Raw genomic sequence first — 57,671 nt, 5'->3', positions numbered from 1 at the left:
CGATAGCGGCGAGCAGGCCGCGCCGCACGTCCGCGGAGAGGGCGTTGACGGGCGCGTGGTCGATCGTGACCAGCAGGACTTTGCCGCGCAATTCGCGCGTCACAACGTCGGCGGAAGGGGTGAGGGTCATCGTGTCGTCTCCTGATTGTTACCGGGCTGGATCGGGGCATGCCGGGTCTGGCGAATTCTCCGATTGTCGGTTGGTCAAGGTTTATTGACAATTACATAGTCCATTGACAGACTGTCAAAATTATTTTGACAAAGGCATGAGCCATGGACGTCAATTCGCTGACCTTGCTGGTTGATATCCTCGATGCGGGCAATCTGAGCGAAGCCGCGCGCCGGCTGAAAATGAGCCGCGCAAACGTGAGTTACCACCTGAACCAGCTGGAGCGCTCGATCGGGATGCAACTGGTCAGGCGTACCACGCGCCGGGTTGAGGCGACCGAAATAGGTCTGCAGTTATACGAGCATGGCCGCACGATCCAGAATGCACTGCTGGCCGCGCGCGAATCGGTCACTACGCTCGGGCAGAGCTTGCAGGGGCGGGTCAGGTTGAGTGTGCCGAGCGGCTACGGGCAACTGGTGATGTCGGATTGGCTGATCGCGTTCAAGCGTCTTTATCCGGGCATCGTGCTGGATGTGTTGTTCGAGAATCGCGTCGAGGATCTGATGCGCGACGAGGTCGATATCGCGGTTCGCGTGATGTCCGAGCCGCCGCAGAATCTCGTTGCGCGCGACATGGGGCCGGTGCGATATGTTGCTTGTGCTTCGCCGGATTTTGCCGAAAGCCGCGGCATGCCGGTGCGGCTCGATGATCTGCGCACTGCACCGCTGATTACGGCGGCGGTGGTCGGCAAGCAGTTGCGGGTCGCGGCTTACCTGCGCGACGAGCGGCACGAAGTGCTGCTCGAACCGACGATTATTTCCGAAAACTTTCTGTTCCTGCGCCAGGCGGTGCTGGCCGGCCTGGGTGTCGGTCTGGTGCCGGACTACGTGGTGCAGGACGATCTGCGTCGCGGGGATGTAGTAACGGCGCTCGACGAATGGCGTTTAAGCATCTTCGGTACGAATATGTACCTGCTCTATATGTCGAATCGCCATCACACGCGGGCGGCGGCAACGTTTATCGAGTTTGTTTTGCAGCAGGCGCACGGAAGCGGAAGAGGGGTGACTGCTTGAGCAGCACCAGCGCCGGTGTCTCACTCACGGGTATGCTTAACAAAACGGCGAGATAGCCGCACGCCTCGCAGTACATCAAATTTCAGGGGAGACACTGATGAAATGGACCTTCGCATTTCTCGCTCTGCTTGCAATCGCCATTGTCATTGTGTTGGTCTCACGTCTCCCAAGCGAGGAGGTGATTCGCTTCACCGGTTACGCGGCCACTGCGGGTTTCGCCGCACTGGTCGGCTTGCTGATTCGCTGGCGCGCAAATCGCGCCGAACGAAGCAAACGCGCCGGGTGAGCACGCACGCTGCCGGGTATTCACCCTGGCTCACGTGATGGCCATACCGCGCTCGGTGTACCTCACGTGCGTTAAGCCGATCGCACGCTCGCTTGCAACTCGTCGCCGAGAAAGTCGATGAACGTCCTGAGTTTCGCCGACAGCCGATGCCGCTCCAGATAGATCGCGTGAATGTCCGCGTTCGGCAGCGCCCAATCTGCGAGCAACGGTACTAGCTCGCCACGTTGCAAGTGGCGTGAAATCTCCCACGCGGAGCGCACGGCAATGCCGCGCCCATCGAGCGCCCACTTCAGCACGGCGCTGCCGTCGTTGCTGCTCAACGGACCGTCCACCTTCACCGTCTCCGACTTCTTGCCGCGCGCAAAATGCCAGGTGCCGTACGCCGATTCGTTTTCGCGTAAGACGAGGCACGCATGGCGCGTCAAATCGTGGGGCATGGCCGGTGCGCCATGCCGCTTCACATAGCTCGGCGCGGCACACACCAGCCGCTGGTTCTTCAGCAGCAGACGCGCATTGATACGCGCATCCGGCACCTCGCCAAAGCGAATGCCCAGATCGAAGCCTTCTTCCTGCAAGCTGACCGGCCGGTCCGTGAGATGCAACTGGATTTTCATCGACGGAAAACGCTCGCTGAACCGCGAGATGGCCGGCGCGATGTGCGCGCGGCCGAAACCGAACGACGCGTTCACGCGTAATAGCCCCGTCGGCTCGGCGCGGCTGCTGGTGACCAGTTGTTCCAGTTCAGTGAGGTCGTCGAGGATGCGCGAGCCGTTCGCCAGATAGATCTCGCCCTCGGCAGTGAGGCTCAGGCGGCGCGTGGTCCGGTTGACCAGCCGGACGCCCAGACGCTGTTCGAGTTGCGCGAGACGCTTGCTGATCGACGGCGGCGTCACACCGAGCTCGCGCGCCGCGGCCGCCAGATTGCGATGGCGCGCCACCAGCGCGAACAGATTCAGGTCGGAAAAGCCGTCCATCGATTCGTTCCTAAAAGTTAATTCCGGATTGCCTCAATAGAAACCATATCGCTGCAGGCATCAATTAGACTGCATTCTGATACGGGAGGCAACGATGTTTACAGGTTTCACCGACGCGTCGACTCATGTCGACGGCATCCAGATCCACGCGATCCGCGGCGGAAGTGGCCCGGCCTTATTGCTGCTGCACGGCCATCCACAGACCCACGCGATCTGGCACAAGGTTGCGCCCACGCTGACCCAGCACTTCACCGTCATTGCGGCGGATCTGCGTGGCTACGGCGACAGCGGCAAACCACAAGGCGCGCCCGACCACAGCAACTATTCGAAACGCCGCATGGCCGCGGATCAGGTGTCGTTGATGCGCGCTCAAGGCTTCACACGATTTGCTGTTGTCGGCCACGACCGAGGCGGGCGCGTTGCCGCTCGGATGGCGCTCGATCATCCGCAAGCTGTGACGAAGCTGGTCACGCTGGACGTCGCACCGACCCTCGCCATGTATGAGCAGACTTCGTTCGAGTTCGCGCGCGCTTACTGGCACTGGTTCTTCCTCGTGCGTCCCGCGCCGTTTCCTGAAACGCTGATCCGCACGGATCCGGATCTCTATCTGAAGCAGACCATAGGCGCGCGCAGCGCCGGCCTGGCGCCCTTCACTGATACCGCGTACGCCGAGTATTTGCGCTGCCTGTCAGACCCCGCCACCGCGCACGGTATCTGCGAGGACTACCGCGCGAGCATCACGATCGACCTCGATCACGACCGTGCATCGCTCGCTGAAGGGCAGAAGATCGAGTGCGATTTCATGGCGTTGTGGGGCGCACAAGGCGTGATCGAGCAATGCTTCGAGCCGCTCGCCGAATGGCGGCAGTGGTCGGCGCATGTGAGCGGTGAAGCGCTGCCTTGCGGTCACTACATTCCGGAAGAAGCACCCGAGCGCCTGCTTGAACGCATCCTGCCGTTTTTGCATTCCTAGCCGCCGTCGAGATCGTCATGTCCAAACTCACCCTTTACGAAAAGCTCGTCGCTTCGCACGTCGTCACGCGCATCGACGCGCAGAACGTGTTGCTGTATGTCGATCTGCATCTGATGAACGAATACACCAGTCCACAGGCGTTCAGCGCGCTCGCGGCGAAAGCGCGGCCCGTACGTCGTCCGCGACAGCAACTGGCGGTGGTCAGCCACATTATTCCAACGCATGCGGAATCGCCGCGCGTGATTCGCGATGCCGCTTCCCTATTGCAGGCGAATAATCTCGCGCGCAACTGCGAGCGGGCGGGTATCGAACTGTACGCGGCGAACGATCCGCTGCAAGGCATCGAACATATCGTTGCGCCCGAACGCGGCTTGATTCGCCCGGGGATGGTCGTGCTATGCGGCGATAGTCACACGACTACGTACGGTGCGCTCGGGGCATTGGGCTTCGGCATCGGCACCTCGGAGGTCGAACATGTGCTCGCCACGCAAACGCTGGTCTATCGCATCGCGCAAACCATGCGCATCACGATCGACGGGGCGTTGCCCTACGGCACATCCTCAAAGGATGTGATCCTGTGGATCATCAGCCGCATTGGTGCACAGGGTGCGCGTGGTTACGCGGTGGAGTTCACCGGTTCGACGATTGCGTCGTTGTCCGCGGAAGCACGCATGACGTTATGCAACATGACTGTCGAAGCCGGTGCGCGCGCCGCGCTGATTGCACCCGACGCGACCACCTTCGACTACGTCCGCGCGCACGCAACATCACTTGACGATGCCGCGTGGGCTGCTGCAATGAACGACTGGCGCGAACTGAAATCGGACCCCGGCGCGGACTTCGATGTCGAACATCATTTCGATGCACACGATATCGCGCCGTTCGTCACATGGGGCACGAGCCCCGATCAGGCGATTGCAGTCGATCAACGCATTCCCAATGCAGCTGCGCAAAAGACACCGGAGGCCGCCGCAGCGCTACGGCGCGCGCTCGACTATATCGGGCTCGATGCGGACCAGCCGATTGCGGGCACGCCGATCGATTGCGTGTTCATCGGCTCGTGCACGAATGGACGTATCGAGGATTTGCGCGTGGTCGCTGCAATTGTTAGAGGGCGCCACGTCGCGCAGGGCGTGCGCGCGATGGTTGTGCCGGGCTCGGGCAGCGTGCGCCGCCAGGCCGAGGCCGAGGGCATCGCGGCGACATTGCGCGATGCCGGATTCGAATGGCGTGAACCGGGCTGTTCGATGTGTCTCGCGATGAACGACGATTTTCTCGCGGTAGGCGAGCGCTGCGCGTCCACGACCAACCGTAACTTCGAAGGACGTCAGGGACGCGGCGGCCGCACGCACCTGATGAGCCCTGCGATGGCCGCCGCCGCCGCACTCACCGGACGCATCACCGACGTCCGCACGCTGGAGACGCAATCATGCTGACGAGACTTGCTGAAATCGATGGGCTTGCCGTGCCATTGCCGATCGAAAACCTCGACACCGATCAGATCATGCCGAAGCAGTTTCTTCGCATCATCGACAAGGCTGGACTTAGCGAAGGTTTGCTATACGACTTGCGCTTCGACGCACAAGGCGAGCTGCGCTCAGATTGCGTGCTGAATCAGGCGTCGTACCGCGGTGCCCGCATCCTGATCGGCGGCTCGAATTTCGGCTGCGGTTCGAGTCGTGAGCATGCCGTGTGGGGGCTTCAGCAATTCGGTTTCGAAGCGGTGATCGCGCCGAGCTTCGCGGAGATCTTCTATTCGAACGCGATGAATAACCGCTTGCTGCTAGTGCAACTGGAACGCGAGGCAGTCGACGTCCTACTGCATGACGCGGCGACGCAAACCGCTGCGCAGTTGCATATCGACATCGAACAGCAAACGGTGACAGCCGCCAGCGGTCACGTGTTCACGTTCCCGCTTGGCGCACGTCACAAACAGATGGTGATCGAAGGCATGGACACCATTGACCTCACGCTCGCTTCGCTGCACGACATTGAAGCGTTCGAGCGGGCCCATTTCAAACGGCATAGCTGGGCCGCCGTGCTGTAAGTCCCTGGGCGGCACTTACGCCGCCATTCAACCGGAACGCGCGTGACGAATTCCCCGGCAGAAGGGAAGGGACGCGCATTGCCTTTAAAAACGGAGGAGACATGAAACGCAAACCGCTCTATAAAGTTCTGTACGTGCAGGTGATTGTGGCGATCGTTATTGGTGTGATCGTGGGCCATTTCCTGCCTGCGGATGCCATGGCGATGAAACCGCTCGGCGACGCCTTCATCAAACTTGTGCGCATGATCATCAGCCCGGTGATTTTCTGCACTGTCGTGACCGGCATTGCCAGCATGCACGACATGCGCAAAGTGGGCCGCGTGGGTGGCAAAGCTTTGCTTTACTTCGAAGTGGTATCGACGCTCGCCCTTGCCATCGGACTGCTAGCCGCGCATGTACTGAAACCCGGCGCGGGTTTTAACGTCGATCCCGCCACACTCGACGCCGGCGCAGTATCTAGTTACGCCGCGCAAGCCGCGCACGGCGACGGGCTCGCGGGTTTCTTCATGCACATCATCCCGGAGACGTTCGTCGGCGCGTTCACGCAGGGCGATATTCTGCCGGTGCTGCTGATCGCCATGCTGTTCGGCACGGCGCTCGCGGTGATGGGTGAACCCGCGAGACCAGTCATTGGCTTGATCGAACTGCTGTCGAAGACCTTCTTCCGGATCGTGCGCATGATTACGAGCCTCGCGCCGATTGGGGCATTCGGCGCCATCGCGTTCACGATTGGAAAATATGGCATCGTTTCCTTGCTGCCGATGTTGAAACTGATCGGCGCGTTCTATCTCACGGCGTTCCTGTTCGTCACGTGCGGCCTCGGCTTGATTGCGAGGGCATGCGGCTTCAGCTTGTGGCGTTTTGTCGTGTACATCAAGGATGAACTACTGATCGTGCTTGGCACGTCGACATCCGAAGCGGCCTTGCCGCAGTTGATGGAAAAACTCGAACGACTCGGCTGCTCTCGCGGGATTGTTGGGCTGGTCGTGCCGACGGGTTACTCGTTCAATCTTGACGGCACCAATATCTACATGACGCTTGCGGTGCTATTTCTCGCCCAGGCCACGAACACCCATTTGACGATTGCTCAGGAGATCACATTGCTGGCAGTGACGATGCTGACGTCGAAGGGGTCGACTGGCGTCACGGGGGCAGGATTTATCACGCTGGCCGCGAGTCTTTCTGTCGTGCCGACCGTGCCGGTGACCGCGATGGTACTGATTCTCGGCATTGACCGTTTCATGTCCGAGTGCCGCGCGCTGACCAATACGATGGGTAACGGCGTGGCGTCGATCGTGATTGCCGCATGGGAGAAGGAACTGGATCGCGACAAGCTCAAGGCGGCGTTGTCGAGGCCTGTTGCCACGTCTAGCGCAGCCACCGCGGAGGAGGGGACGGCGACGACATTGTTCGAGAGCGAGACGGTATACGACAAACCAAATTAATTGAGCCAAGCTCAAAAAACTCCGAACAAACGAAGAATTGCGCACCACGGAGACCGCGCCGGCCCACCCCATTGGTTTCCCTGACAAACCCATCCGCGACGCACGCCGTGCGGAGTGGGCGCTGATGAGCCCTTTGTCACCAACGCGGAATGTGCGAGAGCACGGATTCCAGATGCACCACTACCGCAACTGTGCGAGGGCCCCGCTTAAGAATTAGCGGTTTGAGCCGCTTTCTTTGCTTATCTTTCTTTGCGGCGGCAAAGAAAGTAAGTGCCGCCCCGCACAGGGGCAACGCCAATAGACCACTAACAAAACAAGGAAAGGCCAACACCACAAAAGCACAGACAAAAAGCCCTCCACGTGAAAACACGCAAAAAAAAAGAGACCAAAACCATAAAAAAACCAAACTCCCACCACGCGCCCCAAACCCTTGAGCTAAACTCAAAAAACGTTAGGAAAGAGCCAGGTAAAGGGAGCCCCAATGAACCTCGACAACCAGACCTACGAATCGCTGACAGCCAACTTCGCCTGGCGAATCCCACCGCACTACAACATCGGCGTCGACGTCTGCGACAAATGGGCCGACGGCACGAGCCGCCTCGCCTTAATCTACGAAGACCCCGAAGGCAACACCACCCGCTACACATTCGACGAACTAAAGTCACTATCAGACCGCTTTGCAAACGCGCTACTCACATCCGGCGCGCAACGAGGCGACCGCATTGGCATTTTCCTGTCACAGTCCATTGAAACGGCGATCGCCCACCTGGCCGCATACAAAGCCGGCATGGTAGCGGTACCACTCTTTGCGCTATTCGGCGTCGACGCAATCGAACACCGCCTCAACGACAGCGGCGCCGTCGCGCTAATCACCGACACCGCAGGCGTGCAGAAAATCAACGAAATCCGCAGCGCGCTACCAACCCTGCGCAACGTATTCAACGTCGACATCGACAGTGACAACAACGACCAGCAAGCCCCAGCGCGCTCGTTCTGGCAAACACTGAACACCGCATCCGCCGACTTCACACCAGCCGATACCGCCGCGGACGACCCCGCGGTCATCATCTACACCTCCGGCACCACCGGCAAGCCGAAGGGCGCCTTGCACGGCCACCGCGTGTTGCTCGGCCATCTGCCGGGTGTCGAACTGTCCCAGCAGGGCTTCCCTGCACACGCGACGCTGATGTGGACGCCCGCGGACTGGGCCTGGATCGGCGGGCTATTCGATGTGCTGCTGCCATCGTGGCATCACGGCGTCGCGGTGCTGGCGCGCCGCTTTGCGAAATTCGACGGCCACGCCGCCTTCGACCTGATGGCGCGTCACGCGGTCTCGCATACATTCCTGCCGCCGACCGCGCTGAAGATGATGCGCGGCGTCGAGCGTCCCGAACGCTGGACGCTCGCGCTGCGCTCCGTGGCGAGCGGTGGCGAATCGCTCGGTGAGGAATTGATCGGCTGGGGACGTAAAGCGCTGGGCGTGACGATCAACGAGTTCTATGGACAAACCGAATGCAACGTTGTGGTGTCGTCGTGCGCGGCGTTGTTCGAACCGCGCTTCGGCGCGATCGGCCGCGCGGTGCCGGGACATCACGTGGCGATCATCGACGCCGACGGTAACGAACTGCCGCAAGGCGCAATCGGCGATATCGCCGTAGCCGCGCCCGACCCGGTAATGTTCCTCGGCTACTGGGGCAACGAGTCGGCAACCCGCGAAAAATTCCGTGGCAAGTTTCTGGTCACCGGCGACCTGGGCACGCGCGACGCAGACGGCTTTATCCGCTTCGTCGGCCGTGATGACGACGTGATCACGAGCGCCGGTTACCGGATCGGACCGGCCTCGATTGAAGACTCATTGCTGCGGCATCCGGCGGTATCGATGGCCGCGGTGATCGGCGCGCCGGATCGCGAGCGCACTGAGATCGTGATGGCGTTTGTGGTGCTGAACCCCGGTTTCATCGGCGATGAGGCACTGGTGCGCGAGATTCAGCAGCATGTCAAAACGCGCCTTGCCGCGCACGAATATCCGCGCGAGATCCGTTTCGTGGAAAGCCTGCCTCTGACCGCAACCGGCAAGGTGATTCGCAAGGCGTTGCGTGCGGAACTCGTGCAGGACGTGGAGAATCCTGCCGAAGGGATTCCGCGCACGCCGCGTCTTCCGTGAATGCGGCTGGTTTCGCGTGCTACGATGCTTCGCTCGTTGTGAAGAACGCCGGAGACATAGATGCGCCAAGAGAGTGCCGCCCGTTTCGATGAACAGTTTGCGCCTCGCATCGCCGAGGCTATCGGTGCGTGTTTCGCCACGACCGTGCACACCGAGGTGCTGCCTTACGGCGGGCATGGGCATCCCACACGCGTGCGGATTCACGCAACGCCGATCGAAGACCTGCGCCACTACCCGCATCCTTTGAATCTGTTTTTGACCTGGGACAGCGACGAGATCGAGCGGTTGATGGGGGCGGAAGGGCCGGCGCGTTTCGCCGGCTATCTGGCGGCGTTGCCGCGCAAGCTCGAAGCCTGGCGCCATGTGCGCGAACTGGATTTTGTCTCGCACACGCAGGCCGAGCCGACGGTATTGCTCGGCGGCCTCGACTTCGAGTCTTGATTAAGAAACCGCGGCGCCGATCCGGAAGAAGCTTACGCTTTGCACCAGACCTGATGCCTTGCTCTGCACCGCATCGGCCGCGGCGGCCGCTTGCTCCACCAAAGCCGCATTGCTCTGCGTCACCTGATCCATCTGCGTGACTGCATCGTTTACTTCCGCAATGCCCGCTGCCTGATCGACACTGGCGGTCGCAATCGCCTCGACGATGCGCGTCACGCTGCCCGCGCTTTGCACCACACCGTCCATCGTACTGCTCGCGTGGTTGATCAACTGCGTGCCGGCGTCGATGGTGGCGACCGACTCACGAATCAGCGCCTTGATCTCGCGCGCGGCATCGGCCGAGCGTTGGGCCAGGCTGCGCACTTCGCTCGCGACAACCGCGAAGCCGCGCCCTTGCGTGCCGGCACGCGCCGCCTCGACGGCTGCGTTGAGGGCGAGAATGTTGGTCTGCGCGGCGATCGCCTCGACTACGGCGATGATATCGACGATGCGTTTGGATGCCGCGTCGATCTGGCCCATTGTGCGTACCGCATCGGTCATCACGATGCCGCCGTCGCGCGCCGCTTGCGCAGCCGTTTGCGCGAGTGTGGTGGCTTCGCGCGCGCTGCTGGCGTTGCGCTGAACCGAGTCCGTGAAATGCTGCATCGACGCGGCGGTTTCTTCCAGCGAGGCGGCCTGTTGTTCGGTACGCGCCGACAGGTCGAGGTTGCCGGCGGCGATCTCCTGCGTGGCCGACGAGATCGTCTGCGCGCCTTCGCGAATTTCGCTGACGATATTGCGTAAGCGCTGGTTCATTTCATTGAGCGCGACCAGCAACTGGCCGGTTTCGTCGCGGCTCATCACGGCGACGTCGGCGCGCAGATCGCCTGCCGCAACCGCTTGCGCGACACCCACCGCCTGCCGCACCGGCAACGTGATGCTGCGGCTCAGGAACCAGATCGCGACGGTGCCCGCGCCGAGCGCGCAGATCACGACCGATAGCAGCAGCGCGCAGGCAAGCGTGTACGCCTGTTCCGCGGCCTCGCCCGTGCGCACGTTGGAATCTTGCGCTTGTTGCATCACCGAGGCGACGATGTCGTCGATAGCGGCGGTCGGTGCGCGGTCGATGCCTTTGACCAGACCGTCGACGACGTGTGCCGTATTCGGATCGGTCGCGTCGTAGTGCTTGAGCGCGTCGAGGTAGCTGTCCTGCAGCGAGGCGTGTGTGGCGAGCGCCTTGTCGACACCGTCCACGTTGGCGCCGAGCGCACTCAACTGATCCTTCAATCGCAGCAGGGCGGCGTGCGTCGTGCCGCTTTCCTTGCTGAAGGCGTCGCGGTATTTGGTGAACGAAGCCGGATCAGCGCCCCGCAGCAACAGGTCTTTCCATTCCTGCACCTGCTTCTTGAATTCGACTTGCGCGACGCGTGCGGTGTCGGCGGCTTGCGCATACTGGCTGAGCGTTTGTGCAGACTGAATTTGCAACGCGTGCGTATTCGACAATGCGTGCCAGCCTTCGAGACCCACCACCATCGTGGCGGCGAGCAGCACAGCGCCGAGCAGCGCCAACTTGACGGCGATCTTCAGATTTCTATAGAACGTCACTGCGATTTCCTTTGGCGAACCTTAGTCCAGCTTGAATTGCGTCACGGCACTCGCGAGACTCACGGCCTGGCTTTGCAATGCAGCGGCGGCCGCCGTGGATTCCTCGACCAAGGCGGCGTTCTGTTGAACCATTTCGTCCAGCTGGCTGACCGCGCGGTTTACTTCCTGAATCCCGCGCGTTTGCTCGTTGGCTGCCTGGGTGATTTCGGAAATGATGGTCGTCACGTTGGCGACGTTGCTGACGATCTCCGTCATCGTCGCGCCAGCCTGGCGCACCTGGCCCGACCCGGAGGTCACGCTCGCCACGGTCGCTTCGATCAGCGCCTTGATTTCCTTCGCGGCCTGCGCGCTGCGTTGCGCGAGGCTGCGCACTTCGCCGGCCACCACCGCAAAGCCGCGGCCCTGTTCGCCTGCGCGTGCGGCTTCCACCGCGGCGTTCAACGCGAGAATGTTGGTCTGGAACGCGATACCGTCGATCACGCCGATGATGTCGGAGATCTTCACCGAGGCATGTTCGATCTCGCCCATCGTCGTAATCACTTCGGCGATCACCACGCCACCGCGCGAGGCGACTTGCGACGCGGACACGGCGGTATCGTCGGCCTGCTTCGCGGCGCTAGCCGATTGCGTGACCGTCGAGGTGATTTCTTCCATCGACGCGGCGGTCTGTTGCAGGCTGGCCGCCGCGGATTCGGTGCGGCCCGACAGATCGACGTTGCCCGCGGCAATTTCATTTGCGGCCACGCGCACCGATTCGCTGGCATCGCGAATCTGGCGCATCACGTGGCTGAGCTTGTCGATGAAGGTATTGAACGAGCGCGCGATCTGCGCGACTTCGTCGTTGCCGATGGCCGGCAGACGTTGTGTCAGATCGCCTTCGCCCGAGCCGATCGCGTCCATCGCATCGCGTACTTTCGACAGGCGCTGGAACGATACGGCGGTGACCGCTGCCACGATAGCGGCGGCGATGGCAGCGATCACGATCAAGGCGATCACCGACGCGGTCAACAGCGATCGCATGCCCGCGGTCGCTTCCGATTTGTCGAGCGCGACAACGGCGTACCAGTCGGTGCCCGGAATGGCTTCGGCGCGCAGCAGCTTCGTGCTGCCGTTCACGTCGACTTCGACCGGGTGCTCGGCGCCGAAGAGCGCGGCCAGCTTGTCGCTGGTGAGAGCGGGTGCGAGGTCCGACACCGGCTTCAAGGTCAGCTTGGCGTCCGGGTGTGCGACGATATGGCCGCTTGCATCGACCAACATGCCGAAGCTCGCGGGCGTCGGATGAATCGCCTTGACGTTTGCAATCACGCTGTCCATGGCGACGTCGCCGGACACCACGCCTTTCACCACGCCGTCGCGCAACACGGGCGCGGCGAACGCGACCACCAGCTTGCCCGTGCCCACGTCCACATACGGCGGCGTCACCACCGGCTTACCCGCTGCGGCGGCCTGCTTGTACCAGGGGCGGCCGGTCGGATCGTAGTCGGGCGGAATGCCGGTCGGGTCGGAGAACTTCGCGGTCTTGTCCGCGTAGCCGACGTACACGTTGGTGAACTTGCCGGCTGCGGCGATCTGCTTCAACGCGGCGGACGGATCGGGTTGCAGCACGGCGTCCTGCAGCGAGTTGATCATCTGACTATTGGAGGCGATCCAATCTTCGATACCGTCGGCATGACCGCTTTCGACAGCGTTCAAACTGCTTTCGATCGCATCGGCGTTATACGAGTTGGCGACGACATAGTTGAGAACAGCGTTAGCAGCGAGCGCAACCACAACGATGGCGACGCACAGGGCGACGATGCGCGCGCGAATGGAGGAGAACATGTTGGGAGTCTTTCGGAGTAAGCAGTGAGCCGTAGTCGGTGAGGCGGGGGCCTCATACGCGGTATACGGCGCGGGCAGTGGGGACTTGAGCGGGTAATGCTTTCAGTTTCTGACGGTTGCCGGGAGAGCCGCTTGTGGCGGCGCGCCGCGATGCTACACACTTTTTCTTTCGATGCGGGGTTTTCAATAGATGCCGAAACAGCGCCTCTGCAATGGATCGCGAAGCGTTGTATTCGTATGACGATAACGGTGGAGATGACTCGGTGTGCCGAAGCACGCAGATGGTTTCACATCAAAGGAGAATGCAGATGATGCCGCGATCGATGCGCGATGGCGCGAATGCATAAAAAAACGGCCGCTGCTTTTTATCGCAGCGGCCGTTTCTCTCGGTACGGACTGGATTGAAACTTAGCTACCCAGCGCCGGATCGCTCATGCTGCTCTTGCCGGTTTCCACGTGTCCGGCGAAGCGTCGCGCGAACGACGGGTCCGTGTCGACCGTAATGACCAGGTCGTACCAGCCGTATGCGTTGCGCAGATCGAGGTACAACTGTTCGGTATCCCCGCCGCGTACCGAGTGCTTGACCACGTTGTTCGCGTCATAGGCATTGACGATGGTGAACTGGCAGTGCGCGCTGCCCACGTTCTCCAGCCGCAATTGCAGGTTGCCGTTCACGACATCGTAGCCTTCGGCGACTTCCGGACGGGCGATATCGGAGCCGTTCCACCAGCTTCTCGCGACCGGTTTGCCCGCGAAGCGGCGCAGAAAACCGTTCGGGCCGTAGACCGTGAAATCGTACGTGCCGTCGATATTCAGCGGTAACTGATCTTGCAACCGCTTGCCGGCTTCGACCGTATACGTAAGCGGTGCGGCGAGGCCATTCGCTGCATAGACGAGAAACACCGCGCCGGTGTGGCCCGTGTTGACGAAGCGCATCGTCAGCTTGTTGGCCGAGCCTTCGCCGTGCACGCGCACGAACAACTCGTACGGCAGAGCGCGAGCCGGTCGTACGCCGGGTTCCTGCTTCGGCACCGCTTGAAGGAGCGGCGGCAGCGGCACATAGTCCGGATGCCGATTCTGATCGGGCGGCACGTAGCCGCTCGTGCTCGGCAGCGTCGGGAATGCATCGTTCGGGGTGCTGAAGTTGAACGCCGACATCAGATCGCCGCACACCGCGCGACGCCACGGCGTGATGTTCGATTCGCCGAGATTGTGCTGCTGGCCAAAGCGCTTTTCGATGAAGCGGATCACCGACGTATGGTCGAACAATTCCGAGCACACATAGCCGCCTTTCGACCACGGCGACACCACCAGCATCGGCACGCGTGGGCCGAGTCCGTACGGACCCGCGGCCGTTTTGCCGTTGCCCGGATAATTTTCATTGCTGGTATCGACAGTGGACAAGCCGTTTGCGCTCGATGCCGGCGCGAACGGCGGCGCCATGTGATCGAAGAAGCCGTCGTTCTCGTCGTAGTTGATCAGCAGGACGGTCTTGCTCCACACCTCGGGATTCGACGTGAGAATTTGCAGGACCTGATCGATGTACCACGCACCGTAGTTGGACGGCCAGTTCGGATGTTCGGAATACGCTTCCGGCGCGACGATCCACGAAACCTGCGGCAGCGCGTTGTTCTGCACGTCGCGCTTGAGGATGTCGAAGTAGCCGTCGCCGTTCGCTGCGTTGGTGCCCGTGCGCGCGTTGTCATAGAGCGGGTTGCCCGGCTGCGCGTTGCGGTACTGGTTGAAGTAGAGCAGCGAGTTGTCGCCGTAGTTGCCGATGTACGGGTTCTGCGTCCAGCCCCACGAGCCGCTGGCGTTGAGGCCGGTACCCATGTCCTGATAGATCTTCCAGGTGATGCCGGCGTTCTGCAGCACTTCCGGATACGTGGACCAGCCGTAGCCGAGTTCCGAGTTGTCGATCACCGGGCCGCCGCCGCTGCCGTCGTTGCCGACCCAGCCACTCCACATGTAATAGCGGTTCGGGTCGGTCGGGCCCATCAGCGAGCAGTGGTACGCGTCACAGATCGTGAAGGCGTCGGCGAGTTGATAGTGAAACGGGATGTCGTCGCGCGTGAGGTAGGCCATCGTCGTGGTGCCCTTGGACGGCACCCATTGATCGTAGCGGCCGCCGTTCCATGCTGCGTGCGTGCTGGTCCAGTCATGCGCGAGATCCTGCAGGAATTGCAGGCCGAGGTTTGGCGCGGTGGGCCGGAACGGCAGCACGTAACCGACATCCGCGGCAAGCGGCTGATACCACACCGGCTTGCCGTTGGGCAGGTTGATCGCGCGCGTGTCACCGAAACCACGTACGCCCTTGAGCGTGCCGAAGTAGTGGTCGAACGAGCGGTTTTCCTGCATCAGCACGACGATGTGCTCGACGTCGCGAATGCTGCCGGTCTTGTTGTTGGCGGGAATCGCGAGCGCGTTGCGAATGCCCAGCGGCAACATGCTCAACGCGGTGGCGGAACCCGCGGCGTGCGCGGCGGAGCGTAGAAAATCACGGCGATTTTTTGAGGTCATGGTATTGGCTTTCGATCTTCAGTGAAGGAACGATGCACGCAACACGCGAGCCTCGCCCGCACGAAGCGTGACGCGCGAAACTCAGTCGACGGTGTGAATGACAGGTGTGGCGAGCGGCGTCGACGCGGCGGCGGACAATGCCGGGTCGGCGCTTGATGCAGGTAGTGCAGGGGTTTGAATCGTCACTGCGGGGGGCGCGGGTGCAACGGAGGACGGATTCGCCGACAGAGCCGTGGCGGTGTTGCTGTCGCTGGTGGAGCTATCGGTGGAACCAGCCGCGCGCGTGTCCGGAGTTTTGTCATCGTCGTTGCCGCAAGCGCCGAGCAGCACGCAGAGCGACACGGCGGCCAGTGCGCCCGCCAAACGTTTGCTACGGAAGGCAATGGACGGCTTCGACACAACAGACATGGCAATGTCTCCGGCACGGGGAAGATGCGCCAGGGCATCCATGTGCCCAGGTTAGCGATGCGCAAGAATAGTCGCTGACCTGTGTAACTTTTGTGAAGATGTGGAAATTTGGGTATTTGTTGAGATTTGGGCGGCAGTCAATCCTCGATCGCGACGATAGCCTCGATCTCGACGGTAATATTGCCCGGCAGCGAGCCGACACCGACCGCCGAGCGCGAATGCCGACCGGCATCGCCGAATACATCGACGAACAGATCCGAGCAGCCGTTGATCACGTGCGGATGCTCGGTGAAATCCGGTGTCGCGTTGACCATGCCCAGCAGCTTGACGACACGCTTCACGCGTCGCAAATCGCCCAGTTCGTTATGCAGCACGGCGAGCAGATTCAGGCCGACCAGTTGCGCGTGCCGATACGCTTCGTCCACGCTGACGGTGGCGCCGACCTTGCCGGTCATCAGCGAGCCGGTTTCGTCGAGCGGACCCTGGCCAGACAGAAACAGCAGGTTCCCCTCGCGTGTGCAGTGCGTGAAATTGCCGATCGGCGTCGGCACTTGCGGGAGCTTGAGGCCGCGCGTGTGCAGCCGGTCGTAGCAGTTCATCGATGGGGAAGTAATGGTGAGCGGTCTTTAGGGAGTCAGCATTGCGTGCGGGACGGGACTAAGGGCTTTGGGTTTTCGGGTTTTCGGGTTTTCGGCTTTTCGACGTTAAGCGGCGTTAGGCTGCAGGCTCCTGCTCGCGATGCCGCCAGCCGAGGCGCGCTTCGATACGCGCGGCCACTGCCTGCACGGCTTGTGCGAAACGCTCGGTGCCGAGTGCGGCTTTTGCCTCGGGCATCACGATCGAAATCGTGAAGACGCACGTGCCGGTGTTATCGAGCACGGGCGCCGCGAGACAGGCCACGGATGCATCCGATTCGCCGATCTGAATCGAGAGCCTCGCCTCCAGCGCTTCGCGCGCAATCTGTGCAAGCACTTGCGGGCGGGTTTCCGCGCGCCCGGTAGGTGAGCTTTGCGCGTGCTGGGCGAAGAACGCAACCCGTTCGGCATCCGGCAGGTGACCGACGAGCAAACGGCCAGACGCGGTCCAGTTGAGCGGCACGCGACTGCCTACTCGCGACGTCACACGAAAATGCCCCGGCCCTTCGGCCATTTGCTGCACGACCATCATGCCGTCTTCGAGTCCGCAGACCTGCACGGTCTCTTCGACTTCCGCCGAGAGACGCTGCATTTCTTCATGAGCGACCGCGAGGTAGTCGAGCGAACTGGCATACGTCAAGCCGTATCCATACAGACGCGAGCCGAGCCAGATCGTGCCGTCCACGCGCCGCGCCAACAGGTTCTTCTCGACCAGATCGTTGATGATCGAGTACACGGTGGACAGCGGCGCGCCGACCATGCGCGCGACTTCATACGCGGTGGCGGGACGGTTCGCCTGCTGGAGCGCGTCGAGAATCTGCACGGCGCGATCGATCGCGCTGGTGCGCGTGCGCGGCGCGGCGCTTTCGTCCCGGCTTTTAGCCTGGGTTGCGGCGGCGGGTTCCGCTGCGGGTGCTGCTTCGGACGCGGAAGGTCGGGACGTGCGAGCCATCGTGCTCCTCTGAGGCGGGTTGTTTTTGTCCAGTTGACGCAGGGTGATTGTATGCTAAACTGATCCGCAATTACAACATATATTCCATAATTAAGAAATACCAGGTTGGAGGCGCTTCATGGACATTCGCTCTCGCTTTGGCTTACGCCCTGTCATCAATGCTTCGGGCACGATGACGAGTCTTGGCGCGTCCAGTGTTAGCGCGCCGGTGATCGACGCGGTCGCGCAGGTACTGCCGCAATTCGTCGAGATCGACGATCTGCAACGCAGGGCTTCGGCGGCGATTGCCGAAGCGTGCGGCAGCGAAGCCGGGTATATCACCGCATCGTGCTCGGCGGCGATCACGCTTTGTATTGCAGCCACCATGACGGGCGACGACCCCGGCCTGATCGAACGGCTGCCCGACACGGCCTCACTGGAGCGCCACGAAGTCGCGATTCAAACCGGCCACCTCGTCAATTATGGCGCACCGGTGGACCAGGCGATCCGTCTGTCCGGCGCGCGCGTCGTGCCGGTGGGCGCGGCGACCGAAGCACACGGCTATCAGCTGAATACCGCCATCACCGAACGCACGGCTGCAGCGCTTTACGTGGTGTCGCATCATACGGTGCAATTCGGCATGATCCCGCTCGAAGAATTCATTGCGGTCGCGCACGCGAAGGGCGTGCCCGTGATCGTCGATGCGGCTTCCGAATACGACCTCAAGCGATTCATTGCGGCCGGTGCCGATATCGCGCTCTACTCGGCGCACAAATTTCTCGGTGGGCTGACCGCCGGCATCGTCGCGGGCAAGAAAGCGCGGGTACGTGCTGCGTATTTCCAGAACGGCGGCATTGGCCGCGGCATGAAAGTGGGCAAGGAAGGCATTGTCGGCGCGATCGCCGCGCTCGAACAATGGCAGCGGCGCGACCATGTCGCGGTTCGCGCCCGCGAACGCGGCTACCTCACGCTGTGGCGCGAGACCTTGAATCGTTGCGACGGCGTCTGGGCGGAGATCGATGCCGACCCGACCGGCAATCCGCTCGACCGTCTGAAACTGCATATCGATCCCAAGCAGGCTCGTATCACCGCATGGGATCTCGCGGATGCGCTCGCGCGGCCGCCCGAAGGCGAGGTGCCGGTGATCGTGCGCGACCATGAAGCGGAACTGCATTTCTTTTTCCTCGACCCGTGCAATCTGCACCCGGGTGAAGAACAGATCGTACTGGCGCGGCTCACCGCCGAGCTCGAGCGCGCACGGCAGTCGCCGGAACCCGTCGTCACACCGTTCTACCAGCGCGACGCGCGCCGCATTGCCGCGCGCCGGAATTGGCCCGACTGATTTTCTCCCGCTTCATATCGATTCATCGATGACCGTTGTTTGACCGTAGCACCGGACTCCATTCCGGTGCCGCTTTGACTTGCCCGCTTAGTACTACTGATACCGCCGGAACATCCACGTGTAACCGGCGTTCGCTTCTCTATCGACTTGAGGAAACCATGATGCACAAACAGATTCTTCGTACGGCCATCGCGTTCGCTGCCGCCGGACTCGCCGCGCAAGCCGTCCACGCGCAAAGCAGCGTGACGCTGTACGGCATTGTCGATGCCGGCTTCACCTTCACCAATAACCAGAAGGGTGAGAAGGCGTATCAGACGACGCAGGGCAACGTGCAAGGTTCGCGCTGGGGCCTGCTCGGCACCGAAGATCTGGGCGGCGGCAACAAGGTGCTGTTCAAGCTCGAAAATGGCTTCAGCCTGGAGAATGGCGCATCGGGTCAGGGCGGTCGTATGTTCGGCCGTAGCGCATGGGTTGCACTTTCCAATAGCAAGGCGGGCACGATCACGCTCGGCCGTCAGTACAACAGCGTGCAGGACTATCTGTCGAACATGCAGATCAATGGCGTCGGCGCAATGAGCCAGTATGGCAACGCGATCTACGACAACGACGATATCAACAACACGTACCGTACCAACAACGCGGTCAAGTACACCACGCCGACGTATGCAGGGTTCACAGCAAACGCGATGTACGCGTTCTCGAATACGGCGGGGCAGTTCGCCAATAACCGCGCATGGAGCGTCGGTGCCGATTATGTGAACGGTCCGCTGCATCTGGACGCGGCTTACTCGCTGGTCAATCAGCCGGCCACTAACACCACGGGCGCGGCGCCTTCGGACAACTACTACAACACCGGCTCGTCGATCATCAGTGGCGTGCAGCGCAACCAGGTGTGGGGTGCAGGCGGTTCGTACGTGTTCGGCCCGGCAACCGTCGCGCTGCTGTACACGAATTCGCAGTTCCAGTTGCTCAGCGGTGGCAGCCTGCGTTTCGCCAACTACGAAGCCAGCGTGAAGTATCAGTTCACGCCGGCTACGCTGCTTGCGCTCGGCTACATCTACACGACGCAGAACACCAGTGGTACGACAGCCACCAATGCGCATTACAACCAGGTGAGTGTCGGCGGCGAGTACTTCCTGTCGAAGACCACCGATCTCTACCTGAACGGCATCTACCAGCGCGCATCCGGTTCGCATGCATGGGTCGAAGGCATTTCGAACCCGTCGAGCAACAACGGACAGTTCGTGACCGTCGCCGGCATCCGCCACAAGTTCTAAGTCCGCCCGCCCGCGCTGTGCGCATACAACATTCCGCTTAACGGAAGCTGCGGCGCGGATCTTTCTCTTCAGGAGCACCTATGGCGACCGTTCAAGGAAGTCTGTTACTCGTCTATGCATTGATTGCCATCATCGCGTTGGTCGTGCTGATCGCGCGCTTCAAGATGAATCCGTTCATCACGTTGATGATGGTGTCGGTGGCGTTGGCGCTCGCCGTCGGCATGCCGGCGACGTCGATTCTCAAGTCGTTCGAAACCGGCGTCGGCGGTACGCTCGGCCACATTGCCATCGTGGTCGGCCTCGGCACGATGCTCGGCAAGATGATGGCCGAATCGGGTGGCGCGGAACGTATCGCGCGCACGCTGATTGACCTGTTCGGGCCGAAGAACGTGCATTGGGCGATGATGTGCATCGCGTTCCTCGTCGGCTTGCCGGTGTTCTTCGAAGTCGGTTTCGTGCTGCTGATTCCGATCGCGTTCAACGTCGCCCAGCGCACCGGTACCTCGATGATTCGTGTCGGCATTCCGATGGTGGCGGGTTTGTCCGTCGTGCACGGGCTGATTCCGCCGCACCCGGCTGCATTGCTCGCTGTCACCGCATACAACGCGGATATCGGCCACACGATTTTCTACGCGCTGATCGTCGGACTTCCGACTGCGGCGATTGCGGGTCCGCTGTTCTCCAAGCTGATTGCGCGCTTCGTCGTGCTCGACGGCATCAATCCGATGGCGCAGCAGTTCATCGAACAGGACGCGAAGCGCTCGCACCAGGAACTGCCGGGCTTCGGCATCACCTTGTTGACGGTGCTGTTGCCGGTGTTGTTGATGCTGGTCGGCAGTTGGGCGGATGTGATCGTGCCGGCCAAATCGTCTCTGAACAACGCACTGCGTCTGATCGGGCACCCGGACATGGCTTTGCTACTGGCGGTGCTGTTGAGCTTCTATACGTTCGGCAAATCACGCGGCTTTAACCGCGAGCAGATCCTCAAGTTCACTAACGAGTGTCTTGCACCGACTGCGGGTATTACGCTGGTGGTGGGAGCGGGTGCGGGTTTTGGGCGCATTCTGATCGATAGCGGCGCGTCGAAGGCGATCGTCGATGTAGCGACCGGCGCGCATGTGCCCCTGTTGATTCTCGCGTGGCTGGTAGCGGCGTTGATTCGCGTCGCGACGGGTTCTGCAACGGTGGCCATGGCGACGGCGGCAGGCATCATTGCACCGATCGCCGCAGCGGCGGCGGGCACGGTAGGCGGTGTGCGGCCCGAGTTGCTGGTGCTGGCCACCGGTGCGGGTTCGCTGATCCTCTCGCACGTGAACGACGGCGGCTTCTGGCTGGTGAAGGAGTACTTCGGCATGACTGTGCCGCAAACCTTCAAGACGTGGACCGTCTGCGAAACGATCATTTCGGTGACGGCGCTGGTATTGACGTTGGGCCTTTCGACCGTGATTTAAGCGGGGTGGCTTTGCCGCGGCGTGTCTTGCGGACGCGCCGCGATTTTGCATTGCGCACTTGTTCGCGCGACTATTACTGCGATCCACACGCTAGAAAAGACACGATAGCCTGGCGAGAGAGCGTGCTCATGCGATGTTCAACGCTGCCGCGCAACAAACGCTGCAATCGCCTCGTTCAACGCATCCGGTGCATCGCGATGCGGCGAGTGCCCGCAAGCGTCCAGTTTGACTAATTGCGCATGCGCAACGCGCTCGCTGATCGTATCGATCTGCGCCATCGTGCCGTAGTTGTCGTCGTGACCTTGCACCGCGAGCAGAGGTTGCCTGATGGTGTCCAGTTCACCGGCGATGTTCCATTCCCTGAACGCAGGATTCAACCAGATATCGTTCCAGCCGTAGAACGCGGAATCGACGTCGGCGTGATAGCGGCTTAGCTTGCTGCGCAGATCAGTAGTTTCGTAGAGTTGCTTGGTCTGCGCGATGCTTTCCACCGAGATATCTTCGGCGAATACATGCGGTGCGATTGCCACCGCGCCGGCCAATGCATCCGGATACAGCGCCGCGTACAGCAGCGTAATCGAGCCGCCGTCGCTGTGGCCGACCAGCCACATGCGTTTGCGTTCATGCATGCCGATATCGAGCGCATCGAACAGGGCCGGCAGGATATCGCGCGCTTGCGCGGTCATGAAGTCGACCGGCCATTTGACGTCATGCTCACGCGGTGTGGAGAGTCCGTAGCCGGGCCGCGAATAGACGAGGCCTCGCATGCCGAGCCGCTCGCACAAGGCTTGCGGCCAGTCGCGCCACATCGCGACGGAGCCGAGCCCTTCATGCAGGAAGACGGCGATGGGCGCAGTGCCCGCCGCTTCATTCACCCAACGATATTCGATGCGCAACGGCCCATGCGATGCCGTGGCGGCTAATTCTACGAAATCGCTAGCAACGGCCGTGGTTGTGGGGTTCTGCATGGATCACCTTATGACAGTTCGCGCAGTTTGAAGCGTTGGATCTTGCCGGTCGCGGTTTTCGGCAAATCATCGACGAACAGGATATCGCGCGGATACTTATGCGGCGCGAGCCGTCCCTTGACGAAAGCTTTCAACTCATCCGCGAGTATCTCAGACGGCGTGAATTCACGCTTCAACACCACAAACGCGCGAGTCTTTACGAGGCCGCCGTGATCCACGCCGACCACCGCCGCTTCGAGCACCGCGTCGTGCTGTACCAGCACCATCTCCACTTCGACCGGCGATACATACTGGCCGCTCACTTTCAGCATGTCGTCGCTGCGGCCCGCATACACGTAGCAGCCGTTCGCGAGCCGGCAGTACTTATCGCCGCTGCGAATCCACTCGCCGAGGAACGTCGCGCGGGACTTCTCGCGATTGCTCCAGTACATCAGTGCCGCGCTCGGCCCTTTGATATACAGATCGCCGACTTCGCCGTCAGGTACCGCATGACCGGCTTCGTCGCGCAACTCGACTTCGTAGCCGGGAACGGGGCGGCCCGTGGTGCCGTATTCGACTTCGCCCGCGCGATTCGACAGGAAGATATGCAGCATCTCGGTCGAGCCGATACCGTCGAGAATTTCGCAACCGAAGTGCGCGGTGAAGCGCTCGCCGATTTCGCGCGGCAGCGCTTCGCCCGCCGACGTGCATACGCGCATTGCGACATCGACGCGCTCGGGCAGGTTGGGCGAGACGAGCATGCCCGCGTAGAGCGTCGGAACGCCGTAAAAAATGGTCGGGCGATGTTGCACGAGACGCGTGAAAATCGCGTCGGCGGTGGGGCGTTCGGCCATCAGTACGGCCGTAGCGCCGACCGAGAGCGGGAACGTCAGACCGTTACCCAAACCGTACGCAAAGAACAATTTGGCCGCCGAGAAAACCACATCGCTTTCGACGATGCCAAGAATCGGTTTCGCATACAACTCGGCGGTCCAGTACAAATTCGCATGCGTGTGGACGGTGCCTTTCGGTTTGCCGGTCGAACCCGATGAATACAGCCAGAACGCGATATCGTCGCAGCCTGTCGTGGACGCTTTGATGGCCGGTGTGGCCGCGTCGATCAGATCATTGAGTCGCGGCGCTGTTAAAGATTCGCTTTCGGGCGGCTGTGAGACGATCAACTGGCAACCGTCGTGTTCGGCGGTATCCATCGCCTGCGTGACATTCGGCAACAAAGCGTCCGATGCGATCACGGCGCGCGCGTGGCTGTGCGTCAGCATGTACACGTAGTCGGCGGCAGTGAGCAGGGTATTCGCGACGACCGGCACGACGCCCGCATAGAGTGCACCGAGAAAGACGATCGGCAGCTCGACGGTATCGAGCATCACCAGCAGTATGCGTTCTTCCGGATGCACGCCGAGTGTGCGCAATGCGCTCGCGAAGCGGCGGGCCCGTTCTTCGAGTTCGCCGTATGTGGTGGTGCCGGTGTCGTCGATATAAGCAGTCTTGCCAGCGCGCGATTCATTCAGTTGAAACAGGTAAGCCGCGAAATTGAATATCGCGGGCGGCGGCTCGACCGTCGCGGCGGGCTGATTCGCAGCCGGTTCCAGCAGGCCTTCCATATGTCTCCTCCATCGGGTGAGGCGGTCCGGCCGTTTTGTGCTCATGATCCGCGCGATGCTTGCTTTTTGCTCGGCTGTTGCTTGCCTCGTGACGCTACGCCGTGGGCAAATGAGTGGTTTGCGTTAGTGCGTCAATCGCAGCGCTCGATGCCTGAACGGCCGAGCGCCTGTGATAGAAACCCAGTGCACGCAGGCCGCCGAGTTCTTCGCCGCCGCCCGCGCGGCCCGGTCCGCCATGCAGCGACATCGGCATCACGTTGCCATGGCCGGTTTGACTCTGCTGGACTGACGGCGAGATCGCGTGGACGCGCCCATGCGAATCGGCGAGTTCGAGTGCGAGGCGGCCGAGATGTGCGTCGTCGTTCGAATAGATCGATGCGACGAGCGAGCCCTGACCGCGTCGCGCGAGTGCGACGGCGTGCGCTTCGGGAAGGGCGCCGTTTGCTGCGGCGGCGACGCGATAGGGCGCCACGGTCGCCACCGGTCCGAATACTTCGACGTCGTGCAACAGCGTCGCGCGATCGGGATCGTTGACCATGAACAGATGCGGCGCGACACAGGCCGCAATCGTTGCGTCCGCATCGACAAGCGGTGCAGACGAGCCGTCGTACGCGAGTACCGCTTCCTCGCGCAACGCGGCGATGCCGGCCAGCACGTTCTCGTACTGCTCGCGGCTTACGAGCGAACCCATCCGCACGGCTTCGTTGCGCGGATTGCCGACGGTGATTTTGGCGAGCTTTGCCTTGAGCGCATCGAGCACCGCTTCGAGCGATGCTTCCGGCACGAACGCGCGCCGGATTGCCGTGCATTTCTGACCGGACTTCACGGTCATTTCCCGCACCACTTCCTTGATGAACAATTCGAAAGCCGGCGTGTCGGGGGTGGCATCGGCACAGAGAATGGCACTGTTGAGACTGTCGGCTTCGACATTCAGACGCGCGCCGCGCTCGACGAAAGCCGGATGCGCGCGCAGTGTTGCGGCGGTTTGCGCGGAGCCGGTGAACGACACCACGTCGAATGCCTGAATCTGATCCAGCAGACCTGCGGAACTGCCGCAGATGACTGACAACGCGCCGGGCGGCAGAATGCCTGCGTCGACCACATCGGCAATCATTCTTTGTGTGAGCCATGCCGTCGCCGTAGCGGGCTTGATGATGACGGGCACGCCGGATAGCAACGCGGGTGCTGCTTTCTCCCACAAGCCCCACGACGGAAAATTGAACGCGTTGATGAAGAGCGCCACGCCGCGCGTCGGCGTGAGCACGTGCTGCACGCTGAACGATTGGTCTTTGCTCAACGATACGGCGTTGCCGTCGCGCAGCGCATGCACGTCGCCGAGCGACGCACCGAGTTTCGCGTAGTACGACAGTGTAAAAATTCCACCGTCGATGTCGACCGCCGAATCATTGCGCGTGGTGCCGGAGTTCGCGGTCGCGATCGCGTAGTAGTCGTCACGCTTCGCCTGCAGCAGTTTGACGATGTCGGCAAGACGGGCGGCGCGCTGTGCATAGGTCAGCTCACGCAAGGCGTCGCCGCCTTCTGCTCTAGCGAAGTCGAATGCATGGGCGAGATCCAGGCCCTGGCTCGACACGCGCACGAGCGCTTCACCTGTGATCGGATCGGTCAGCGTCACGCCTTCACCGCCGCCCGCGACCCACTGGCCGGCAACGTAGTTTTTCAATAGTTCGGTCATGATGAATCTCAGGCGGAGGTGGCAGCGGGAGTGAATTCGATCGCGCCTTGCGGCAACAGATACAGCACCAGCGCCTGTCCATTCGCGACGGTCGGGCGATGTGCGCTGCCGGGGCCGTACACGCACCAGCCGGCTGGATGACCGTCGAAGGTGGCGCCTTCTGTAAGCGGCATGATCAGATCGATTTCGCCGTTCGGATGCACGTGATGCGGACCGGCAATATCGTTCATGTCGACCACGTCGACGGAAAAGCCGTGGGTCTCCGGCAGTGGCTTGAAGATCCGGCCGTAACGAATGCCGCCGCCTTCGCGGTTGCACAGCCAGCCTTCCGCCACGCCGGTGCGGCAGGCATCGGCGAGCGTGCGGAAGGTTGCGCCGTCCGCGGGATAAGTGTCGTTGAGCCACGTGGCCAGTGCGCCGTCGAGCGGTCGGCCGGCGAGTTGCTCAGTCACGCCTGCAATCAGGCGTTGGAAGTCATGTGGGGACATGCGAGCCTCCAGGTCAGCACGCGCACGCACCTTAATTCATGCGTGTTGTTGCGCTGTCTCCGTGACGCTGCCGAAAAACCTCGACAGCGTTTGTTATTGGATCAATATTTGGCGAAAATTAACCGTTCACTCCGTGCGTGTCAAGCACTATAGTACATGTAACGCACTCAAGAGGCAGTTAAACATGAACCAAAATTACTCTTCCGCGCCGCTGGACGACCCTGCCGATGAGGACGCAAGCCGCGCGGGCCGGGCCGACGGCGGGGCCGACCGCGGAGCGGAGCGCGGCGGCGAGCGCGAGGAACGCGATCCTTTTCTGACGGCGATGGGCGAGCGCGTGCGTTTGTTGCGCGCGCGCCGTGGCATGACGCGCAAGACGCTGGCGACTGAAACCGGCTTGTCGGAGCGCCATCTGGCCAATCTGGAATCCGGTGTGGGTAACGCGTCGGTGCTCGTGCTGCGGCAGATCGCGACGACGCTGAACTGCCCGCTGGCCGAAGTGATCGGCGACGAAACCACCGCTTCCGCTGAATGGCTGCTGATCCGCGAACTGCTGCAAGGGCGCGACCAGGCGGCGTTGCAGCGCGCCCGCGTGGCGCTTGCCGAGATGTTCGCGCAAGCGCCGCGCGACCCGCATCGCAAGGACCGGATTGCGCTGATCGGCCTGCGCGGGGCAGGCAAGTCCACCTTTGGACGGATGCTCGCCCAGGAACGCAAGGTGCCGTTCGTTGAACTCACGCGCGTGATCGAACAACTCGCCGGATGTCCGCCGTCGGAGATTCATTCCCTCTATGGCGCGAGCGCTTACCGGCGCTATGAGCACCGCGCACTGGAAGCCGTGATTCAGGAGCACGAGCGCGCGGTGATCGCGTCGCCGGGCGGCCTGGTGTCGGAGTCGGGCACCTTCAACGCGCTGCTGTCGCACTGCTTCACCGTATGGCTGCAAGCCACGCCGGAAGAGCATATGCGCCGTGTCGTCGCGCAAGGCGACCTGCGGCCGATGTCCGGCAACAAGGAAGCGATGGATGACCTCAAGCGCATCCTGGCGGGGCGTGGCGAACTGTACGGACGTGCCGACATGATCTTCGACACCAGTGAGAAAACCTTGGCTGACGCCTACTTGCAGTTGCGAGACCGGCTTGCCGCAAGAATTGCGGCGGAATCGCCGGACGAAGCACGGGTGAGCTGAAATGCAGTGCGAGGTCAGGGTTTACTAGCAAACATGCACTAAAGTGCTTTACATGGGTATGACGATGCACTATTGTTCAAAAAACAAGTTTTGCACCGTCCAGTCAGGAGACGCCCCATGTCCGCAGCAGAAACCGCCGTCGCGCCGGTCGACTATCGCACCGATCCCTCGCAGTACAAGCATTGGAAGCTGAGTTTCAACGGTCCCGTTGCCACGCTCGGTATCGATATCGCCGAGGACGGCGGCATCCGTGACGGCTACAAGCTGAAGCTGAATTCATACGACCTCGGCGTCGATATCGAACTGCACGACGCAATCCAGCGCATCCGTTTCGAGCATCCCGAAGTCAAAACGGTGGTGCTGACGAGCCTGAAGGACCGCGTGTTCTGCTCGGGCGCGAACATCTTCATGCTGGGTCTGTCGACGCATGCGTGGAAGGTCAATTTCTGCAAGTTCACCAACGAAACGCGTAATGGTCTCGAAGACTCGTCGCGTCATTCAGGTCTGAAGTTTCTCGCTGCCGTGAACGGTGCGTGCGCCGGCGGCGGTTATGAACTCGCGCTCGCGTGTGACGAAATCTATCTGGTGGATGACCGCTCGTCGTCGGTGTCTCTGCCGGAGGTGCCGCTGCTGGGCGTGCTGCCGGGCACGGGCGGTCTGACGCGTGTCACCGATAAGCGCAAGGTGCGCCACGACCGCGCGGATATCTTTTGCACGGTCGTGGAAGGCATTCGCGGCGAACGGGCGAAAGCATGGCGTCTCGTGGACGAAGTCGTGAAGCCGAATCAGTTTGATCAGACGATTCAGGCGCGCGCACTCGAACTCGCCGAACAAAGCGATCGCCCCGCCGACGCACAAGGCGTGGTGCTTACGCGTATCGAACGCACCGATCGTGAAGACGGCCTGACTTATAAAACGCTCGACATCACGATCGATCGTGCGAAACGCATCGCCACCTTCACGGCGAAAGCCCCGCAAACCGAACAACCCACCGGGATCGACGCGATCGTTGCCGCCGGCACGAGCTGGTGGCCGCTGCAGTTCGCTCGCGAACTCGACGACGCGATTCTGTCGATGCGCACCAACGAACTCGAAGTCGGCACCTGGGTCTTCAAGACCGAGGGCGATGCCCGTAACCTGCTCGCCGCCGATGCCACGCTGATGCAGTACAAGGAGCACTGGTTCGTGCGCGAGACGATTGGCCTGCTGCGCCGCACGCTGGCGCGTATCGACGTGTCGTCGCGTTCGCTGTTCGCACTGATCGAACCGGGCTCGTGCTTCGCGGGCACCTTCGCGGAACTCGCGTTTGCCGCCGACCGCAGCTATATGGCGGCACTGCCGAGCAACGAAGACGAAGAACCGGCGATCACGCTGTCGGAAGTCAACTTTGGTCTCTATCCGATGGTCACGCATCAATCGCGCCTCGCTCGCCGTTTCTATGAAGAAACCGAGCCGCTCGATGCAGTGCGCTCGAAGATCGGCCAGGCGATCAAGCCAGTTGAAGCCGAGCGCCTTGGCCTCGTGACCGCGTCGCCCGACGATATCGATTGGGCCGACGAAATCCGCATCGCGCTCGAAGAACGCGCGGCGATGTCGCCGGATGCATTGACCGGTCTGGAAGCGAACCTGCGCTTCAACGGCCCGGAAACAATGGAGACGCGCATTTTCGGACGTCTCACCGCATGGCAGAACTGGATCTTCAACCGGCCGAACGCAGTGGGCGAGAAGGGCGCGCTCAAGGTGTACGGCAAGGGCAGCAAGGCGCAATTCGACGTCTCGCGCGTTTGATTCTTTTCGACGCGACGCAACGTAAATGAACGCGACGCCAGCTGCCTGATACGCGCCTCTCATCCGTAAGCTCTGTATTCCGACCAAGGAACCGACCATGTCATCGATCAACTACAGCGAAAAGATTCCGAACAACGTCAATCTCGCCGACGACCGCGCGCTGCAACGCGCGCTCGAACAATGGCAGCCGAATTTTCTAGCCTGGTGGGGCGATATGGGCCCGGAAGGCTCGCATGGCTACGACGTGTATCTGCGCACCGCGGTGAGCGTCGATGCGGGCGGTTGGGCCCATTTCGATCACGTGAAGATGCCGGACTATCGTTGGGGGATTTTCCTCACGCCCGGCGAGCAGGACCGCAAGATTCATTTCGGCGAGCACAAGGGTGAGGCTGCGTGGCAGGACGTGCCTGGCGAGCATCGGGCGAATCTGCGCCGCATTATCGTCACGCAAGGCGATACGGAGCCGGCTTCGGTCGAGCAGCAGCGGCATCTGGGTTTGACCGCACCGTCGATGTACGACCTGCGCAACCTGTTTCAGGTGAACGTGGAGGAAGGGCGCCACCTGTGGGCGATGGTGTATCTTCTGCATCGCTACTTCGGCCGCGACGGTCGCGAGGAAGCCGAAGCACTGCTCGGCCGCCGTTCGGGTGACGAAGACAATCCGCGCATTCTTGGTGCCTTCAACGAAAAAACGCCCGACTGGCTCGCGTTTTACATGTTCACGTACTTCACCGATCGCGACGGCAAGTTTCAACTGTCGGCGCTCGCTGAATCGGGTTTCGATCCGCTTGCGCGTACCACGAAGTTCATGCTGACCGAAGAAGCGCATCACATGTTTGTCGGCGAATCGGGTGTGTCGCGCGTGATCCAGCGCACCGCGCAAGTGATGAACGAACTCGGTACGGACGACGTCGCGAAGATTCGCGCGGCCGGTGTGATCGATCTGCCGACCATCCAGCGCTATCTGAACTTCCATTACTCGGTGACGATCGATCTGTTCGGCGCCGACCATTCGTCCAACGCCGCCACGTTCTATAGCTCGGGCCTGAAGGGTCGCTATGAAGAGAACAAGCGCGACGACGATCATCAATTGAACGGCCAAAGCTACAAGTTGCTCGACGTGCAGGACGGCAAGCTGGTCGAGCGTGAAGTGCCGATGCTCAACGCCATGAATGAAGTGCTGCGCGACGACTACATTAAAGATTCGGTGGCAGGCGTTGGCCGCTGGAACAAGGTTCTCGAAAAGGCCGGCATCGATTTCCGCATGACAGTGCCGCATAAAGCGTTCAACCGGCAGATCGGCACGTTTGCCAACACTCGCGTGTCGCCGGATGGCCGTGTGATCAGCGAGACCGAATGGGCCGCGAATGAAGCGAAGTGGCTCGCCACGCCGGAAGATCGCGCGTATGTCGCTTCGCTGATGGGCCGCGTCACAGAACCCGGCAAGTTCGCAAACTGGATCGCGCCGCCGGCAATGGGCGTGAACCGTCAGCCGGTTGATTTCGAGTACGTGCGCTTCAACTGAGTACGGCGATTAGAAACGTGCGGCGTCGTATTCGCACGAATATATGGTGGAGGAAGTCATGAACGGCCCAGTATCGATCGAAGTCCTCAGGCAGCATCTGATCGATCCGGAAATCTGCATTCGCTGCAATACGTGCGAAGAGACTTGCCCGGTCGATGCGATTACGCATGACGAGAACAACTATGTGGTCAAGGCGGATGTGTGCAACGGTTGCATGGCGTGCGTGCCGCCGTGTCCGACCGGCGCGATCGATAACTGGCGCACGGTGCTGAAAGTCGATGCGTATCCCATCGAAGAGCAGTTCAAATGGGACGTGTTGCCAGAGCAGAACACCATGGCTGTGCCGGTTGCGGAAGAGGCTGCGACCGTGGCGGGATCGTCAGGCGATACACCGGCGGACGCAAGCGGGATTGAAGTCGATACCGTGCGTGGGTCGGTTGTGCCGCCGTGGTCCGCGGCGAAACCGTATGTGAATCTTTACACGCACAAGGCGCCGACTACCGCGACGGTGGTCGGCAACTATCGGCTCACCGATAGCTCGACCGATAGCGATATCCATCACATCGTGCTCGATTTCGGTTCAATGCCTTTTCCCGTCCTGGAGGGCCAGTCGATTGGCATCCTGCCGCCGGGCGCGACTGACGATGGCCGCACGCATCATGCGCGACAGTATTCGATTGCGAGCCCGCGCGACGGCGAACGGCCCGGCTATAACAACGTTTCGCTCACCGTGAAGCGCGTTTCCGAGCGGTACGGCGACGTGCTCGATGGGGTCTGCTCGAATTATCTGTGCGATCTGAAGAAGGGCGACGTGGTCAACGTGATCGGCCCGTTCGGCGGCACCTTCCTGATGCCGAATCATCCGAACTCGCATCTGCTGATGATTTGCACGGGCACCGGTTCAGCGCCGATGCGCGCGATGACCGAGTATCGCAGGCGGCGTCGTTTGAAAGGCGCGACCGGCAAGCTGATGTTGTTCTTCGGCGCGCGCACGAAAGAAGAGTTGCCGTATTTCGGGCCGCTGACGAATCTGCCCAAGGATTTCATCGATACCAATCTGGCGTTTTCGCGCACGCCGGGTCAGCCGAGGCGCTACGTGCAGGATGCGATGCGTGAACGCGCGGTCGACGTCGCGCACATGTTGAAGGACGACAACACGCATATCTACGTGTGCGGTTTGAAGGGGATGGAAGACGGTGTGCTGCAGGCACTCAAGGAAATCGGCGAACAGCACCAGCTCGACTGGGAGGCGTTATGGATGAAGCTGAAGCGGGAAGGGCGGCTGCATCTGGAGACGTATTGAATCTCAGAGCCTCAAGATAGGCATCACGCAATAGTTCGAAGGCCCGGCTGCTTTTCAAAAATGCAGCCGGGCCATTGTGTTTTATCTCGCCGGATCCGAGCCATCCTCATGCTGCACCGGCGACACCGCCCCACACGCCCGGATCACCAACTGCACGACTTCCTCCGTCGTCGCTTCGAACGCCTTCTGCGTCAGGGCGCGTTTGCCTTTAAGCGCGCGAATCTGCGCGTCGAAGTCGGCGTAGTGTTGGGTCGTTGCCCAGATCATGTACATCAGCGTCTGCGCATTCACCGGCGCCAGCAGCCCGCGTGCGATCCAGTCGTCGATCACCTTCACCCTGCTGTCCAGCCAGGGCTTCACGCGCCCCGTGAGAATGTCCTCCATATGCTCGGCGCCGTGAATGATCTCGCTCGCCCACACCTTCGAGCCTAAAGGCCGGCGGCGCGATAACTCCATTTTCGCGCGCACGTATCCGCCGATCGCCTCGACCGGATCGTCGCTGCATTCGAACGTATCCGCCGCGCGGTGCCAGTCTTCGAACAGGTCTTCCAGCACACGCCGGTACAACGCGAGCTTTGTTGGGAAGTAGTAATGCAAGTTAGCTTTTGGTAAGCCTGCACGTTCCGCGATCATCGCCGTACTGGTTCCGTCGAGACCTCGCTCGGCGAAAACCGCTTCGGCGCACGCCAATAAATGCGCTTCATTCGACTCGCGAATGTGCGCCTTGCGCCGCCGCAAAGGTGCGCGAGTTTCGCCCTTTGTCTCGTCGTTTTCCGTGATGTCGGCAGCCACGTTGTCGTCTCTCATGTTGGCCTTCATCGGCATGTGTGCCGCGTCGCGCTTCATTCTAGTCGTTTGAGCGCGGATGGACACGCGTATTCAAGGCCGTCTAAAAACGCGTGCTGCAGTGCAATGGCACGCTTCTCGCTATGATTCCCACCGTACGAAAGGTATTGATTTGGCGGGCTTAATCGTCTACAACCTGTCCAACTGGACAGGATTGAGAGAGCGAGAGATGCCCCAGGGTTTGCCCTCTGTATCAGAGGCAATCGAAGGCATCGAGTGTGCACCGCCGCCGTGCGGGCACGCCCCAAAACCCGCCGCCCATGCACCAGTTTCATGTCGATTCACCGAAAGGAGCGAGACGAATGAACGCGGTATCCGAAGCGCTGAAGCACGCAGAACCCGCTACGTCGATCAAGGTCGACGGCAAGCGGCTGTGGGACAGCCTGATGACGATGGCGAAGATCGGCGCAACACCCAAAGGCGGCGTCTGCCGCCTGGCGCTGACTGACCTCGACAAACAAGGGCGTGACCTGATCGTCAGTTGGGCGAAAGAAGCGGGCTGCACAGTCAGTGTCGATCAGATGGGCAATGTGTTCATGCGCCGCGCCGGGCGCAATCCCGATGCGTTGCCGGTCATGACCGGCTCACATGCGGACTCGCAGCCGACCGGCGGCCGTTTCGACGGCATCTACGGTGTGCTCGGCGGACTCGAAGTGATCCGTAGTCTGAACGATCATGGCATCGAGACCGAGCATCCGGTTGAAGTGGTGATCTGGACCAACGAGGAAGGCTCGCGCTTCGCGCCCGCCATGGTCGCCTCGGGGGTGTTCGCCGGCGTCTTCACACTGGACTACGGCCTCTCGCGCAAGGACGTGGACGGCAAGACCATCGGCGAGGAACTCAAACGTATCGGCTATGCGGGCGATCTTCCTTGTGGTGGACGTCCGCTGCATGCCGCGTTCGAATTGCATATCGAACAAGGGCCGATTCTCGAAGCCGAGCAAAAAACCATTGGCGTGGTGACCGATGCGCAAGGCCAGCGCTGGTACGAAATCACGCTGACGGGGCAGGAGGCGCATGCGGGTCCGACGCCGATGCCGCGCCGTCGCGATGCATTGCTCGGCGCCGCGCGCGTGGTCGATCTGGTCAATCGTATCGGCCTGGATAACGCGCCGTTCGGCTGCGCGACGGTCGGCATGATGCAGGTCTATCCGAATTCACGCAATGTGATTCCGGGCCGTGTGTTCTTTACCGTCGACTTCCGTCATCCGGATGATGCCGTACTCGCGAAGATGGATGCCGCATTGCGCGAAGGCGTGGCGAAGATCACGAGCACGATCGGTCTGGAAACCGAACTCGAACAGATTTTTTACTACGCACCGGTCGCTTTCGATGAAGCCTGCGTGAAGTCGGTACGCGCCGCGGCCGAACGCTTTGGCTATTCGCATCGCAACATGGTGTCCGGTGCAGGACACGACGCCTGCTATCTGTCGCAGGTCGCACCGACTTCGATGGTGTTCGTGCCGTGCGTCGACGGGATCAGTCACAACGAGATCGAGGACGCCACCTTCGAATGGATCGAAGCGGGCGCCAACGTCTTGCTGCATGCCATGCTCGGACGAGCGTGCGAGCCGGTTTCATAACGCTTTAGCGGTAGCGGTTGCGGCTTGTGGTTGATTCACCCGCCTCACCGTAGTGCCCATAAAACATGCCGTCCCGGCTCCGCTTCTGCGCAGCCGGCGGGAGCGGCTACGTCCTCACATTAAAGAAGGAACGTGTATGGCCATCAAACAAACCGGCGATATTGCGGCTCAGCGCCTATCGGCCGATCAACTGTCGTGCGAGTTCTCCGACATCGCGCCCTTGCTCGACGCGAGTGCCGCGGCTGCGGCCGCGAGCCGCTGTCACTACTGTTACGACGCGCCGTGCGTGAACGCGTGTCCGACGCAAATCGACATTCCCAGTTTCATTCGCAAGATCAGCAACGGCAATCTGAAGGGCGCAGCCGTCGACATTCTGTCGGCGAATCCGATGGGCGGCATGTGTGCGCGCGTTTGCCCGACCGAGATTCTTTGCGAGGGTGCTTGCGTGCGCAACCATCAGGATGCGAAACCGGTGGCGATCGGCGCGCTGCAACGTCATGCGACCGATTGGGCGATGGCGCGCGGTGAACCTCTATTCAAGCGCGCCGCTGAAACAGGCCGCCATGTTGCCGTAGTGGGCGCTGGACCGGCCGGACTCGCATGCGCGCACCGTCTCGCACTGGCTGGCCACAACGTCACCGTCTACGACGCCCACGAGAAAGCGGGCGGCCTGAACGAATACGGCATCGCTGCCTATAAAACCGTCGACGATTTTGCGCAGCGCGAGGTGGAGTGGCTGTGCTCGATCGGCGGCATCGAGATCAGGCACGGCGTAGCGCTCGGACGTGACGTGGAGTTCGATGCGCTGCGCAAGCAGCACGATGCGGTCTTTCTCGCGATCGGTCTCACAGGCGTGCGCGCATTGGCGATGGAAGGCGAGGACCTGAGTGGCGTGATGAACGCAGTGGATTTCATCGAAGAGGTACGCACGGCAAGTGACTTCGGCACGGTGCCGGTGGGCCGGCGAGTGGTGGTGATCGGCGGCGGCAATACGGCAGTGGATGCCGCCGTGCAAAGCCACAAGCTCGGCGCGACGTCCGTGACGATGGTGTATCGGCGCGGCGTCGAGTCGATGAGCGCGACGTGGGCCGAGCGCGATTTCGCGCAGACCAACGGCGTCACGCTCGTCACGCATGCAGCGCCGGTGCGTTTGATCGGAGAAGGCGGCGTGGTTACCGGTGTCGAGTTCGAACGCGCGTCGAGCGATGGCAATCAGGAGCGCTTCGTAGTCGACGCCGACATGGTGCTCAAAGCAATCGGGCAGACGCTGGTGCCGGTCGGTATCGAGCGCGAACTGTTGACGCTGGACGGCAGCCGCATCGCTGTCGATGCAAACGGACAAACCTCGCTACCCGGCGTATGGGCAGGCGGTGATTGTGCGGCGACCGGCGGGATCGATCTGACGGTGCAAGCGGTGCAGGACGGCAAGATTGCCGCCGCCGCGATCGACGCCCAGTTCGCCCGCACAGCTGTCAAAGCCGCTTGAAGTGGCTTGAAGCCACTTAAGCCACGCATCCAACCAGACAAAAAACAGCAGTCCCCAAGGAGCCGAACATGGCCGATCTGCGCTGTACGATTGCCGGCATCACGTCGCCGAACCCTTTCTGGCTCGCTTCCGCGCCGCCGACCGACAAAGCCTATAACGTGAACCGCGCGTTCGAAGCGGGCTGGGGCGGGGTCGTGTGGAAGACGTTGGGTCTCGATCCGCATGTAGTGAACGTCAGCTCGCGCTATGGCGCGGTGCAATGGAATGGCCAGCGCATCGCGGGCCTGAACAACATCGAATTGATCACCGACCGTCCGCTCGATGTCAATCTCAAGGAAATCGCCGAGGTCAAGCGCGATTGGCCGGACCGCGCGATGATCGTCTCACTGATGGTGCCGTGCAACGAGCGCGACTGGAAATGGATTTTGCCGCTCGTCGAAGATACCGGCGCCGATGCGGTGGAATTGAATTTCGGCTGCCCGCACGGCATGAGCGAGCGCGGCATGGGTGCAGCGGTGGGCCAGGTGCCCGAGTACATCGAGATGGTCACGCGCTGGGTCAAGGAGGGCACCAAACTGCCGTGCCTCGTCAAACTCACGCCGAATATCAGCGACATCCGCCTCGGTTCGCGCGCGGCCTATAAAGGCGGCGCGGACGGCGTATCGCTGATCAACACCATCAACTCCATCGTCGCGGTGGATCTCGACGCGATGTCGCCGCTGCCGATGGTCGACGGCAAGGGCACGCACGGCGGCTACTGCGGCCCGGCGGTGAAGCCGATCGCGCTGAACATGGTGGCCGAAATTGCTCGCGACGTGGAAACGCCGAATCTGCCCATCTCCGGCATCGGCGGTATTTCGACGTGGCGCGATGCGGCCGAATTCATGGTGCTCGGCGCGGGCAGCGTGCAGGTCTGCACGGCGGCGATGCATTATGGATTCCGCATCGTCTCCGATCTCGCGGATGGTCTCTCGAACTGGATGGACGAAAAAGGCTATGCGACGCTCGACGACATTCGCGGTCGCGCGGTGCCGAACGTGACCGACTGGAAGTACCTGAACCTCAAATACGACATCAAGGCGCGCATCGATCAGGACAAGTGCATCCAGTGCGGCCTCTGCCATATCGCGTGCGAAGACACCGCTCACCAGGCCATCATGAAAGAAAAAGATGGCGTCCGGCATTTTGAAGTGATGGACTCCGAATGTGTCGGTTGTAATCTGTGTATGCATGTGTGCCCGGTCGAGCAGTGCATCACGATGGAGCGGGTGGACAGCGGCGAGTATGCGAACTGGACCACGCATCCGAACAACCCTGCACGGGTGGATGCCGGTGAAAGCAACACGTCAGACGCGGCTGAAACTGCCGAGCCTGCGCACGCCCATGCCCACGCCGCAAAAGCAGCCTGAAACATGAGCTCACTGTAGGAAACGAAGCGCTTGTACTGAACCTGTAGTCCCCCTCAAGGCCTGACGCGCCGCCAGAAGCCGCGCAGGCCTCAACGATCAGTGGAGATCTTTCGATGAAGCAGACAGCGCAACCCGTCGATCCGCAGTTTGCGGCCGGCGCGCAGGGCAGCAGTCTTTACAACGACGACCTTGCGCCGACCGGCGTCGCACAGCGGACGTGGAGGTGGTATCACTTCGCCGCGCTGTGGGTCGGGATGGTGATGAATATCGCGTCGTATATGCTCGCGGCCGGTTTGACGGAAGAGGGCATGTCGCCGTGGCAGGCGGTGGCGACGGTGCTGCTCGGTAATCTGATCGTGCTGGTGCCGATGCTGCTGATCGGTCACGCGGGCGCGAAGCACGGCATTCCGTATGCGGTGCTGGTGCGCTCCTCCTTCGGCACGCAAGGCGCGAAATTGCCGGCGATGCTGCGGGCGATCGTCGCGTGTGGCTGGTATGGGATTCAGACATGGCTTGGCGGCAGCGCGATCTACACGCTGCTGAACATTCTGACCGGTAACGCGCTGCACGGCGCGGCGTTGCCGTTCCTCGACATCTCGCTTGCGCAGCTCGCGTGTTTCCTCGTGTTCTGGGCCCTGCAGATCTACTTTATCGTGCACGGCACCGATTCGATTCGCTGGCTCGAAAGCTGGTCCGCGCCGATCAAGATCGTGATGTGTATCGCGCTGGTGTGGTGGGCCACGTCGAAGGCGGGCGGCCTCGGCTCGATGCTGTCCGCGCCGTCGCAGTTCGTGCCGGGTGGAAAGAAGGAGGGTATGTTCTGGGTGACCTTCTGGCCCGGCCTCACGGCGATGGTGGGTTTCTGGGCGACGCTCGCACTGAATATCCCCGATTTCACGCGCTTTGCCAAAACGCAGCGCGATCAGATCATCGGCCAGTCGGTGGGTTTGCCGATTCCGATGGCGCTGCTCTCGGTGATATCCGTGGTGGTGACGTCGGCGACTGTGGTGATCTACGGCAAGGCGATCTGGGACCCGATTGACCTGACTAGCCGTATGACCGGCATCGGCGTCGGCGTTGCACTGATCATCCTGACGCTGGATACGATGTGCTGCAATCTCGCGGCGAATCTCGTCGGCCCGGCTTATGATTTTTCGAGCCTATGGCCGAAGGGCATTTCGTATCGCGTTGGCGGCATGATTACTGCAACTATCGCCATTGTGATGATGCCGTGGAAAATTCTTGCCACCACGCAGGGCTATATCTTCACGTGGCTGGTCGGATACTCGGCGCTGCTCGGTCCGGTGGCGGGCATTCTGATGGTCGACTACTTCCTGATCCGCGGTACCCGGCTGGACGCGCGTGAACTGTTCGACGAGCATGGCGAGTACAGCTACACCGGCGGCTGGAATATCGGCGCGGTGGTGGCACTCGTGATCGGTGTGCTGCCGAATCTGCCGGGCTTCCTGCACACCGCGTTTCCGGCGTCGTTCCCGAATGTGCCGGCGATTTTCAACACACTCTATACGTATGCATGGTTTGTCGGACTCGCGTTGGCGTCGATCGTATACAGCGCGTGGATGAAGCTGAGCAAAGGACCGAGTGCGCGCGTGGCGAGTGCCTGAGTGCGCCTGAGTGTGATGAGCGAGTGCATGCACTGTGCACCACGCCAATGAAGTACGTAGTACCGAAACCAGCAGTTCATAAGGAGGCGGCAACATGACGACCCTGATTCGCGGCGGCACGATTATCGACGCGGAGAACACGTATCGTGCGGACGTGTTGTGTGCGGACCCGCAGGACGGCGGCACGATCCTGCAGATCGGAGCGGACCTGGAGGCGCCGGCCGGCGCCACGATCGTCGATGCGGGTGGCCAGTATGTGATGCCCGGCGGCATCGATCCGCATACGCACATGGAACTGCCGTTCATGGGCACCACGGCCAGCGACGATTTCTATACCGGCACGGCCGCGGGCTTATCCGGCGGCACGACCAGCATCATCGACTTCGTGATTCCGAGTCCGAAGCAACCGTTGATGGAGGCCTTCAAGGAGTGGCGCGGCTGGGCTGAAAAGGCGTCGGCGGACTATGGCTTTCACGTTGCGGTGACGTGGTGGGACGATTCGGTCTACCGCGACATGGGCACGCTGGTGCATGAGCACGGCGTGTCGAGTTTCAAGCACTTCATGGCCTACAAGAACGCGATCATGGCCGACGACGAAGTGCTGGTGAACAGCTTCTCGCGCTCGCTCGAACTCGGCGCGCTGCCCACCGTGCACGCGGAAAACGGTGAACTGGTGTTTCAGTTGCAGCGTCAATTGCTCGCAAAGGGCTTTACGGGCCCGGAGGCGCATCCGCTGTCGCGGCCGCCTGAAGTGGAGGGCGAGGCCGCCAATCGCGCGATCCGCATCGCACAAGTGTTAGGCGTGCCGGTGTACATCGTCCACGTGTCCTCGAAAGATGCGGTCGATGCGATCGCGCGCGCCCGCAACGAAGGTCTTCGGGTGTTTGGCGAAGTGCTGCCGGGCCATCTGGTGATCGATGAAGCGGTGTATCGCGATCCCGACTGGACTCGCGCAGCGGCGCACGTGATGAGCCCGCCGTTTCGTTCCGCGGAGCATCGCGAGGCTTTGTGGCGGGGTTTGCAAGCGGGCCAGCTGCACACCACAGCGACCGATCACTGCGTGTTCTGCGCGTCGCAAAAGGCGATGGGCCGCGAGGACTTTACGAAGATCCCGAACGGCTGCGGCGGCGTGGAAGATCGCATGGCGGTGCTCTGGCATCACGGTGTGAATTCGGGGCGCCTCACGCCGAATGAATTCGTGCGCATCACGTCGACTAACGCGGCGCAGATCTTCAACCTCTATCCGCGTAAAGGTGCGGTACAGGTGGGCGCTGATGCCGACCTGGTCGTGTGGGATCCAGCAGCAAGCAAAACGATTTCGGTGAAGACGCATCATCAGAAGGTCGATTTCAACGTGTTCGAAGGGATGACGGTGCAGGGCGTGGCAATGCATACGCTCACCCGTGGCGCGCTGGCATGGACCCATGGCGAGCTGAGGGCAGAGCGTGGCGCGGGGCGCTATTTGAAGCGGCCGCCGAATCCCGCTTACTTCGATGCGATCCGGGTTGCCAATAAGCGCAAGGAGCCGCATCCGGTAGAACGGTAAGCCGTTTGCAATCTGACGGGCGGCCTCGCAGTGCCGCCCGTGCCGTCCGTTTTTCAACGCCGCGCGTTCGCCGTGGCGACACCCTCCCGCGTTTTCCCCGATGGCGCCCGGTATGCGTTCCGTGGTGCGATGCATGCCGCGTCTGTCATATCTGTTGTAGAGTCGAATTCGACGTTGCATGAGACGCCTTGGCTGTCCGCTTAGCACGCAAGCGCATATTGATCGAAAAGCTGATCCTTTGTAAAAACGCAGACCGTTTGCTACAGTCCGCCCACTCTGCCGGACATGACCGCCGGCGGAATGCCGCACACCAAACCATGCAACCGACGTAGCAAACTTTACGGAGCCACCAGATGAAGTCGATTCGTTCCATTCTGCTGATTGCGCTGCTGCAAGCGGTGACCCTGAGCCCGGCCTTCGCCGCTGACGAACTCGCGCAGATCAAGTCCGCGGGCGTGTTCAAGATCGGCACCGAAGGCACCTACGCCCCGTTCACGTACCATGATGAATCCGGCAAGCTGACCGGCTTCGACGTCGAGATCGGCACGGCGATTGCGCAGCGCCTGGGCGTCAAGCCGCAATTCGTCGAAGGCAAATGGGACGGTCTGATCGCCGGTCTCGATGTGAACCGCTACGACGCGGTGATTAACGAAGTCGCTGTCACCGACGCGCGCAAAGCGAAATACGATTTCTCGGACCCGTACATCACGTCGCATGCGGCGCTGATCGTGCGTTCGGACAACACCACGATCAAGACGTTCGACGACCTGAAGGGCAAGAAGTCGGCGAATACGCTGACCAGTAACTTCGGCAAGATCGCGGCCGCGCATGGCGCGGAGGTGATTCCCGTGCAGGGCTTCAACGAATCGGTCGATCTGTTGACCTCGGGCCGCGTCGACGCGACGGTCAACGATTCGCTGTCGTTCCTCGACTTCAAGAAGCACAAGCCGGATGCGAAGGTGAAGATCGCCGCGCTCGATACGTCGGCCGACAGCAGCGACAAGTCCGCAGTTCTGATCCGCAAGGGCAGCCCGGAATTGCAGGCGGCAATCAATAAGGCGCTCGCCGACATGAGAAAAGACGGTACCTACGCGAAGATTTCGCAGAAGTACTTCGGTAAAGACGTCTCCCAATAAGCGTCACCTGCGAGTCTGAATCATGCCGGCATGGTTGCTTTTGATGGCGAAGTCGCTGTGGCCCCTGCTGTATGCGGGGCTCGTGTTTACCGTGCCGCTCACGCTGGCATCGTTCGCGATCGGGATCGTGTTGGCGTTTATCGTCGCGCTGGTGCGGCTATTCGGGCCGCGCTGGGCGGTCGCGATCGTGCGCTTCTATGTGTGGCTGTTTCGCGGCTCGCCATTGCTGGTGCAATTGTTCGTGATTTTCTACGGACTGCCGAACGTGGGCATCGTGCTCGATCCGTTGACGGCGGCGATCATTGGCTTTTCGCTGAATGTCGGCGCGTATAACTCGGAAGTCATACGCGGCGTGATCGAGTCGATTCCGAAGGGGCAGTGGGAGGCGGCGTACTCGATGGGTATGACGCGTCAGCAGGCGCTGCGCCGTGCGATCCTGCCGCAAGCGGCGCGCGTCGCGCTGCCGCCGCTGTCGAACTCGTTCATCGCGTTGGTGAAGGACACCTCGCTCGCTGCGGTATTGACGGTGCCTGAAGTGTTTCAGGCGGCGCAGCGAATCGCCTCGGTGACCTATGAACCGTTGATTCTCTATACCGAGGCCGCGCTGGTGTATCTCGTGTTCAGTTCGGTATTGTCGTCGGCGCAAGTGCGGCTCGAGCGCAAGTTCGGCCGTCACGCACTTTTCCAGGCGGGCAACTGATGATTCGACTGGAAAAAATCGACAAGTACTTCGGCGAGAATCGGGTGCTGAGTTCGGTGGACTTGCGACTCGCGCCGGGTAATGTGACCGCGCTGATCGGCCCCTCCGGCAGCGGCAAGAGTACGCTTTTGCGTTGCGTGAATCTGCTGGAAATTCCCGAGGCCGGATCACTCGAACTCGGCGACCAGCGCCTCGAATTCAGCCGCGATCACAAGCCATCGCGCGAAACGGTGCTGACGATTCGCCGCCGCACCGGCATGGTGTTCCAGAATTTCCAGTTGTTTCCGCATCTGACGGTGCGGCAGAACGTCATGGAAGGCTTGCTGACCGTACTGAAGTGGGACAAGGAAAAAGCACGCGTTCGTGCGGATGAATTGCTTGAGAAGGTCGGTATCGCGCACAAGGCGGACGCATGGCCCTCGACGCTTTCCGGCGGCCAGCAGCAGCGCGTGGCGATTGCGCGGGCGTTGGCGCCGTCGCCGGAAGTGTTGTTATGCGACGAGCCCACATCGGCTCTAGATCCGGGTTTGGCCGCCGAGGTGGTGGACGTCCTCAAGCAGCTCGCCACGGAAGGCATGACGATGCTAATGGCGACACATGATTTACGTCTCGCTGCAACGATTGCGCGAGACGTGGTGTTTCTGAATAACGGCGTGGTGGTAGAGCAGGGCCCGTCGCGGGACATTTTCATGAATCCGCGCGAGCCGGAAACAGAGCGATTCGTATCGACACTGACACATAGCTTGCCGGACGCCTGGACAGAGCAGGGCCGGCCGGAGAGACGCTAAGTCAGGTTCTTCTCGTTTGCCGGAAGCCGCAAATGATTCCACGCCGCCAGCCCGGCAAAAACCACGCCGGCAATACTGACGCCGATCCATCCGAAGATCGGCCAAACCACCGCGCCGACCCCTGAACCGATGGCGCCGCCAATAAAATATGCGACCATATAAACGGTATTCACGCGGCTCCGCGCTTCGGGCTTTAGCGCGTAAATTCGCGATTGATTGGAAATCTGCGCAGCCTGCACGCCGATATCGAGAATGATCACGCCGATCACCAATCCAGCAATGCTTTTCGCCGACAAGGCAAAAACGACAAACGAAATCGCCACCAGCACAATCGACACTGTGATAATCGAGCGCGGTCCGCGTCGATCGGAAAACTTGCCGGCGAGTGGCGCTGCCATCGCCCCCGCAGCGCCGACGATCCCGAATAGACCCGCCGCCTGTGGCCCAAGATGAAACGGTGCACCCGCCAGCAATAACGCCAGCACTGACCAGAAGATGCTGAAAGCGGCAAACATCGCCGCGCCGGTCAAGGAGGCTTCGCGCAGCGCGCGATGCTCGACCACGAGGTGCCACATCGACACCAATAGCTTGCCGTACGGCAACGTCGAGGTCGGCTTGCTCTTCGGCAGGCGCATGATGATTACCACCGCCAGCACCAGCAAAGCGACGACTGAGGCACCGAACACGGCACGCCAGCCGAAGTACTCGCCGACAATGCCCGCCGCGGTCCGTGCCAGCAAAATCCCCAGCAACAGTCCACTCATCACGGTGCCCACGGCATGGCCCCGCTCGGATGCGGGCGCAAGTTCGGCCGCGAAGGGGACCGCCTGCTGCGCGATGGTGGCGAGTACGCCGATCGCGAGGCTCGCGATAATCAGCACCGACAGCGTCGGCGCCGCGGACGCCAACACCAGTGCGACGCACATCCCCGCGATCTGCAACAGGATCAGGCGACGTCGATCGAAGCGGTCGCCGAGCGGCGCCAATAACAGCATGCCGGCTGCGTAGCCCAGCTGCGTCACGGCCGGCACCACGCCGACCCACGACCCACTGTTGGGAAACGACTGCCGGAAATCGTCGAGCAGTGGCTGGTTGTAATAGATGTTGGCGACTGACACGCCAGCAATCGTTGCGAGCAGAAGCAGCAAGCCGCGCAACGATCGGTCGGCCGTAGCGGGAGTGGAAGCGTCGGATGTGGACATGAGAGGGGACCGCGTCGATGGACCGGCCCATGCGCGGTCCTCAAGCGTGCCGATCATACCGGAGCAGGAAGGATCGTGCTGACGGCCGCCCACGCCCCCAAACGCCTTGCAGACAAAATGAGATGGTCGTTCGGTTTTCGTTCGTAGAATCGGCACGCGCAACAAGATCCATCACGTGACCGAATTCATGAACACAACCTCGAAACCCGAACGCCGACGAATCGGCGGCTGGCTGTTGCTGGCGCTGATCTGCCTCGCCGCATGGGCGCTTTCAACCGCAGTCGCGTTGCGCGATCCGCTGAAGCTGATGCTCGAATGGGAACTGCTAGCAGTATTTATTCGCCCTGAAACGCATGGCTGGTATCGCACCGTGATCGCAATGGTCGGCTGCGACGTGATGATCGGGTCGTTCATTGTTGCCGGCACAGGCTGGCTGGCGCTGCTCGTGCGGCACAGATCGGCGCGCTTTCCGGTGCAGGTGCAGGCCTGGCTGTTGGCCATTGTCGTCATGCGAACCATTGCCTACCTGCTCGGCGACCATATGACCCGTACCATTGGCATTGACATCGCCATTCCCATCGACGGTTTCATTCAGGCCGTCGTTGCCGCCGCGCTCGGGATACCGTATTTCAGGCTGTCCCGGCGCGTACAGCAAACTTTCGTCGCCGCCTGAACTGGCGAGGCGACACCGTCAATCGATCAACGTGCCTTCATCTTCGTAAAACGGATACGGCCCTTCCGCTGCGTCGACATACGCTTGATGCGTGACGATGCCCGTCGCCGGATCGTAGCGATGCAGCGCGTAAGCGGGCGGCTCCATGACGAAGGCGGAGGGCGCATCCTCGCGCAGATCGAGTCCGACCTGATGCGCGGGTGCGGGCACCGCCGACGCAATCGTGCCGCCAAAACGCACAAACATCGGCCGATGCACATGGCCGCAGATCACCCGTTCGACATTCGGATAACGCGCGATCAACGCGGCGAGCTTATCGGCGGCAGCGGGATCGAGCCGCAATTCATCCATGTGCCCGATGCCGCAGACGAACGGCGGATGATGCAACGCAACTACAGTCGGTTTGCCTTGCGCCGCTTCGAGTTGCGCCGCGAGCCACGCGAGCCGTGAGTCGCACAGATTGCCGGCGCTTTGGCCCGGCACCATCGAATCGAGCGCAATCAACCGCAGCGGTCCGACATCGACCGCGTAGTGCACGAACTCTCCGCCACTGTGCAATTCGGCGCGATCGGGAAACGCGGCGCGCAACGCAGCGCGTTCGTCGTGATTGCCCACCATCAGGAAGTAGGGGATGGCGAGCGGCGCGAGCAGGGTCTTGAGGTGCTCGTACTGTTCCGGATCGCCCTGGTCGACGAGGTCGCCGGTCATGATTACGGCGTCGGGACGCGGTTCCAGCGCGTTGAGCGCGGCGACAGTGCGCGCGAGGTAGGCGCCGGTGTCGACGCGGCGGTAAGCCAGCGCGCCGGGTCGCTTGATATGCAGGTCGCTAATTTGAGCCAGCAGCATGGTGGGGATATCCTGTTTATGGCGCGCTAAAAGCACAGCGCAGCTTCATTACGATAGCGCAATCAGCGCGTCCTGCGCGATTGAAATCCCAACCGGCGTGCCACGCGCGAGTTCGACCCGGCCCGCGACGTCAATCAGCAAAGCGTCCGGGGCGGCGCCACCGATCGTGAGCCGCGTGCGCTCGCCGAGAAACGCCGTGGTTTCGATATGGCCGCGCAATTGGGCGCTGGCCGGGTCGGCGAGGGTCGCGTCCTCAGGGCGGAAGAAAATTTCGTGTGCCGCGCTTGCGTGCGCGGAGCCCGGAGACAGGGGGACAACGCCGCCGGTCGTCGTTAGCAGACCATCGCGCCGCTCGCCAGCCAGCCGGTTGATCGTGCCGACGAACTGCGCGACCGTGCGATTCGCCGGACGGTAGTAGATGTCGCGCGGCGAGCCGATCTGTTCGATGCGCCCCGCGCTCATCACGACAATGCGGTCGCCGAGTTCCATCGCTTCGGCCTGATCGTGCGTCACGTAGACGGTCGTGATGCCCAGTTCGCGCAGCAGCGTATTCATCTCGCTGCGCAAGGTGTCGCGCAAACGTGCATCGAGGGCGGTCAGCGGTTCGTCGAGCAGCAGCACGCGGGGTTGCACGGCGAGCGCGCGGGCCAAGGCGACACGCTGACGCTGGCCGCCGGAAAGCTGGTCGATGGGTTTGTCCGCGTGCGCGGTGAGGCGCATCATCGCGAGCAGTTCGTCGACGCGCTGCCGTGCGGTTTCAGCCGGTATCCGTTTGATCTTCAGTCCGTAACCGATGTTGCCGCGCACGGTCAGGTTCGGAAACAGCGCGTAGCTCTGGAACACCATGCCGACCTGGCGTTTCTCGATCGGCAACGCGGTGACGTCTTCGTCGCCGAACGCGATGCCGCCACCGGCGTCGGGTGTCTCGAGGCCCGCGATCATGCGCAACGTGGTGGTCTTGCCGCAACCGGACGGGCCGAGCAACACCAGTGTCTCACCGGCGCCGATGTGTAAATCGAGTGGTTCGAGCACGCGCGTGCCGCGAAACGTTTTCGCGCATTGCGTGAGCGTGATGGGAACGGAGTCGAGTTTCATGGCGTGGACGTCGGTGTAGGCTTTGAACGGGAGGCGGCAAGGCGGTTTTTCCCCGCGCTGCGCTGGCCGGTCGCATCGACGCCGAGCCATTGCATCGCGACGAGCAGCGGCATTGTCATGATGAAAAACAGAATCGTGTAGGCGCTGCCGATTTCGATGCGCAACGACGCATAGGTGTCGGCGAGACCGACCGGCAGCGTTTTGGTGTCAGGCGTATGCAGCATCCACGTCAGGTTGAATTCGCCGATCGAGAGCGTGAGCACGGCCAGCGCACCGGCGACGATCCCTGTCCGCGCGTTCGGCAGCACGATCGTGACGAAGCGCTGAAAGAAGCTCGCGCCGAGGCTCGCCGCACCTTCTTCTAGCGTGCGCAGATCGCTGCTCGCGCACACGGCAGCCACGGCACGCACCATGAACGGCAGCGTGAACACGACATGCCCGACGACGATAAACGCAACGCTCATGCGAAACATCGTGAAGCCGCCGTAGACCACCAGCAGCGCCAGCGCGGAAGCGAGGCCGGGCAGGGCGATCGGCAACACCAGAAACTCTTCGATGATGCGCGAGAGCCGCGTCTTGCTGCGCGCAAGCACGTAGCCCGCGGGCACGCCGGTCAGGAGCGTAATCAGCAAGGTCGCCGCGGCTACTTCGAGCGAGAGAAACACCGAGTCGTGATACTGCGTCCACACTTCGATTAGCCAGCGCAGCGTCAAGCCGCTCGATACGCCCTTGAAGTAGTTGACCGTAAGTCCGGCCATGATCGACATCACGACTGGCACGATCAGAAACGCACACAGCAGCAGCGTAACCAGCCACTGACCGGCTGCCAGCCACGTGCGTGACGTCGGCAGTCTGAGCCGCCGCGCGCGCGGTTTGGCGGCCGGTTGGATGGGGGCAGGGATGGAATTCATCGAAGTCTTGTCGTCGGGTTTGGACACACCGCTCATGCGCTTGCCGCGACAGCCGAGCCGCTCACGCTGCGAGCGAACGCCAGCACGGCCCAGGTGACGATGCCGAGCACGATGGACAGCCCTGCGGCCGTCACCATGTTCGCGTTCAGCGTGAACTCGGTGTAGATGGTCATCGGCAACACGTCGATGTCGGTGGCCAGTGTGAAGGCGGTGCCGAAGGCGCCCATCGCGGTCGCGAAACAGATGGCGCTCGCCGCGATCAGGCCCGGCGACAACGCGGGCAACACGATGTCGCGCGTGATACGCCAAGGCGATGCGCCAAGCGAACGCGCGGCTTCTTCGAGCGAAGCATCGAGCTTGGTTGCCGATGCCATCACCGTGACGATCACGCGGGGAATCGAGAAGTACAGGTAGCCGAGAAAAAGGCCGCTCATCGAGTAAGCGAACACCCAGCGATCACCGGTGAGTTTCAACGACAACGCGCCGATCAAACCTTGACGCCCGGCCAACATAATCACCATGAAGCCGACCACGACGCCTGGGAATGCCAATGGAAACGTCAGCAGCGCGAGCAGCGTGCGCTTGAGCGGAAACTCACGGCGCGCCAGCAGCAAACCGGCGATCACGGAGAGCACCAGCGTCGCCGCTGTGACCGCCGCGGACAACACGACTGTCGCGCCGAGGCTCGACATGTAGCGCGGATTGGTCAGCATTGCGCGATAGGTCGAGAACGCGTGGCCGTCACCGCTGATTTGCGCGAGTGCGCCCATCGGCAACAGCCAGAATGCGATAAAAACCGCCAGCGCCGGTGCGATCAATGCGATGCGCCAGCGCAGCGGGAACGTGACGTCGTTCAATGCATCACCTGTAGATAACGCTCGCCGAAGCTCGACTGTTTCTCGGCCATTTTGCCGAAGTCGACCGGCTTGGCGCGGGCATAGTCGCTGGCGGGCAGAAATTTGGCGGCGATTTCTGGGGTCATCGCATTCGCGCGAACCGGACGCAGATAGGCTTCGGCCCACAGCTTCTGACCTTCATCCGACAGCACGAAATCGAGCACTTTCTTGCCGTTCGCTTCATGCGGCGCGCCCTTCACGAGACTCATCACGTACGGTACCGAGATCGTGCCTTCCTTCGGAATCACAAACTCGACATTGGCGTGATCCTTGTACTTCGCGCGGTAGGCATCGAAGTCGTAGTCGAGCAGAATTGGGATTTCACCGGACATCACGCGTGCATAGGCGGTCTGCTTCGGCACGATCGGCGCGTTGGCCTTCAGTTTGCGGAACCAGTCGAGACCCGGCTCGAAGTTGTCGAGCGTGCCACCGAGCGCCTGATTCACCGCGACGGCGCCCGCATAGCCGACAAACGCGCTTGACGGATCGAGGTAGCCGATCATGCCTTTGTACTCAGGCTTCAGAAGGTCGGCCCACGAACGCGGGACCGGCTTGCCCTCGAGCGCGTCCTTGTTGACGAAAAAGCCCAGCGTGCCCGAGTGGATCGTGAACCAGTAGCCTTGCGGGTCCTTCATGTTTGCCGGGATGTCGTCCCAGTGCGCCGGCTTGTATGGCTGGATGACGCCTTTGTCTTTCGCCTGGAACGCCGACGACACGCCCAGATACACCACGTCCGCGACCGGGCTCTTCTGCTCGGCCATCAGCTGCGCTATCGACTGGCCGGAGTTCTTGTTATCAAACGGGACGCGGATGCCGGTCTTTTGCTGGATCGCCTTGATCTGGCTGGCCCAGTCGGCCCATTCGGGCGGGCAGTTGTAGCAGATCGCCGTTTCGTCGGCATGGGCCGCTTGCGGCGCGACGGCTGCCAGCGCGGCGGTGACGATCATGCCTGCCGACAGCGCGGTGGCCGTGGTGCGGACGAGGCGGCGCCAGAGCGGTTTGACCGAAGAAGCAAAGCGTGTTGAAGAGCGGATCACTGCGGGTCTCCTGAAGAGGAAGAGAGCGGGTGGTTCGGGGTTCAAAGTGGCAGCGGATTATGCAAACGGCTCTTCGGCCGACGTCGAAACATGCGCCGGCGGATTGTCGGCGCGGTTTGAAATCGCCGCGATGGTGGCGCCTTCGCGCAAGCTGTGCGGCAGCGTCAGCGTGGGCGACGTTTCGCCTAATGTTTCGTAGGTGCCGGTTACGCGGGACAGCAAACGCTGCCAGGCGGCGCAGCCGATCTCGCGATTCGGTGCGCAGATGCTTGCCAGCGGCGGCGACAGCAATTCGCCCATCGCGAGGCCGTCAAAGCCGAGAATCGACATGTCGTGCGGAATCTGCAGACGCGCGCTGCGCAGGCCGCGCATCACCACCATGGCGAGCAGATCGTTGCTGCAGAAGAGTGCGGTCGGGCGGGTCGGGCCGCTGGTCAAATGAGCGAGCACGGACGGCGACAGTTCGTCGGCGTTGAAATCGACTTCCAGCGCGGGTGCAGGCATGAGGCCGGCCTGTTGCATCGCCTGCGCGTAGCCAAGATGCCGCTGACGGGCGCGGTCCGAAGCGGCTAGCGAGCCGGCGAGCATCAGGATGCGGCGATGGCCATGCGCGATCAGCATGCGTACGCCGTCGAACGCGGCGAGACGGTTGTCGACCGAGACCGACGGACGCCGCACCGTGTCGTTATGCATCAGCACGTAGAGCAGGCCGGCGCGATCGAGCTCGTCGAGCAGCGGATGCGTGTCGGCATCGGCGACGGTCAGGATCAGGCCTTCCACGCGATGTTCGCGCAGCGTTTCAATGGCGTGGCGTTCGCGGTCCGCATCGTACTGGGTGGTCATCAGCATGAGCCGGTAGCCTTGCGCCGATGCGAGCTCGTCGATACCTTGCAGGCATTCGGCGAACACGGGGTTGGCGAGCGTCGGCAGGATCACGCCGATCAGGCGCGTGCGCTCGCCGCGCAGCTGGCGGCCTAGCGGGCTGGGGCGGAAGTTGAGGGCGTCGATGGATTGACGCACTTTGTCGAGCGTGACCGGGTTCACGGTGTGCGGCGCGTTGATCGCGCGCGAGACCGTGGCGATGGAAAAGCCCGCGTGGGCGGCGACATCTTTGATCGTTGGGATCATGGTTTCCGCTCGTGATGTAAACGTTTTCGTGAGCGGATTATCGGGAACGTTTGTGACTTGCGGATGACTCCGGTTTTTGTCTTTGGGGGGCGACGGTGGGGATGGACTGCGGCGGGACTGCGCCCGTTTGGTGCGCTCGCCGGGCAATGGTAGAATTCGCGTCCACGCGTGGTTCTGACCCCTGCCGGGGTGATGAAATTGGTAAACATAGCGGACTTAAAATCCGCCGCTTCACGGCTTGCCGGTTCGAGTCCGGTCCCCGGCACCAGGAAGCATTCCAACAAGTTCCGCTGAAATCCGTAAAGTCGCCGTGCCATAAGGCTCTGCGGCTTTTTTTGCGCCTGCAGGTTCCGGGGCTATCGATGTGCAGCCGGTGACAAATGTTGGTATTTGTCCGAACCTCTGCTACCTCGATCGTGAGATCGCGATCCCTGACCGCATCCCGCGCGAGGGTGATGGCAGTTTCGACGCGACACGTCGGGAAGCTTCGTGAAAACGATGGCGCGTGACCATGTCGCCTTCATGCCGAAGTCTGATGCGGCAACCGCAGCGCACAATTTTGCCGTCGCGTTCAAGCATGGAGAAGATCGACGCGCGCCAGGCGTAAAGCCAGGAACGCATCGAATGATGCCGTTGCCGTAGGGATAGGAAGGGGCACCGCCTTGCGGTGCCCGAAGCATTTTAATGACCGGCGCTCTGGCCGCCGTCAACGTGCAGGATTTCTCCCGTGATGAACGGTGCGGAATCAAGGAACAGAATCGCGTCGGCGATATCGCTCATCTCGCCCATGCGCCCAAGCGGATGGAAGGCGCCCAGCGCTTCGTGGGTTTGCGGCGCGTGCATCGGCGACTTGATGATCCCCGGCGCGACGGCATTCACGCGAATACCTTTCCTGGCGTACTCGATCGCCAGCGACTTCGTGGCGGCATTCAGCCCGCCCTTCGTCAGGGCTGCCAGTACCGAATACACGCCGCCGATCGCACGATCGACGGCGCTGGAGGTCACGCTAACCACGTGGCCGCTCGAATGCTTTTCCATTTCGGCGATGGCGAGTTGCGTGACGTAGTAGAAGCCCGAGACGTTCACATTCATCACGGCTGCGAAGTCTTGCTCGGTGTGTTCGGTGAAAGGCTTCCCGATGTAAATGCCGGCGTTGTTCACCAGCGTGTCGATCCGGCCGAATCGTGCGACACCTTCGGAAATAACACGCTGGGCGGTTGCCGGGTCACCAATATCACCGGCAACCGTCAGGATGTTCGCGTCGTCCGACGGTTTCATCGAACGCGCGGTCGCAACAATGCGGTAGTCGAGCTTGCGAAACGCCTTGACGACTTCGGCGCCTATGCCTTGCGACGCACCGGTAACGACGATGACCTTTTGTGAGTTGCTCATGCTTTACCCGGAAACCCAGAAAATTCTTGTTCGGAGTCAACGCTGATCAGACCGACGGCTCCGATCAGGCCAAACGTAGACGCGCTGATTCAGATTTCGCATAAACCTGCAATCAACCCCTTTTAGCCTGCGCCAGCCACTGGTCGAGACTGACGCGGCCGATCCGCGCGTCGCCAAGCGGCACGAGCGATTGTTCCTCGACACGGCCGCCGTAGTACCGCGCATCGCGATCCGTCACCACCGGGCGTGCGTCGCCTACCGATTTCAGATGACGGGTGACGATCTCCGCGAAGGGCGCGCGGTCTGGACCGGCGATCTCGACCGTGCCGTTCAGCGGCGCGGCGAGCGCGATCTGCGCGAGGCTCCCCGCGACGTCGTCCGCGGCGATCGGTTGAAACAGTCCGTCGCCGAGGCGTACCGTGCCGCCTTCCGTGCCGAAATCCGCGATACCGCCGATGAACTCCATGAACTGGGTCGCACGCACGATCGTGTACGGTACGCCCGCCGCTTCGATCACCTCTTCCTGCGCAACCTTGGCAACGAAATACGCGTTCTCCGGCGTGCGATCACAGCCGACGATTGATAGCGCGACGTGATGGCGCACCCCTGCGGCCACTTCGGCTTTGCCGAGGTTGCGCGCCGAGGTGCGGAAGAATTCGAGCACCGCCTGCGGCTCCCATGATGGCGCGTTCGTCACATCCACTACGACGTCCGCACCCACGAGCGCGTTGCTCAGGCCTTCGCCCGTCACAGCGTTCACGCCAGTGCGCGGCGACGCGGCAAGCGCCTCATGGCCCGCCTCGCTGAGCAGCGTGACGAGACGCGATCCGATGAGGCCGGAACCACCGATTACGACGATTTTCATGGCAGATTCTCCAGATGAAAGTAAATGAACGCGCGGCACTTGGCGGGGGCATCGCGTGAAAGTGTTCGCCGCCGTCGCATCGCGTGAGGCCATTGTGGAAGAATCATGCTCTAGCGAAAAGTGCCAAGAACTGGCGATCCGACTAGTCCATGTCGGTTGCCGTTCCCCTTGCCCGTGAGACCGTCATGACCGTTGCGACCCCCGCATTGACCATCGAAATCGATCGGCAGCATGAGTTGCCGATCTATCTGCAGATCTGCGAGCGTTTCAGGACCGCGATCGCCGCCGGGCATCTGCGTCCCGGCGATCGTGTGCCTGCGCTGCGAGGCCTCGCCACGCAGCTGAACACGGCGCGCGGCACGGTCGAGCTGGCCTACACGATCCTCGTCGACGAGGGCTATCTGCAGATGCGCGGTGCGGCAGGCACGTTCGTATCGTCGTCGCTGCCGGCATCGGTGATGCGCTCATCGCGTGCGCGAGGCGTTCAGGACGCACGCGCCGGGCAGAGCACTGAAGGAACGGGCACGCCGCAGAGGCCGGGCGAATCGCGCAGTGGTCAAGCGGCGCCGCGCCAGCAGGCCATCGCCGTCGCGATGAGCGGCGAGCCGCGGCCGTTGCAACCAGGACTGCCCGCGCTCGACGCGTTTCCGGGCAAGCTATGGAACCGGCTCGTTTCGCGTCGCGCGCGCAGCGGCGACCGCGCGATGCTCGCGTACCCGGATCCGGCCGGCTACCGGCCGCTGCGTGAACATATCGCCACCTATCTCGGGCTGTCGCGCGGGGTGACCTGTCTACCGGACCAGGTGTTCGTGACCGGCGGCTACCGTGCGACGCTCGAACTCGTGTTGCGCAGTCTCGCCAGCCCGAACGATAGCGTGTGGTTCGAGGATCCCGGCTATCTGCTCGCGCGCGGTTTTCTGGACGAGACCGGCGTGCAGCTCGTGCCGGTGCCGGTGGATGGAGAAGGCATCGACGTCGAGCGCGGCACACTGCTGGATGGGCAGGCGCGTTTCGCAGTGGTCACGCCGTCGCATCAGAGCCCGCTCGGGCACACGCTGTCGCTCGCGAGACGCATGGCGCTGCTGGATTCGGCAGAGAAAGCGTCCCGCTGGATCATCGAAGACGACTACGACAGCGAGTTCCGTTATCTGGGCCGGCCATTGCCGGCTTTAAAGAGCCTCGACCGGCACGATCGCGTGATCTATTGCGGCACGTTCAGCAAGGTGATGTTTCCCGGTTTGCGCCTCGCGTATGTGGTGGTGCCGGAGCGGGCCGTCGAGCGTGTCGGGCGAGTAGCGCACAGCATGAACGCCGGATCGCCGACGCTATTGCAGGCAGCCGTCGCGGATTTCATTGGGCAGGGGCATTTTGCGCGGCATCTGAAGCGGATGCGTGCGTTGTACGGCAAGCGGCGCGTGCTGATCGTGAACGCGCTGGATCAGGCGTTTGGCAAACGGCTGATTGTCGATTTGCCGCCAAGGGGAATTCAGTTCGCGGTGCAGTTCGCCGAAGGCCCCGATGGCCCGGTAGACGACGTCGCCGTCGCCGCGCGCGCCCGCGAAGCGGGGCTCGCGGTGCTGCCGCTTTCGATCTGGTACGCGAATGGCCGCGCACGGCGCACACCGCGCGGCCTCGTGATGGGCTTTGCGAACATCGCGGATGCAGATGAAGCAGGCCGTCTCGCGCGAACGTTGCGTGAGTGTCTGGACGGGTGACGCAGAAGAAGAAACCGCACGCTGGCTGCTAAACGTCAATTCGGCCATTACATGGTGGAAGATTCTCGTCCCTGTGCTGACGATATTTGGGCTGATGATGGCGAGCACGTACTGGGGACTGATGAGCGCCGCGCCTGACACCTACAAGCTGTCAGGTATGTACACGGCGCTTCCCGCAGCCGGCGAAATGAAGGCAGGCCCGCGCTGGCTCACCAGGCTGAATCGCAACAGGGTGCCGTGGCTGGCGGTACTCGTCATGTGGGTGGCCGGCGCACTTTTCCTGCTGCCGCTTCCCGCGTGGCAGCAAATGGTGAATTACACCACCTCGGTTACCGTCCTGACTTACGGACTGGGTCCGATCGCGCTACTCGTGCTGCGCCGCAATCTGCCTGAACTCAGGCTGCCGTTCCGTATGACGGGGACGTCCGTTATCGCGTCACTCGCGTTCATCTGCAGCAACCTGGTGATCTACTGGACGGGATTCAAGACCAACAGCTGCCTTTTTTCGATGGTCGCGATTGGGTGTACGCCGTGTACTACCATGTAGTTGTACGCAGACCCGCTGCCGGCTTCGGCTGGAAGAACATTTCGTGGCTTGCCCTGGTTCGGCGGAATCTGGCTGCTGTCGTGGCTTGGTGGAATCGGCGGCGGACGCGGCGTGATCGGTTTTGGCTGGGACATTCTGCTGGTGTCCATATGGAGCGTGATGGTAATGGTACTCGCCATGCGTTGCGCGTTGGAAGCGAATGAAACCTCGCTCGTGATGGAGCGGATGGACCAGACGAGCTAGGAGATCGCCACCCCGCGTCGAGGGGACAAGCGGCCACGCACTGTGGTTGAACAAAAGTTTGCGGCATGAGCGTCGGTGCCGTGTGGTGTTGCCGCGTGTTGCGCATCTTGCCGGGAAGCAGCAAAGAGTGAGCTAGCGAAACAGATCCGTAGTCCTATAAGGACACCATACGATGCCGGGTGACTCCGATCGGCCTGATCAGGTAATAAAAAACGAGCCGCGCCATGTCAAAGTGGCTCCGCTCCAGCCGCGCGCGGTCACCCATCAGGATGACGACACCAGTGAGCCGCTCGCAATACGTTGGCTATGCGTTCTCGCATTTGTGGTTGGCATCGTCACGGGGTTTGGGGCGGTGGTATTTCGGGCCTTGATCGGGCTTGTGCACAATGCGTTTTTTCTTGGCCGTCTGTCCTTTGCGTATGACGCGAGTCACTTTACGGACGCGTCTCCGTGGGGAGCACTCGTGATCCTTGTGCCCGTCCTGGGCGGTCTCGTGGTCACATGGATCGTTAGCACATTTGCTCCGGAAGCCAAAGGTCACGGCGTGCCGGAGGTGATGGATGCGATCTATTACAAACGGGGTGTGATCCGGCCGGTCGTCGCAGTTGTGAAGTCGATTGCGTCTGCCTTCGCGATTGGTTCTGGCGCCGCGGTAGGTCGCGAGGGGCCGATTATTCAGATCGGCTCGGCGCTCGGCTCGACGCTAGGACAGCTCGTGCGGATGACGGCGGGTCAACGCATCACGCTGGTGGCTGCCGGAGCGGGGGCGGGCATCGCGGCGACCTTTAACACGCCGATTGGTGGCGTGCTGTTTGCCACTGAACTGATGATGCCGGAAATTAGCGTCAATACATTTTTGCCTGTGGCGATTGCGACCGGCACGGCGACGTTTCTGGGCCGGCTGTTCTTTGGCGCGGCCCCGGCGTTCTTTGTACCGGCGCAACTCGGCGCGATTCCCAATCAGCCTGGCAGCGCATTGACGCTGATTCTTTACGCGTTGCTTGGAACCGTAACGGGCGCCGCGGCAGCGTTGCTGATTCGTGCGTTGCACTGGGCCGAGGACGCCTTCGATCTCGTACCGGGGCGTTACTGGCGGCACGCATGCGGGATGCTGATAGTCGGCGTGACGATGTATCTTCTATTCCGCTTTGCCGGTCACTATTACGTGGAGGGCGTCGGCTACGCGACGATTCAGGCTACGCTCTACGGTCAACTGGAAGGCGGCGCCTTTCTGTTGATGCTGGCACTCTGCAAGATGCTGGCCACTTCAATCAGTCTGGGGTCGGGATCCTCGGGCGGTGTGTTCTCCCCGTCGCTTTTTATCGGCGCCACGCTCGGCGCCGCCTTCGCCTCGGTCGTGGCGATGGTTTTGCCCGGGGCGCCGGTTAGCGCACCCGCCTTTGCGATGGTCGGCATGGGCGCGATGGTTGGAGGTGGTACGGGTGCCGCGATGACCGCTGTAGCGATGATCTTCGAAATGACGCGCGACTATGACATCGTGCTACCGATGATTCTCGCCGTGGCGTTCAGTCTGGGGGCACGTCGGCTACTGTCATCTGAGAGCATCTATACGCTCAAACTGGTGCGCCGCGGTCACCCGATTCCGAATGCCATGCACGCCAACATGTTTCTCGTGCAGAACGCGGCCCAGGTGATGGAAACAGACGTGTTTGTGCTCGACGCCCAGGTGCCGTTTCGTGATTTGCTGACGCGCTCGGAAGGCCCCCCATTCCGGCACGTCGTGGTCACGCGCGAACATGAGATCTATGGTGTCCTGCGTATCAACACGGGTTTGCGACGAGCGGTCAGCGAGAGCGATTCGGATATCACGCTTGGGGCGTTGGCGCAGCGCAATTTCATCGTTGTGCGAGAAAACGAGGTGGCTTTCGGTGTGATCACCCGATTGTGGAAACAGCACGCGATGATGGCGGTGGTGGTGGGGCGGCACGAAGGCCACGGACCCGAC

Annotated in this window: 50 protein-coding genes and 1 tRNA gene (2 of these 51 cut by a window edge); 29 read left to right on the top strand and 22 right to left on the bottom strand. The window is 61.8% G+C overall.

What is annotated here, in order from left to right:
• A protein-coding gene (locus KHO31_RS02465; RefSeq protein WP_211622629.1) for a 3-hydroxyacyl-CoA dehydrogenase NAD-binding domain-containing protein crosses the window boundary here: on the bottom strand, positions 1-130 show its start. 1,991 nt of this gene lie to the left of the window's left edge; 130 of the gene's 2,121 nt are visible here — the first part of the coding sequence; its start codon is at positions 128-130; its stop codon lies beyond the left edge, outside the window.
• Between the two features lie 143 nt (positions 131-273).
• Here KHO31_RS02465 and KHO31_RS02460 point away from each other — a divergent pair, with 143 nt between their 5' ends.
• Both KHO31_RS02460 and KHO31_RS02455 read left to right on the top strand, forming a co-directional pair.
• A complete protein-coding gene (locus tag KHO31_RS02460) occupies positions 274-1,182 on the top strand; it encodes a LysR family transcriptional regulator (protein WP_201069820.1) in 909 nt (302 codons plus the stop codon).
• 97 nt (positions 1,183-1,279) lie between these two features.
• Entirely contained in the window at positions 1,280-1,468 is a 189-nt protein-coding gene (locus KHO31_RS02455) for a hypothetical protein (protein ID WP_201069818.1), read from the top strand.
• A 71-nt stretch (positions 1,469-1,539) separates the two neighbouring features.
• Here KHO31_RS02455 and KHO31_RS02450 read toward each other — a convergent pair whose 3' ends face one another.
• Positions 1,540-2,442, bottom strand: coding sequence for a LysR family transcriptional regulator (locus tag KHO31_RS02450; protein WP_201069816.1), 903 nt, complete (start codon positions 2,440-2,442; stop codon positions 1,540-1,542).
• A 94-nt stretch (positions 2,443-2,536) separates the two neighbouring features.
• Between KHO31_RS02450 and KHO31_RS02445 the strand changes: the two genes are divergently transcribed.
• From KHO31_RS02445 to KHO31_RS02420, 6 genes are all read left to right on the top strand, one after another.
• A complete protein-coding gene (locus KHO31_RS02445) occupies positions 2,537-3,415 on the top strand; it encodes an alpha/beta fold hydrolase (RefSeq protein ID WP_201069814.1) in 879 nt (292 codons plus the stop codon).
• Positions 3,416-3,432: 17 nt separating this feature from the next.
• A complete protein-coding gene (leuC, locus tag KHO31_RS02440; RefSeq protein WP_201123054.1) occupies positions 3,433-4,851 on the top strand; it encodes a 3-isopropylmalate dehydratase large subunit in 1,419 nt (472 codons plus the stop codon).
• On the top strand, positions 4,848-5,462 hold the full coding sequence (gene leuD / locus KHO31_RS02435) for a 3-isopropylmalate dehydratase small subunit (protein WP_201123073.1): 615 nt from the start codon (positions 4,848-4,850) through the stop codon (positions 5,460-5,462). The genes leuC and leuD overlap by 4 nt, the downstream gene beginning before the upstream one ends.
• A 101-nt stretch (positions 5,463-5,563) precedes the next feature.
• On the top strand, positions 5,564-6,907 hold the full coding sequence (locus KHO31_RS02430) for a dicarboxylate/amino acid:cation symporter (protein WP_236071044.1): 1,344 nt from the start codon (positions 5,564-5,566) through the stop codon (positions 6,905-6,907).
• A gap of 481 nt (positions 6,908-7,388) precedes the next feature.
• Positions 7,389-9,071, top strand: coding sequence for an acyl-CoA synthetase (locus tag KHO31_RS02425; protein ID WP_201108092.1), 1,683 nt, complete (start codon positions 7,389-7,391; stop codon positions 9,069-9,071).
• 60 nt (positions 9,072-9,131) lie between these two features.
• Positions 9,132-9,512 (top strand): DUF5594 family protein, encoded by a 381-nt coding sequence (locus KHO31_RS02420; protein ID WP_201069808.1) that lies wholly within the window; start codon positions 9,132-9,134, stop codon positions 9,510-9,512.
• Here the strand turns inward: KHO31_RS02420 and KHO31_RS02415 are convergent, their stop codons facing one another.
• From KHO31_RS02415 to KHO31_RS02390, 6 genes are all read right to left on the bottom strand, one after another.
• Positions 9,513-11,096 (bottom strand): methyl-accepting chemotaxis protein, encoded by a 1,584-nt coding sequence (locus tag KHO31_RS02415; protein WP_201069806.1) that lies wholly within the window; start codon positions 11,094-11,096, stop codon positions 9,513-9,515.
• 21 nt (positions 11,097-11,117) lie between these two features.
• Positions 11,118-12,917: a methyl-accepting chemotaxis protein gene (locus KHO31_RS02410; protein ID WP_201108093.1), complete on the bottom strand. Its 1,800-nt coding sequence runs from the start codon at positions 12,915-12,917 to the stop codon at positions 11,118-11,120.
• Positions 12,918-13,325: 408 nt separating this feature from the next.
• Positions 13,326-15,437, bottom strand: coding sequence for a phosphocholine-specific phospholipase C (locus KHO31_RS02405; protein WP_211622628.1), 2,112 nt, complete (start codon positions 15,435-15,437; stop codon positions 13,326-13,328).
• Between the two features lie 81 nt (positions 15,438-15,518).
• Entirely contained in the window at positions 15,519-15,845 is a 327-nt protein-coding gene (locus KHO31_RS02400; RefSeq protein WP_201069803.1) for a hypothetical protein, read from the bottom strand.
• Between the two features lie 137 nt (positions 15,846-15,982).
• Entirely contained in the window at positions 15,983-16,444 is a 462-nt protein-coding gene (locus tag KHO31_RS02395; protein WP_201108095.1) for a RidA family protein, read from the bottom strand.
• A 115-nt stretch (positions 16,445-16,559) separates the two neighbouring features.
• On the bottom strand, positions 16,560-17,432 hold the full coding sequence (locus KHO31_RS02390) for an IclR family transcriptional regulator (RefSeq protein ID WP_201069801.1): 873 nt from the start codon (positions 17,430-17,432) through the stop codon (positions 16,560-16,562).
• Between the two features lie 118 nt (positions 17,433-17,550).
• Between KHO31_RS02390 and KHO31_RS02385 the strand changes: the two genes are divergently transcribed.
• From KHO31_RS02385 to KHO31_RS02375, 3 genes are all read left to right on the top strand, one after another.
• Positions 17,551-18,753 carry an aminotransferase class V-fold PLP-dependent enzyme gene (locus tag KHO31_RS02385; protein ID WP_211622627.1) on the top strand — a complete coding sequence of 401 codons (1,203 nt, stop codon included), beginning with the start codon at positions 17,551-17,553 and terminating at the stop codon, positions 18,751-18,753.
• A 161-nt stretch (positions 18,754-18,914) separates the two neighbouring features.
• Positions 18,915-20,030 carry a porin gene (locus KHO31_RS02380; protein WP_407945919.1) on the top strand — a complete coding sequence of 372 codons (1,116 nt, stop codon included), beginning with the start codon at positions 18,915-18,917 and terminating at the stop codon, positions 20,028-20,030.
• Positions 20,031-20,110: 80 nt separating this feature from the next.
• Complete coding sequence (locus KHO31_RS02375) at positions 20,111-21,481, top strand: GntT/GntP/DsdX family permease (RefSeq protein WP_201069798.1); 1,371 nt, start codon at positions 20,111-20,113, stop codon at positions 21,479-21,481.
• Positions 21,482-21,618: 137 nt separating this feature from the next.
• Here KHO31_RS02375 and KHO31_RS02370 read toward each other — a convergent pair whose 3' ends face one another.
• The 4 genes from KHO31_RS02370 to KHO31_RS02355 all read right to left on the bottom strand — a co-directional run bounded on the left by KHO31_RS02370 (position 21,619) and on the right by KHO31_RS02355 (position 26,231).
• A complete protein-coding gene (locus KHO31_RS02370) occupies positions 21,619-22,449 on the bottom strand; it encodes an alpha/beta fold hydrolase (protein WP_201069796.1) in 831 nt (276 codons plus the stop codon).
• A gap of 8 nt (positions 22,450-22,457) precedes the next feature.
• Positions 22,458-24,050 (bottom strand): benzoate-CoA ligase family protein, encoded by a 1,593-nt coding sequence (locus KHO31_RS02365; protein ID WP_211622624.1) that lies wholly within the window; start codon positions 24,048-24,050, stop codon positions 22,458-22,460.
• 94 nt (positions 24,051-24,144) lie between these two features.
• The gene (locus KHO31_RS02360) at positions 24,145-25,743 is read right to left on the bottom strand and encodes a 3,4-dehydroadipyl-CoA semialdehyde dehydrogenase (protein ID WP_211622622.1); all 1,599 of its coding nucleotides are present in this window, start codon (positions 25,741-25,743) and stop codon (positions 24,145-24,147) included.
• A gap of 8 nt (positions 25,744-25,751) precedes the next feature.
• Positions 25,752-26,231 carry a DUF4863 family protein gene (locus tag KHO31_RS02355; protein ID WP_201069790.1) on the bottom strand — a complete coding sequence of 160 codons (480 nt, stop codon included), beginning with the start codon at positions 26,229-26,231 and terminating at the stop codon, positions 25,752-25,754.
• A gap of 184 nt (positions 26,232-26,415) precedes the next feature.
• Here KHO31_RS02355 and KHO31_RS02350 point away from each other — a divergent pair, with 184 nt between their 5' ends.
• The 4 genes from KHO31_RS02350 (at position 26,416) to boxA (ending at position 32,036) form a co-directional block, all read left to right on the top strand.
• Positions 26,416-27,420 (top strand): helix-turn-helix transcriptional regulator, encoded by a 1,005-nt coding sequence (locus KHO31_RS02350; RefSeq protein ID WP_201069788.1) that lies wholly within the window; start codon positions 26,416-26,418, stop codon positions 27,418-27,420.
• Between the two features lie 117 nt (positions 27,421-27,537).
• Positions 27,538-29,208 (top strand): 2,3-epoxybenzoyl-CoA dihydrolase, encoded by a 1,671-nt coding sequence (boxC, locus tag KHO31_RS02345; RefSeq protein WP_201069786.1) that lies wholly within the window; start codon positions 27,538-27,540, stop codon positions 29,206-29,208.
• 97 nt (positions 29,209-29,305) lie between these two features.
• Positions 29,306-30,733: a benzoyl-CoA 2,3-epoxidase subunit BoxB gene (gene boxB / locus KHO31_RS02340; protein WP_201069783.1), complete on the top strand. Its 1,428-nt coding sequence runs from the start codon at positions 29,306-29,308 to the stop codon at positions 30,731-30,733.
• A gap of 58 nt (positions 30,734-30,791) precedes the next feature.
• Positions 30,792-32,036 carry a benzoyl-CoA 2,3-epoxidase subunit BoxA gene (gene boxA / locus KHO31_RS02335; RefSeq protein WP_201069781.1) on the top strand — a complete coding sequence of 415 codons (1,245 nt, stop codon included), beginning with the start codon at positions 30,792-30,794 and terminating at the stop codon, positions 32,034-32,036.
• Between the two features lie 81 nt (positions 32,037-32,117).
• Here boxA and KHO31_RS02330 read toward each other — a convergent pair whose 3' ends face one another.
• A complete protein-coding gene (locus KHO31_RS02330) occupies positions 32,118-32,882 on the bottom strand; it encodes a TetR/AcrR family transcriptional regulator (RefSeq protein ID WP_211622620.1) in 765 nt (254 codons plus the stop codon).
• A 302-nt stretch (positions 32,883-33,184) separates the two neighbouring features.
• Here KHO31_RS02330 and KHO31_RS02325 point away from each other — a divergent pair, with 302 nt between their 5' ends.
• The 8 genes from KHO31_RS02325 (at position 33,185) to KHO31_RS02290 (ending at position 43,155) form a co-directional block, all read left to right on the top strand.
• Positions 33,185-34,465, top strand: a complete 1,281-nt coding sequence (locus KHO31_RS02325) for a Zn-dependent hydrolase (protein WP_201069776.1) — start codon at positions 33,185-33,187, stop codon at positions 34,463-34,465.
• A 136-nt stretch (positions 34,466-34,601) separates the two neighbouring features.
• Complete coding sequence (locus KHO31_RS02320; protein WP_201069775.1) at positions 34,602-35,951, top strand: NAD(P)-dependent oxidoreductase; 1,350 nt, start codon at positions 34,602-34,604, stop codon at positions 35,949-35,951.
• 68 nt (positions 35,952-36,019) lie between these two features.
• Complete coding sequence (gene preA, locus KHO31_RS02315; RefSeq protein ID WP_201069773.1) at positions 36,020-37,360, top strand: NAD-dependent dihydropyrimidine dehydrogenase subunit PreA; 1,341 nt, start codon at positions 36,020-36,022, stop codon at positions 37,358-37,360.
• Between the two features lie 113 nt (positions 37,361-37,473).
• Positions 37,474-38,985 (top strand): NCS1 family nucleobase:cation symporter-1, encoded by a 1,512-nt coding sequence (locus KHO31_RS02310; protein ID WP_201069771.1) that lies wholly within the window; start codon positions 37,474-37,476, stop codon positions 38,983-38,985.
• 94 nt (positions 38,986-39,079) lie between these two features.
• Positions 39,080-40,531 carry a dihydropyrimidinase gene (hydA, locus tag KHO31_RS02305; RefSeq protein WP_201069769.1) on the top strand — a complete coding sequence of 484 codons (1,452 nt, stop codon included), beginning with the start codon at positions 39,080-39,082 and terminating at the stop codon, positions 40,529-40,531.
• Positions 40,532-40,884: 353 nt separating this feature from the next.
• Positions 40,885-41,667, top strand: coding sequence for an amino acid ABC transporter substrate-binding protein (locus KHO31_RS02300; protein WP_201069767.1), 783 nt, complete (start codon positions 40,885-40,887; stop codon positions 41,665-41,667).
• Between the two features lie 22 nt (positions 41,668-41,689).
• A complete protein-coding gene (locus tag KHO31_RS02295; protein ID WP_201069765.1) occupies positions 41,690-42,367 on the top strand; it encodes an amino acid ABC transporter permease in 678 nt (225 codons plus the stop codon).
• A complete protein-coding gene (locus KHO31_RS02290; RefSeq protein WP_201084585.1) occupies positions 42,367-43,155 on the top strand; it encodes an amino acid ABC transporter ATP-binding protein in 789 nt (262 codons plus the stop codon). Before KHO31_RS02295 ends, KHO31_RS02290 begins: the two co-directional genes overlap by 1 nt.
• Here KHO31_RS02290 and KHO31_RS02285 read toward each other — a convergent pair.
• Positions 43,152-44,357: an MFS transporter gene (locus tag KHO31_RS02285; protein ID WP_201084584.1), complete on the bottom strand. Its 1,206-nt coding sequence runs from the start codon at positions 44,355-44,357 to the stop codon at positions 43,152-43,154. The genes KHO31_RS02290 and KHO31_RS02285 overlap by 4 nt on opposite strands.
• A 187-nt stretch (positions 44,358-44,544) precedes the next feature.
• On the opposite strand from KHO31_RS02285, the gene KHO31_RS02280 reads away from it, so the two are divergent.
• On the top strand, positions 44,545-45,030 hold the full coding sequence (locus KHO31_RS02280) for a DUF2569 domain-containing protein (protein WP_201069760.1): 486 nt from the start codon (positions 44,545-44,547) through the stop codon (positions 45,028-45,030).
• A gap of 18 nt (positions 45,031-45,048) precedes the next feature.
• Here the strand turns inward: KHO31_RS02280 and KHO31_RS02275 are convergent, their stop codons facing one another.
• Genes KHO31_RS02275 through KHO31_RS02250 form a run of 6 tightly spaced genes read right to left on the bottom strand, consistent with a single transcriptional unit; the run spans position 45,049 to position 50,943 of the window.
• Positions 45,049-45,876, bottom strand: coding sequence for a phosphodiesterase (locus KHO31_RS02275; RefSeq protein ID WP_201069758.1), 828 nt, complete (start codon positions 45,874-45,876; stop codon positions 45,049-45,051).
• A gap of 48 nt (positions 45,877-45,924) precedes the next feature.
• Positions 45,925-46,971, bottom strand: a complete 1,047-nt coding sequence (locus KHO31_RS02270) for an ABC transporter ATP-binding protein (protein ID WP_201069756.1) — start codon at positions 46,969-46,971, stop codon at positions 45,925-45,927.
• A complete protein-coding gene (locus tag KHO31_RS02265; RefSeq protein WP_201069754.1) occupies positions 46,968-47,882 on the bottom strand; it encodes an ABC transporter permease in 915 nt (304 codons plus the stop codon). The genes KHO31_RS02270 and KHO31_RS02265 overlap by 4 nt, the downstream gene beginning before the upstream one ends.
• Before the next feature lie 32 nt (positions 47,883-47,914).
• Positions 47,915-48,739 (bottom strand): ABC transporter permease, encoded by an 825-nt coding sequence (locus KHO31_RS02260; protein ID WP_201069752.1) that lies wholly within the window; start codon positions 48,737-48,739, stop codon positions 47,915-47,917.
• Positions 48,736-49,815 carry an ABC transporter substrate-binding protein gene (locus KHO31_RS02255; protein WP_201069750.1) on the bottom strand — a complete coding sequence of 360 codons (1,080 nt, stop codon included), beginning with the start codon at positions 49,813-49,815 and terminating at the stop codon, positions 48,736-48,738. The genes KHO31_RS02260 and KHO31_RS02255 overlap by 4 nt, the downstream gene beginning before the upstream one ends.
• A 57-nt stretch (positions 49,816-49,872) precedes the next feature.
• Positions 49,873-50,943 (bottom strand): LacI family DNA-binding transcriptional regulator, encoded by a 1,071-nt coding sequence (locus tag KHO31_RS02250; protein WP_201069749.1) that lies wholly within the window; start codon positions 50,941-50,943, stop codon positions 49,873-49,875.
• A gap of 183 nt (positions 50,944-51,126) precedes the next feature.
• Here KHO31_RS02250 and KHO31_RS02245 point away from each other — a divergent pair.
• Positions 51,127-51,211, top strand: a tRNA-Leu gene (locus tag KHO31_RS02245).
• A 413-nt stretch (positions 51,212-51,624) separates the two neighbouring features.
• On the opposite strand, the gene KHO31_RS02240 is transcribed toward KHO31_RS02245, so the two are convergent.
• Together KHO31_RS02240 and KHO31_RS02235 are read right to left on the bottom strand one after the other, a co-directional pair.
• A complete protein-coding gene (locus KHO31_RS02240) occupies positions 51,625-52,335 on the bottom strand; it encodes an SDR family NAD(P)-dependent oxidoreductase (RefSeq protein WP_201069748.1) in 711 nt (236 codons plus the stop codon).
• Between the two features lie 112 nt (positions 52,336-52,447).
• Entirely contained in the window at positions 52,448-53,200 is a 753-nt protein-coding gene (locus KHO31_RS02235) for an SDR family oxidoreductase (protein WP_201069747.1), read from the bottom strand.
• Positions 53,201-53,385: 185 nt separating this feature from the next.
• On the opposite strand from KHO31_RS02235, the gene pdxR reads away from it, so the two are divergent.
• The 4 genes from pdxR to KHO31_RS02220 form a co-directional block, all read left to right on the top strand.
• Positions 53,386-54,915 (top strand): MocR-like pyridoxine biosynthesis transcription factor PdxR, encoded by a 1,530-nt coding sequence (gene pdxR, locus KHO31_RS02230; RefSeq protein ID WP_201069746.1) that lies wholly within the window; start codon positions 53,386-53,388, stop codon positions 54,913-54,915.
• Positions 54,866-55,462: an APC family permease gene (locus KHO31_RS02225; protein ID WP_236060656.1), complete on the top strand. Its 597-nt coding sequence runs from the start codon at positions 54,866-54,868 to the stop codon at positions 55,460-55,462. The genes pdxR and KHO31_RS02225 overlap by 50 nt, the downstream gene beginning before the upstream one ends.
• Positions 55,463-55,510: 48 nt before the next feature.
• On the top strand, positions 55,511-55,705 hold the full coding sequence (locus KHO31_RS39085) for a hypothetical protein (protein WP_236060657.1): 195 nt from the start codon (positions 55,511-55,513) through the stop codon (positions 55,703-55,705).
• Positions 55,706-56,168: 463 nt separating this feature from the next.
• Positions 56,169-57,671, top strand: the 5' portion of a protein-coding gene (locus KHO31_RS02220; protein ID WP_236060659.1) for a chloride channel protein. The gene runs 75 nt beyond the window's last position; the window shows 1,503 of its 1,578 coding nt (coding positions 1-1,503); it begins with the start codon at positions 56,169-56,171; its stop codon lies beyond the right edge, outside the window.

The sequence above is a fragment of the Paraburkholderia domus genome (assembly GCF_905220705.1).
Classification (GTDB): domain Bacteria; phylum Pseudomonadota; class Gammaproteobacteria; order Burkholderiales; family Burkholderiaceae; genus Paraburkholderia; species Paraburkholderia domus.
This window is presented reverse-complemented; position numbering and strand designations above follow the sequence as displayed.

What these genes read in the sequence shown, in the direction of transcription:
- KHO31_RS02290 (WP_201084585.1), top strand. Translation starts at nt 42,367, where the DNA reads ATGATTCGACTGGAAAAAATCGACAAGTACTTCGGCGAGAATCGGGTG.
- KHO31_RS02430 (WP_236071044.1), top strand. Translation starts at nt 5,564, where the DNA reads ATGAAACGCAAACCGCTCTATAAAGTTCTGTACGTGCAGGTGATTGTG.
- KHO31_RS02240 (WP_201069748.1), bottom strand. Translation starts at nt 52,335, where the DNA reads ATGAGCAACTCACAAAAGGTCATCGTCGTTACCGGTGCGTCGCAAGGC.
- leuC (WP_201123054.1), top strand. Translation starts at nt 3,433, where the DNA reads ATGTCCAAACTCACCCTTTACGAAAAGCTCGTCGCTTCGCACGTCGTC.
- KHO31_RS02365 (WP_211622624.1), bottom strand. Translation starts at nt 24,050, where the DNA reads ATGGAAGGCCTGCTGGAACCGGCTGCGAATCAGCCCGCCGCGACGGTC.
- boxC (WP_201069786.1), top strand. Translation starts at nt 27,538, where the DNA reads ATGTCCGCAGCAGAAACCGCCGTCGCGCCGGTCGACTATCGCACCGAT.
- KHO31_RS02425 (WP_201108092.1), top strand. Translation starts at nt 7,389, where the DNA reads ATGAACCTCGACAACCAGACCTACGAATCGCTGACAGCCAACTTCGCC.
- KHO31_RS02400 (WP_201069803.1), bottom strand. Translation starts at nt 15,845, where the DNA reads ATGTCTGTTGTGTCGAAGCCGTCCATTGCCTTCCGTAGCAAACGTTTG.
- KHO31_RS02355 (WP_201069790.1), bottom strand. Translation starts at nt 26,231, where the DNA reads ATGTCCCCACATGACTTCCAACGCCTGATTGCAGGCGTGACTGAGCAA.
- KHO31_RS02420 (WP_201069808.1), top strand. Translation starts at nt 9,132, where the DNA reads ATGCGCCAAGAGAGTGCCGCCCGTTTCGATGAACAGTTTGCGCCTCGC.
- KHO31_RS02320 (WP_201069775.1), top strand. Translation starts at nt 34,602, where the DNA reads ATGGCCATCAAACAAACCGGCGATATTGCGGCTCAGCGCCTATCGGCC.
- hydA (WP_201069769.1), top strand. Translation starts at nt 39,080, where the DNA reads ATGACGACCCTGATTCGCGGCGGCACGATTATCGACGCGGAGAACACG.
- KHO31_RS02270 (WP_201069756.1), bottom strand. Translation starts at nt 46,971, where the DNA reads ATGAAACTCGACTCCGTTCCCATCACGCTCACGCAATGCGCGAAAACG.
- KHO31_RS02225 (WP_236060656.1), top strand. Translation starts at nt 54,866, where the DNA reads ATGAAGCAGGCCGTCTCGCGCGAACGTTGCGTGAGTGTCTGGACGGGT.
- KHO31_RS02360 (WP_211622622.1), bottom strand. Translation starts at nt 25,743, where the DNA reads ATGACCGAACTATTGAAAAACTACGTTGCCGGCCAGTGGGTCGCGGGC.
- KHO31_RS02450 (WP_201069816.1), bottom strand. Translation starts at nt 2,442, where the DNA reads ATGGACGGCTTTTCCGACCTGAATCTGTTCGCGCTGGTGGCGCGCCAT.
- KHO31_RS02375 (WP_201069798.1), top strand. Translation starts at nt 20,111, where the DNA reads ATGGCGACCGTTCAAGGAAGTCTGTTACTCGTCTATGCATTGATTGCC.
- KHO31_RS02410 (WP_201108093.1), bottom strand. Translation starts at nt 12,917, where the DNA reads ATGTTCTCCTCCATTCGCGCGCGCATCGTCGCCCTGTGCGTCGCCATC.
- KHO31_RS02285 (WP_201084584.1), bottom strand. Translation starts at nt 44,357, where the DNA reads ATGTCCACATCCGACGCTTCCACTCCCGCTACGGCCGACCGATCGTTG.
- KHO31_RS02405 (WP_211622628.1), bottom strand. Translation starts at nt 15,437, where the DNA reads ATGACCTCAAAAAATCGCCGTGATTTTCTACGCTCCGCCGCGCACGCC.
- KHO31_RS02250 (WP_201069749.1), bottom strand. Translation starts at nt 50,943, where the DNA reads ATGATCCCAACGATCAAAGATGTCGCCGCCCACGCGGGCTTTTCCATC.
- boxA (WP_201069781.1), top strand. Translation starts at nt 30,792, where the DNA reads ATGAACGGCCCAGTATCGATCGAAGTCCTCAGGCAGCATCTGATCGAT.
- KHO31_RS02235 (WP_201069747.1), bottom strand. Translation starts at nt 53,200, where the DNA reads ATGAAAATCGTCGTAATCGGTGGTTCCGGCCTCATCGGATCGCGTCTC.
- KHO31_RS02275 (WP_201069758.1), bottom strand. Translation starts at nt 45,876, where the DNA reads ATGCTGCTGGCTCAAATTAGCGACCTGCATATCAAGCGACCCGGCGCG.
- KHO31_RS02310 (WP_201069771.1), top strand. Translation starts at nt 37,474, where the DNA reads ATGAAGCAGACAGCGCAACCCGTCGATCCGCAGTTTGCGGCCGGCGCG.
- KHO31_RS02330 (WP_211622620.1), bottom strand. Translation starts at nt 32,882, where the DNA reads ATGAAGCGCGACGCGGCACACATGCCGATGAAGGCCAACATGAGAGAC.
- KHO31_RS02265 (WP_201069754.1), bottom strand. Translation starts at nt 47,882, where the DNA reads ATGAATTCCATCCCTGCCCCCATCCAACCGGCCGCCAAACCGCGCGCG.
- KHO31_RS02325 (WP_201069776.1), top strand. Translation starts at nt 33,185, where the DNA reads ATGAACGCGGTATCCGAAGCGCTGAAGCACGCAGAACCCGCTACGTCG.
- KHO31_RS02370 (WP_201069796.1), bottom strand. Translation starts at nt 22,449, where the DNA reads ATGCAGAACCCCACAACCACGGCCGTTGCTAGCGATTTCGTAGAATTA.
- KHO31_RS02460 (WP_201069820.1), top strand. Translation starts at nt 274, where the DNA reads ATGGACGTCAATTCGCTGACCTTGCTGGTTGATATCCTCGATGCGGGC.
- KHO31_RS02395 (WP_201108095.1), bottom strand. Translation starts at nt 16,444, where the DNA reads ATGAACTGCTACGACCGGCTGCACACGCGCGGCCTCAAGCTCCCGCAA.
- preA (WP_201069773.1), top strand. Translation starts at nt 36,020, where the DNA reads ATGGCCGATCTGCGCTGTACGATTGCCGGCATCACGTCGCCGAACCCT.
- KHO31_RS02390 (WP_201069801.1), bottom strand. Translation starts at nt 17,432, where the DNA reads ATGGCTCGCACGTCCCGACCTTCCGCGTCCGAAGCAGCACCCGCAGCG.
- KHO31_RS02350 (WP_201069788.1), top strand. Translation starts at nt 26,416, where the DNA reads ATGAACCAAAATTACTCTTCCGCGCCGCTGGACGACCCTGCCGATGAG.
- KHO31_RS02445 (WP_201069814.1), top strand. Translation starts at nt 2,537, where the DNA reads ATGTTTACAGGTTTCACCGACGCGTCGACTCATGTCGACGGCATCCAG.
- KHO31_RS02295 (WP_201069765.1), top strand. Translation starts at nt 41,690, where the DNA reads ATGCCGGCATGGTTGCTTTTGATGGCGAAGTCGCTGTGGCCCCTGCTG.
- KHO31_RS02455 (WP_201069818.1), top strand. Translation starts at nt 1,280, where the DNA reads ATGAAATGGACCTTCGCATTTCTCGCTCTGCTTGCAATCGCCATTGTC.
- KHO31_RS02385 (WP_211622627.1), top strand. Translation starts at nt 17,551, where the DNA reads ATGGACATTCGCTCTCGCTTTGGCTTACGCCCTGTCATCAATGCTTCG.
- KHO31_RS02280 (WP_201069760.1), top strand. Translation starts at nt 44,545, where the DNA reads ATGAACACAACCTCGAAACCCGAACGCCGACGAATCGGCGGCTGGCTG.
- boxB (WP_201069783.1), top strand. Translation starts at nt 29,306, where the DNA reads ATGTCATCGATCAACTACAGCGAAAAGATTCCGAACAACGTCAATCTC.
- pdxR (WP_201069746.1), top strand. Translation starts at nt 53,386, where the DNA reads ATGACCGTTGCGACCCCCGCATTGACCATCGAAATCGATCGGCAGCAT.
- KHO31_RS02380 (WP_407945919.1), top strand. Translation starts at nt 18,915, where the DNA reads ATGCACAAACAGATTCTTCGTACGGCCATCGCGTTCGCTGCCGCCGGA.
- KHO31_RS02300 (WP_201069767.1), top strand. Translation starts at nt 40,885, where the DNA reads ATGAAGTCGATTCGTTCCATTCTGCTGATTGCGCTGCTGCAAGCGGTG.